The organism is Methylosinus sp. LW4 (assembly GCF_000379125.1).
Lineage (GTDB): Bacteria > Pseudomonadota > Alphaproteobacteria > Rhizobiales > Beijerinckiaceae > Methylosinus.
In genome coordinates, this window is the sequence record NZ_KB900627.1 from 406,910 (window position 1) to 464,580 (window position 57,671).

At 63.8% G+C, this 57,671-nt stretch carries 42 protein-coding genes and 1 pseudogene (2 of these 43 running past the window's edge); 27 read left to right on the plus strand and 16 right to left on the minus strand.

Going from position 1 to position 57,671, the window contains the following annotated elements:
- On the plus strand, positions 1–203 hold the end of the coding sequence (locus tag METLW4_RS0121525) for a F0F1 ATP synthase subunit gamma (protein ID WP_018268305.1). The gene continues 700 nt to the left of window position 1, outside the view; 203 of the gene's 903 nt are visible here — the last part of the coding sequence; its start codon lies beyond the left edge, outside the window; it ends in the stop codon at positions 201–203.
- A gap of 151 nt (positions 204–354) precedes the next feature.
- Here the strand turns inward: METLW4_RS0121525 and METLW4_RS0121530 are convergent, their stop codons facing one another.
- A complete protein-coding gene (locus METLW4_RS0121530) occupies positions 355–912 on the minus strand; it encodes an NADPH-dependent FMN reductase (RefSeq protein WP_018268306.1) in 558 nt (185 codons plus the stop codon).
- Positions 913–1,226: 314 nt separating this feature from the next.
- Here METLW4_RS0121530 and METLW4_RS25720 point away from each other — a divergent pair, with 314 nt between their 5' ends.
- Entirely contained in the window at positions 1,227–4,334 is a 3,108-nt protein-coding gene (locus METLW4_RS25720; RefSeq protein ID WP_018268307.1) for an efflux RND transporter permease subunit, read from the plus strand.
- A gap of 44 nt (positions 4,335–4,378) precedes the next feature.
- Here METLW4_RS25720 and METLW4_RS0121540 read toward each other — a convergent pair whose 3' ends face one another.
- Both METLW4_RS0121540 and METLW4_RS0121545 read right to left on the minus strand, forming a co-directional pair.
- A complete protein-coding gene (locus METLW4_RS0121540) occupies positions 4,379–6,754 on the minus strand; it encodes an arylsulfatase (RefSeq protein WP_018268308.1) in 2,376 nt (791 codons plus the stop codon).
- Between the two features lie 113 nt (positions 6,755–6,867).
- Positions 6,868–10,086: an efflux RND transporter permease subunit gene (locus METLW4_RS0121545; RefSeq protein ID WP_020493768.1), complete on the minus strand. Its 3,219-nt coding sequence runs from the start codon at positions 10,084–10,086 to the stop codon at positions 6,868–6,870.
- A 356-nt stretch (positions 10,087–10,442) separates the two neighbouring features.
- Here METLW4_RS0121545 and METLW4_RS0121550 point away from each other — a divergent pair, with 356 nt between their 5' ends.
- The 5 genes from METLW4_RS0121550 to METLW4_RS25725 all read left to right on the plus strand — a co-directional run bounded on the left by METLW4_RS0121550 (position 10,443) and on the right by METLW4_RS25725 (position 17,646).
- Positions 10,443–13,598 carry an efflux RND transporter permease subunit gene (locus METLW4_RS0121550; protein WP_018268311.1) on the plus strand — a complete coding sequence of 1,052 codons (3,156 nt, stop codon included), beginning with the start codon at positions 10,443–10,445 and terminating at the stop codon, positions 13,596–13,598.
- Positions 13,599–13,868: 270 nt separating this feature from the next.
- Complete coding sequence (locus METLW4_RS0121555; protein WP_018268312.1) at positions 13,869–14,834, plus strand: aliphatic sulfonate ABC transporter substrate-binding protein; 966 nt, start codon at positions 13,869–13,871, stop codon at positions 14,832–14,834.
- A 12-nt stretch (positions 14,835–14,846) separates the two neighbouring features.
- Positions 14,847–15,995 carry an FMNH2-dependent alkanesulfonate monooxygenase gene (gene ssuD / locus METLW4_RS0121560; RefSeq protein WP_018268313.1) on the plus strand — a complete coding sequence of 383 codons (1,149 nt, stop codon included), beginning with the start codon at positions 14,847–14,849 and terminating at the stop codon, positions 15,993–15,995.
- An 8-nt stretch (positions 15,996–16,003) separates the two neighbouring features.
- Entirely contained in the window at positions 16,004–16,861 is an 858-nt protein-coding gene (locus METLW4_RS0121565) for an ABC transporter permease subunit (RefSeq protein WP_018268314.1), read from the plus strand.
- A complete protein-coding gene (locus METLW4_RS25725; RefSeq protein ID WP_018268315.1) occupies positions 16,858–17,646 on the plus strand; it encodes an ATP-binding cassette domain-containing protein in 789 nt (262 codons plus the stop codon). Before METLW4_RS0121565 ends, METLW4_RS25725 begins: the two co-directional genes overlap by 4 nt.
- A 9-nt stretch (positions 17,647–17,655) precedes the next feature.
- Here the strand turns inward: METLW4_RS25725 and METLW4_RS0121575 are convergent, their stop codons facing one another.
- The gene (locus tag METLW4_RS0121575) at positions 17,656–19,218 is read right to left on the minus strand and encodes a rhodanese-like domain-containing protein (RefSeq protein WP_018268316.1); all 1,563 of its coding nucleotides are present in this window, start codon (positions 19,216–19,218) and stop codon (positions 17,656–17,658) included.
- A 204-nt stretch (positions 19,219–19,422) separates the two neighbouring features.
- Between METLW4_RS0121575 and METLW4_RS0121580 the strand changes: the two genes are divergently transcribed.
- The 3 genes from METLW4_RS0121580 to METLW4_RS0121590 all read left to right on the plus strand — a co-directional run bounded on the left by METLW4_RS0121580 (position 19,423) and on the right by METLW4_RS0121590 (position 25,423).
- Positions 19,423–21,900, plus strand: coding sequence for a TonB-dependent receptor (locus METLW4_RS0121580; RefSeq protein ID WP_018268317.1), 2,478 nt, complete (start codon positions 19,423–19,425; stop codon positions 21,898–21,900).
- A 113-nt stretch (positions 21,901–22,013) separates the two neighbouring features.
- The gene (locus tag METLW4_RS0121585) at positions 22,014–22,988 is read left to right on the plus strand and encodes an aliphatic sulfonate ABC transporter substrate-binding protein (RefSeq protein ID WP_026191717.1); all 975 of its coding nucleotides are present in this window, start codon (positions 22,014–22,016) and stop codon (positions 22,986–22,988) included.
- A 113-nt stretch (positions 22,989–23,101) separates the two neighbouring features.
- Complete coding sequence (locus METLW4_RS0121590) at positions 23,102–25,423, plus strand: arylsulfatase (RefSeq protein WP_018268319.1); 2,322 nt, start codon at positions 23,102–23,104, stop codon at positions 25,421–25,423.
- Between the two features lie 10 nt (positions 25,424–25,433).
- On the opposite strand, the gene METLW4_RS0121595 is transcribed toward METLW4_RS0121590, so the two are convergent.
- The 3 genes and pseudogenes from METLW4_RS0121595 to METLW4_RS28935 form a co-directional block, all read right to left on the minus strand.
- The gene (locus METLW4_RS0121595; protein WP_018268320.1) at positions 25,434–27,356 is read right to left on the minus strand and encodes a cytochrome c3 family protein; all 1,923 of its coding nucleotides are present in this window, start codon (positions 27,354–27,356) and stop codon (positions 25,434–25,436) included.
- A 37-nt stretch (positions 27,357–27,393) separates the two neighbouring features.
- On the minus strand, positions 27,394–27,675 hold the full coding sequence (locus METLW4_RS0121600; protein WP_018268321.1) for a zinc-binding dehydrogenase: 282 nt from the start codon (positions 27,673–27,675) through the stop codon (positions 27,394–27,396).
- 52 nt (positions 27,676–27,727) lie between these two features.
- Positions 27,728–27,775, minus strand: a pseudogene (locus METLW4_RS28935) (hypothetical protein); the annotation flags it as partial.
- A 407-nt stretch (positions 27,776–28,182) separates the two neighbouring features.
- Between METLW4_RS28935 and METLW4_RS0121605 the strand changes: the two are divergent.
- Positions 28,183–29,295 carry an RHE_PE00001 family protein gene (locus tag METLW4_RS0121605; RefSeq protein WP_018268322.1) on the plus strand — a complete coding sequence of 371 codons (1,113 nt, stop codon included), beginning with the start codon at positions 28,183–28,185 and terminating at the stop codon, positions 29,293–29,295.
- A 53-nt stretch (positions 29,296–29,348) separates the two neighbouring features.
- Here METLW4_RS0121605 and METLW4_RS0121610 read toward each other — a convergent pair whose 3' ends face one another.
- Both METLW4_RS0121610 and METLW4_RS0121625 read right to left on the minus strand, forming a co-directional pair.
- Positions 29,349–31,247, minus strand: coding sequence for a methanol/ethanol family PQQ-dependent dehydrogenase (locus METLW4_RS0121610; RefSeq protein ID WP_026191718.1), 1,899 nt, complete (start codon positions 31,245–31,247; stop codon positions 29,349–29,351).
- 320 nt (positions 31,248–31,567) lie between these two features.
- Complete coding sequence (locus tag METLW4_RS0121625) at positions 31,568–32,152, minus strand: TetR/AcrR family transcriptional regulator (protein ID WP_018268326.1); 585 nt, start codon at positions 32,150–32,152, stop codon at positions 31,568–31,570.
- Between the two features lie 188 nt (positions 32,153–32,340).
- On the opposite strand from METLW4_RS0121625, the gene METLW4_RS0121630 reads away from it, so the two are divergent.
- From METLW4_RS0121630 to METLW4_RS0121670, 7 genes are all read left to right on the plus strand, one after another.
- A complete protein-coding gene (locus METLW4_RS0121630) occupies positions 32,341–34,332 on the plus strand; it encodes an FUSC family protein (RefSeq protein ID WP_018268327.1) in 1,992 nt (663 codons plus the stop codon).
- A complete protein-coding gene (locus tag METLW4_RS27430) occupies positions 34,329–34,538 on the plus strand; it encodes a DUF1656 domain-containing protein (protein ID WP_018268328.1) in 210 nt (69 codons plus the stop codon). Before METLW4_RS0121630 ends, METLW4_RS27430 begins: the two co-directional genes overlap by 4 nt.
- A complete protein-coding gene (locus METLW4_RS0121640; RefSeq protein WP_018268329.1) occupies positions 34,535–35,428 on the plus strand; it encodes an efflux RND transporter periplasmic adaptor subunit in 894 nt (297 codons plus the stop codon). The genes METLW4_RS27430 and METLW4_RS0121640 overlap by 4 nt, the downstream gene beginning before the upstream one ends.
- Before the next feature lie 139 nt (positions 35,429–35,567).
- Positions 35,568–35,897 carry a hypothetical protein gene (locus tag METLW4_RS0121645; RefSeq protein ID WP_018268330.1) on the plus strand — a complete coding sequence of 110 codons (330 nt, stop codon included), beginning with the start codon at positions 35,568–35,570 and terminating at the stop codon, positions 35,895–35,897.
- Positions 35,898–35,987: 90 nt separating this feature from the next.
- Complete coding sequence (locus tag METLW4_RS0121650) at positions 35,988–37,538, plus strand: efflux RND transporter periplasmic adaptor subunit (RefSeq protein WP_018268331.1); 1,551 nt, start codon at positions 35,988–35,990, stop codon at positions 37,536–37,538.
- Positions 37,535–40,687, plus strand: a complete 3,153-nt coding sequence (locus tag METLW4_RS0121655) for an efflux RND transporter permease subunit (RefSeq protein WP_018268332.1) — start codon at positions 37,535–37,537, stop codon at positions 40,685–40,687. Before METLW4_RS0121650 ends, METLW4_RS0121655 begins: the two co-directional genes overlap by 4 nt.
- Before the next feature lie 355 nt (positions 40,688–41,042).
- Positions 41,043–42,149, plus strand: coding sequence for a PqqD family protein (locus METLW4_RS0121670; RefSeq protein ID WP_157235573.1), 1,107 nt, complete (start codon positions 41,043–41,045; stop codon positions 42,147–42,149).
- Between the two features lie 36 nt (positions 42,150–42,185).
- On the opposite strand, the gene METLW4_RS0121675 is transcribed toward METLW4_RS0121670, so the two are convergent.
- The 7 genes from METLW4_RS0121675 to METLW4_RS28800 all read right to left on the minus strand — a co-directional run bounded on the left by METLW4_RS0121675 (position 42,186) and on the right by METLW4_RS28800 (position 48,724).
- Positions 42,186–42,491: a hypothetical protein gene (locus tag METLW4_RS0121675; RefSeq protein ID WP_018268336.1), complete on the minus strand. Its 306-nt coding sequence runs from the start codon at positions 42,489–42,491 to the stop codon at positions 42,186–42,188.
- A 127-nt stretch (positions 42,492–42,618) separates the two neighbouring features.
- Positions 42,619–43,083 carry a hypothetical protein gene (locus METLW4_RS0121680; protein ID WP_026191721.1) on the minus strand — a complete coding sequence of 155 codons (465 nt, stop codon included), beginning with the start codon at positions 43,081–43,083 and terminating at the stop codon, positions 42,619–42,621.
- A 206-nt stretch (positions 43,084–43,289) separates the two neighbouring features.
- Complete coding sequence (locus METLW4_RS0121685; protein ID WP_157235574.1) at positions 43,290–44,387, minus strand: fatty acid desaturase; 1,098 nt, start codon at positions 44,385–44,387, stop codon at positions 43,290–43,292.
- Positions 44,388–44,644: 257 nt separating this feature from the next.
- Entirely contained in the window at positions 44,645–45,982 is a 1,338-nt protein-coding gene (tssK, locus tag METLW4_RS0121690; protein ID WP_018268339.1) for a type VI secretion system baseplate subunit TssK, read from the minus strand.
- Positions 45,983–46,158: 176 nt separating this feature from the next.
- A complete protein-coding gene (locus METLW4_RS25730) occupies positions 46,159–46,725 on the minus strand; it encodes a DUF6931 family protein (RefSeq protein WP_018268340.1) in 567 nt (188 codons plus the stop codon).
- Positions 46,726–46,737: 12 nt separating this feature from the next.
- Complete coding sequence (locus tag METLW4_RS28795) at positions 46,738–47,721, minus strand: type VI secretion system tip protein TssI/VgrG (RefSeq protein ID WP_083919355.1); 984 nt, start codon at positions 47,719–47,721, stop codon at positions 46,738–46,740.
- Positions 47,675–48,724 carry a type VI secretion system Vgr family protein gene (locus tag METLW4_RS28800; RefSeq protein ID WP_018268342.1) on the minus strand — a complete coding sequence of 350 codons (1,050 nt, stop codon included), beginning with the start codon at positions 48,722–48,724 and terminating at the stop codon, positions 47,675–47,677. The genes METLW4_RS28795 and METLW4_RS28800 overlap by 47 nt, the downstream gene beginning before the upstream one ends.
- 160 nt (positions 48,725–48,884) lie before the next feature.
- On the opposite strand from METLW4_RS28800, the gene METLW4_RS0121705 reads away from it, so the two are divergent.
- The 9 genes from METLW4_RS0121705 to tssH all read left to right on the plus strand — a co-directional run.
- On the plus strand, positions 48,885–50,306 hold the full coding sequence (locus METLW4_RS0121705; RefSeq protein WP_018268343.1) for a type VI secretion system protein TssA: 1,422 nt from the start codon (positions 48,885–48,887) through the stop codon (positions 50,304–50,306).
- A 206-nt stretch (positions 50,307–50,512) separates the two neighbouring features.
- The gene (gene tssB / locus METLW4_RS0121710; protein WP_018268344.1) at positions 50,513–51,016 is read left to right on the plus strand and encodes a type VI secretion system contractile sheath small subunit; all 504 of its coding nucleotides are present in this window, start codon (positions 50,513–50,515) and stop codon (positions 51,014–51,016) included.
- Positions 51,017–51,071: 55 nt separating this feature from the next.
- The gene (gene tssC / locus METLW4_RS0121715; RefSeq protein WP_018268345.1) at positions 51,072–52,565 is read left to right on the plus strand and encodes a type VI secretion system contractile sheath large subunit; all 1,494 of its coding nucleotides are present in this window, start codon (positions 51,072–51,074) and stop codon (positions 52,563–52,565) included.
- Between the two features lie 114 nt (positions 52,566–52,679).
- Complete coding sequence (locus METLW4_RS0121720; protein ID WP_018268346.1) at positions 52,680–53,186, plus strand: Hcp family type VI secretion system effector; 507 nt, start codon at positions 52,680–52,682, stop codon at positions 53,184–53,186.
- A gap of 83 nt (positions 53,187–53,269) precedes the next feature.
- Positions 53,270–53,752: a type VI secretion system tube protein Hcp gene (locus METLW4_RS0121725; RefSeq protein ID WP_018268347.1), complete on the plus strand. Its 483-nt coding sequence runs from the start codon at positions 53,270–53,272 to the stop codon at positions 53,750–53,752.
- Between the two features lie 86 nt (positions 53,753–53,838).
- Positions 53,839–54,303 (plus strand): type VI secretion system baseplate subunit TssE, encoded by a 465-nt coding sequence (tssE, locus tag METLW4_RS0121730; RefSeq protein ID WP_157235576.1) that lies wholly within the window; start codon positions 53,839–53,841, stop codon positions 54,301–54,303.
- A 4-nt stretch (positions 54,304–54,307) separates the two neighbouring features.
- On the plus strand, positions 54,308–56,251 hold the full coding sequence (gene tssF, locus METLW4_RS0121735; protein WP_018268349.1) for a type VI secretion system baseplate subunit TssF: 1,944 nt from the start codon (positions 54,308–54,310) through the stop codon (positions 56,249–56,251).
- Positions 56,248–57,363, plus strand: coding sequence for a type VI secretion system baseplate subunit TssG (tssG, locus tag METLW4_RS25745; RefSeq protein ID WP_245258519.1), 1,116 nt, complete (start codon positions 56,248–56,250; stop codon positions 57,361–57,363). The genes tssF and tssG overlap by 4 nt, the downstream gene beginning before the upstream one ends.
- Positions 57,360–57,671 carry the 5' portion of a type VI secretion system ATPase TssH gene (gene tssH, locus METLW4_RS0121745; protein ID WP_018268351.1) on the plus strand. It continues 2,313 nt past the right edge of the window, so the window shows 312 of its 2,625 coding nt (coding positions 1–312); it begins with the start codon at positions 57,360–57,362; the stop codon falls past the right edge of the window. Before tssG ends, tssH begins: the two co-directional genes overlap by 4 nt.

Consider the following 57,671-nt stretch of genomic DNA (forward strand, 5'->3'; position numbering starts at 1 on the left):
TGTCCTTCGCCGCGGAAAACGAAGCGCGAATGCGTGCGATGATCGAGGCCCGGAGCAATGTGCAAAAGACGCTCGAAGAGCTCGAGGCCCGCCATCGTCAAAAGCGCCAGGAGGAGATCACGGAAGAAATCGTCGAGCTCATGAGACCCGCTTCGGGAAGAGCCCGCGCTGGCGACGACGCGCGGGGCCGAAGCCGAGAGTAGACGATCTTTTTCAACGCGGGCGCTTCGGCCGCGCGTGATCGTAGCTCGCTCGCATTCGGCGCCGGGCGAAGCGATTTCGCCGCGGCGCGCTTCGACTCGAGCGAACTCCGTGATCGATCTCGAACACGCGTGACGGAGCCCATCGTCAATTTCATGCCTCGGAATTTTTGATCGTGATCGCTTCAATGAACGCTCGCAACGCCTCGCCGAGTCGGTCCGACAGATCGGGATCGGACACGATTTCGTTCGCGCCCAGATTTCTTCCGACGCCGGCGATCGGCGCGGTGACGGACGCCTCCTCGATCAAGCACGCCGACATGGTCGCGAGGATCTCGCGAAGTTGCGCATCCGAGTGGACGGCGCGGGGCGCCGCATTGATCAATGCGACTGGCTTTCCTGGAAACTCCAGACTGCCCACGAGCCAATCGAGGGCGTTTTTCAGGGAGCCTGCGACGCCGTGAGCATATTCCGGCGAGCAGATGAGGAGCCCGTCCGAAAGACCGACCTCTCGCCGCAATTCGCGGACTTCTCGAGGGAGGGAATCGGACGCTTCGCTACGATCCAGGTCTGGATTGAAGTGCGGCAGGCCCGCCAACCCTTCAAAAAGAACGACTTTCACGCCTGCCGGCGCGAGTCTCGCCATCGCCTCCAAAGCGGAGGTATTCGACGAATTGGCGCGCAAGCTGCCAGAGATGGCGAGGAGCCGCATGTTCTTTCCTGCAAGTGAGAAGCGTCTTCGATCGAGAAAGCCGGACGGCGAGCGCCGCCCGATCGCCGAGGAACGCACAGTCGTTAATCGAGCCCGGCTCATCTGTCGAATGAGAGCATTTCGCCTCGCAATACGGTCCGTCAGAGCGTCGGCCCTGCCAATGGGCTCGGTTCGATCCTTGCCAAGCCGCCCGACTGCGGATATGCATACCAGCCTACTAGAGTTTGGTTTCGGCGCAGGCCCCGGTTGAGACGTATGAGCGACGAAGCGCCATGCGCCTTCACAGCGCGCCGCCGCGTTTTTCGTTTTCGACAATGGATTTTCTTCAAAAAGCGATTACCCGCCCCGTGGCGACGACGCTCCTGACCCTCGGCTGCATGCTGCTGGGTCTCAGCGCATTCTTCTATTTGTCGATCGCGCCCTTTCCGCAGGTCGACTATCCGACGATCTATGTTTCCGCGACGATGCCCGGCGCAGGGCCGGAAACGATGGCCTCCTCCGTGGCGACGCCGCTCGAGCGGCATTTGGGCCGGATCGCGGACGTTCGGGAAATTTCGTCGTCCAGCATCTCCGGCATGTCGTCGGTCTTCCTCGAATTCGGGCTCGCCCGCAGCGTGGACGGCGCGGCGCGCGACGTTCAGGCCGCGATAAATTCGGCGCGGGTAGATTTGCCCGCGGCGTTACGCGCCAATCCGACCTATACCAAGGCCAACCCTGGCGAGAATCCGATCTTCATTCTCGCCTTGACTTCGACCAAGCTGTCCCAGAGCGCGATCTACGACGCCGCGACGGTCGTTCTCCAGCAGAAGCTCGCGCAGGTGGAAGGCGTGGGGCGCGTCCTGATCGTCGGCGCCTCGCTTCCCGGCGTTCGCATCGAGCTCAACCCCAGCCTCGTCGCCAAATATGGAGTAGCGCTCGAAGACGTTCGTGCGGCGATCGCCGCGGCGAATGTCAGCCCTCCGAAAGGGGCGTTGGAGCACAATGAGAGCCGGCTGCAGATTTACGCAAATGATCAGATCTTCAAAGCCGCCGATTACCGAGACATCATCGTCGCGACCCGCGACGGCGGACCCATTCGTCTCGTAGACATCGCCGATGTCGTCGACTCGGTCGAGGATCTGCGCACCATGGGCCTTTGCAATGGCTCGCCCGCGGTGCAGGTCATTCTCTACCGGCAGCCGGGCGCGAATATGGTCGAGACCGTCGATCGCGTGCGTTCGCTGCTGCCCGCGCTCTCGCAGGCGCTGCCCGGCGATCTGCAGATCGACGTCGTTCAAGACAGGACGCTCACGATTCGCAATTCTCTGCATGAGCTCGAGCTCGCCCTGCTGATCGCCATCGTCCTCGTCATTGTGGTCGTCTTCATGTTTCTGCGCGACGTGAAAGTGACGCTGATCTCGACCATCACGATCCCGGCGACATTGTCGACGACCTTCGCGCTCATGCACGCTTTCGGCTATTCGATCAATAATTTGTCCTTGATGGCGCTCACCATTGCGACAGGCGTGATCGTCGATGACGCGATCGTCGTCGTCGAATGCGCGATGCGGCGCATCAACGCCGGGGAGCATCCATTCCACGCTGCGACGGAGAGCGTGCGAGAGACGGCCTTCACCATCGTCGCGATGAGTCTCTCGCTCGTCGCGGTCTTTCTCCCCGTGTCGTTTCTCGACGGCGTCATCGGACGCATGTTGCGTGAATTCGCGGTCGTTTTGACGGTGGCGATCGTCATATCGATGGTCTTGTCCCTCACAACGACGCCTATGCTATGCGCCCATCTTCTTCGCGGGCGCGCAGCTCGGCCCGGCGGGCGGGCGTGGGACAGGTTGACCAAGGCTTATTCGTTCTCGCTTTCGGCGATGATCGTGCGGCCGGTCTCGACATTGGCGGCGTTGTGCGGCGTCGTCATCCTCAACTTCTACCTGTTCGCCCTGATCCCAAAGAGCCTGTTTCCATTCCAGGATACAGGACGCGTGCGCGGCACGATCATCGCCGATCAGGGCGCCTCCTACGCGGTGATGGCGCGCAAGCTCGAGCAGACGATCGGGATCCTTCAGAAAGACCCCGACGTCTTCGCTGCGACCGGGACGATCGGCGGAAATCTCAATGGGCCGACATCCAACAATCGCGCCGACCTTCTGGTCTGGCTGAAGCCACGGCCGACGCGAAGCGCTTCAGCCGATGAGGTGATTGCGCGCTTGCGCGCTCCCTTACGGCAAATCAGCGGAGCGACCATCGCGCTTCGATCCGTTCAGGATCTCGCTTTCACCGTCGCGTCGGGAACGGCCAATTACACCTATATTTTAAAATCTGACGATCTCGACACGCTGCGACTTTGGGCGCCCCGGCTGACGGAGGCTCTTGCGGCCGGCGGTCGGCTGCTCGATGTCGTCTCCGATCAGCAAGACAAAAGTCCACAGACGCGGCTCGAAATCGATCGCGCCGCCGCCGCGCGCCTCAATCTCACTGCAGCCGATATCGATAAGGAGCTCTATGACGCCTTCGGCCAGCGTCATGCGTCGACGCTCTATGCTGCGCTCAATCAATATCATGTGGTCGTAGAGCTCGCTCCCCGATTTGCCGTGGGCCAGCGATCGCTCGAGAACTTCTTTTTTCTTCCTCCTGACGCAGGGTCGCGCGCCTCGAGCCGAAGCACGCCGCCAGCGGCCCGGGCGCCGGCGCGCGCAGTCCCGCTCGCGCAGCTCGGGCGCCTCACGCCGGTCGTCGCGCCGATCGCCATCAATCACTGGAGCGGATCGGCTTCGGTCGGGATCTCATTCAGCCTTCCTCCAAACGAATCGGTCGCCAGCGCGGCCTCCTTCATTCGGGAGACCTTGGCGCGCATCGGGGCTCCGCCATCGATTCATGGCGAGCTGTTCACGCCGACAGGCGCATTCGAAGGGATATTTGGAAGCTACGGATTTCTGCTCTTCGGTGCGATTGCGACCGTGTACATCATCCTCGGCGTGCTCTACGAGAGCTACCTCCATCCGGTAACGATCTTGTCGACGCTTCCATCGGCCGGCGTCGGGGCGGCTCTCGCGCTCATGTCGACGAAGACCGACCTGTCGCTCTTCGCCATGATCGGCCTGCTCATGCTGACCGGCGTGGCGATGAAAAACGCGATCATAATGATCGACGTCGCGCTGGCGGCGCAGCGCTCCACGGGGCTCGACGCGGCGCTGGCCATAGAACGCGCCAGCGTCGAGCGGCTTCGGCCGATCATGATGACGACGGCGATCGCTTTTTTCAGTGCGCTGCCCCTGGCGCTCGGCAATGGGGAGGGCGCCGAAATTCGGCAGCCGCTCGGCATATCGATCGCCGGGGGCGTAATTTCGAGCCTGCTGCTCACTTTATACATTACCCCGGTCGTCTATGTGCTCATCGACCGGCTGGCGCATTCCCGCGCAGGCCGATCATGACGACGCGCTCGTTCCACGCGGCTTCCAAGCAACAGAAGGTCGCCCTATTTTTTCAGGTCGATCTCCACTTTTTCCACTCGTCCCGTAAAGGCGAAGGGCGAGGCGTAATCGGGCGACACCGGCGAGCCGAGATCCTTGCCTATGTCCAAGGTCTCGGTGCCGATGCTTCGAAATCCGCCGAACAAGCTCAAATGGCCGCTCGCGACCTCCTCGCCATTGACGGCCAATCTCGCTCTGCCAGGCCGCGCCTTTGCGACGAGCGCCGAGGAGAGAAGGCCTTTGGCGGCTTCGGTCAGCGAAAAATCGACGTCGAACTCATAGAGGATCGTGACCTTGCCGCGCGGCAGAGGCTTCGATGCGACGAGCTTCTCCAGCGTCTGACCGAACAGATTGTTCTGATAGATGAGCTTGCCGTCCTTGACATAGAGGGAATAGCCGCCGTGTCGGCCGCCCTCGGCGACGATCACGCCTTCCGCTCCGCCGTCCTCATTGTCGATCGCCGCGGTGATCTTATGGCTGCGCGCGCTAATGTCGGGGAGAATACGCGTGGGCAGGCGCTCGACGCCCTCATAGAGCACGAAATGCGTCTTGCCGGCGGCAGGCGAGGGGAATGTGTCGGGATCGGGGATCGGCACGAGCGGAAAGACGGCGTTGCGGCGCGCCTCGCGGTCGAATTCCGCTTTCAGCTCGGCGAGCTTTTTGGGGTTTTTCTCGGCGAGATCGTGAGCCTGCGAAAAATCCTCGTCGACGTGATAGAGTTCCCATTTGTCGTTTTCGAAGCCGCCGCGGAACAGCCGCGCCAGATTGGTGAAGGCCTCCCAGGGGGCATAGCGCCGCGCTCCGGCGACCCAGCCATCCTTATAGATCGCGCGATTGCCGAAAATCTCGAAATATTGCTCGCGATGCGCGCTCTTGGCCGAAGGATCCGCGAAGCTCGGCAGCAGGCTCGCGCCTTCCAACGGCAATTGCGAGACGCCATCGACCTTTTCTGGAAAAGTGACGCCGGCGGCCGCGTAAATGGTCGGCGCAATGTCGTTGACATGGCCGAACTGGCTGCGGATCGCCTGCGTCTCGGCGACATGGCCCGGCCATGACACGACGAGAGGATTGCGCGTGCCGCCGAAATGCGAGGCGATCTGCTTCATCCATTGAAAGGGCGTGGTAGTCGCCCAGGACCAGCCGGCGGCGTAGTGATTGTCATAGAGCGGGCTGCCGAGATCCGCGAAATGCTGCAATTGAAAAGCGACCTCGGTATTGGAGCCCTGCAGAGTGCCGAGATTGCTGTCCGAGCCGTTCAAGCCGCCCTCCGCGCTCCCGCCATTGTCGCCGACGATGTAGAAGACCAGCGTATCCTCGGCGCGGCCTTCGTCGCCCAAAGCCTTCAGCAGACGTCCGACCTCGTGATCTGTATGGGAGAGAAAGGCCGAATAGACTTCCATCTGCCGCGCGAAAAGCCGTTTTTGATCCGCGGTCAGCGACTCCCAAGCGGGCAGTCCCTCGGGACGCGGCGTCAATTCGGCGCCGGCCGGAATGACGCCGAGCGCCTTCTGGCGGGCGAAGCTCTCCTCGCGCAGCCTGTCCCAGCCCTGGTCGAACCGGCCTTTGTATTTGTCGATCCACTCTTTCGGCACATGGTGCGGCGCATGGGTCGCGCCGGTCGCGAAATAGAGAAAGAACGGCTTGTCCGGCGCGACCGCCTCGTGATTGTGCAGCCATTTGATCGCATCGTCGACGAGATCGGTGGTCAGATGATAGCCTTGCTCGGGCTTTTTCGTCGGCTCGACGGCGACCGTGCCGCGATAGAGCTGCGGCTCCCATTGACTGGTCTCGCCGGCCTGAAAGCCATAGAAATATTCGAAGCCCAATCCGGTCGGCCAATGGTCGAACGGCCCGACCGGCGAAATTTCCCACAGCGGCGTATTGTGCCATTTTCCAAAAGCCGCGGTGCTGTATCCGTTGAGGCGCAGCACTCGGGCGATCGAGGCGGTCTCGCTCTTCCAGACAGAATTATAAGCAGGATAGCCCGTGGCGATATCCGCGAGATTTCCGAACCCGACCTGATGCTGATTGCGGCCGGTGAGCAGCGAGGCGCGCGTCGGCGAGCAGAGCGCCGTGGTGTGGAACTGGTTGTAGCGCAGGCCGTGCGCCGCGAGCCTGTCCAGCTCCGGCGTCTGCGCCGCGCCGCCGAAAGTCGAGGAGGCGGAAAATCCGACGTCGTCGAGCAGGATCACAATGACATTCGGCGCGCCTTTGCGCGGCTGAACCGGCTGTGGAAAGGCGGGAACCGATTTCTCGCGCGTCTCGGCGACAACGCCCGAGAAAGGCGCATCCGGCTTCGGCAAAACCTCCGCGCGACTGTTCGCCGGCATCGAGGCGAGGCCGAAAAGGAGGGAGCTGAGAAATGGGATCGATCTCCGCATGGCGCGCCTCCAAACAATCATCACCAGCAAATTGGTCGTATTTATGGTAATATGTCAATGATGACGGCCGGCGCGCAGGCGCAGCCGATTCCTGACGACATGCGCGAGCTTCATCACGAGCGCTCGTCGAGCCGTATCTCTCGGGAAACGCGTCCGGCGCCTCGTCGCATCAACGAGAGCCGGCTCTGCAGCCGATCGATGTAGAGATAGATGACTGGCGTCGTATAGAGGGTCAGGAATTGACTGACGATCAGCCCGCCTATGACCGCGATGCCGAGCGGCCTGCGAATCTCCGATCCTTCCCCGGTTCCGAAAGCCAAGGGCAGCGCGCTCAGCAGAGCCACGACCGTGGTCATCAGAATCGGCCGGAACCGGCAGGCGCAGGCCTGTCGTATGGCCTCTGCGGCGCCGGCTCCGGTGCGACGTTTCACATCGACCGCGAAGTCCACGAGCATGATCGCATTCTTCTTCACAATTCCGATCAGCAGCAGCACGCCGATCATGGCCACTATGCTCAAATCTGTCTTGCAGGCCATGAGAGCGAGGAGAGCGCCGACGCCGGCCGACGGCGCCGTCGACAAAATCGTGATCGGATATAAAAAGCTCTCATAGAGAATCCCGAGCACGATATAGACCGTGATGAGCGCCGCCGCGACCAGCAGAGGCTGATTGGAGAGCGCGTCCTGATAGCTCGCCGCCGTGCCTGCGAAAACGCCATGAATTGCCGCGGGCGTTCCGATCGCCTCCATCGTCTCCGTGATCGCGCGCGTCGCATCGCTGAGCGATTTGCCTTCCGAGAGGTTGAAGGAGATGGTGATCGCGGCAAAATTGCCCTGATGATTGACTTGCAACGGCGTCTTGCCGCCGGCGAGCCGGCTGAACGCCGGCAAAGGCACCATCGTATCGGCGCTCGCATTCACCGCAGTGCCGACCGCATCATTGCTGCGAACGGTATAGACCTGCGCCGCCGCGCCGAGCGAGCTTCCTCTGAGCGTCGCGCTCGCACCCAGATAGAGCTCGTCGAGCGCATTGACCGAATCGCGATATTGCGGCGCCACCTCCATGACGACATGATATTGGTTGAGCGGCTCGTATATGGTGGACACCTGTCGTTGACCGAAGGCGTCGTAGAGCGTGTTGTCGATCTGCGCGGACGTGAGCTTGAAGCGCGACGCCGTGGAGCGAACGACATGTACGCTGGTCTGCAATCCCTTGTCCTGCTGATCCGAGCTGACGTCCTGCAGCACGGGATTTCGGCGTAGCGCCTCGGTCACTTTCGGCGCCCAGCTCTGGAGCTCGTCCAAATCGTCCGATTGCAAGGTGAACTGATAGAGAGCATTGCTCGGACGTCCGCCGATGCGCACGTCTTGCGTCGATTGGAGATACAGGGTCGCGCCGCTGAGCTTGGCGAGCTTCGGACGCAGCCTCGCGATGATCTCGTCCGCCGAGACGCCGCGTTCCCGCAGCGGCTTCAATGTGACCTGCATGTCGGCGACATTCACCGAGCCGCTGGGTCCATAAGAGCTTCCACCGATCGTTCCGGCGACCGTCTCGATCGCCGGATCGCTCCTCAGAGCAGCGATGAACTGCTCGAGCTTCGTCCTCATGAGCGAAAAGGAGACGCTCTGGTCGGCGACCAAGGCTCCGCTCATGCGGCCGGTGTCCTGCGTCGGAAAAAAGCCTTTTGGAATGATCGTCAGGAGATGAAAGTTGAGCCCGACCGTCGCCAGCAACGCGAGCATCGTCAGGCGCGGTCGGCGAAGCGCGAATTCGAGAGAATGCTCATAGCTCCTTTGCAGCGCCGCCAAAATCCATTCGCTGGCGCGGAGCATTCGAGAGGACGATCGTGGAGAATGCGCGCGCATGAGCTGCGCGCATAGCATGGGCGTCGCCGTGATCGAAAGAGCGAGCGAGATGAGGATCGCAACCGACAGGGTAACGGCGAACTCGTGCAACATACGGCCGACGAAGCCGCCCATGAACAGGATGGGGATGAACACTGCGATCAGAGACAGGCTCATGGACAGCACGGTCGACATGACTTCGCGGCTTCCGTCGATGACGGCGCGCAACCGTGTCGCTCCCGACTCTATGTGACGAACGACATTCTCGACGACGACGATCGCATCATCGACAATGAAGCCCGTGGCGATCGTCAACGCCATGAGCGAGAGATTGTCGAGCGTGTAATCGAGCAAATACATCGCCCCGAACGAGCCGATCAGCGAGACGATCACCGATATTCCCGGGACGAGGGTGGCGCGCCAATCGCGCAGGAAGAGAAACACCACAAATATCACCAGCGCGACCGCGATGACGAGGCTCTGCTCGACCTCGTGCAGCGATGTGCGTATCGTCAATGTTCGATCGCGCATGACGCGCATCTCGGCTCCGGCGGGCAGCGCGGCGTTGAGCGCGGGCAGCAGGGCTCTGATCGCATCGACGATCTCGATATTGTTCGCCCCCGGCGCGCGGGAGACATTCACCTGAATTCCAGGCTCGTCGTTGACGAGCCCGAAGCTGCGGCTGTCCTCGACGGAGTCGACGACCTCCGCCAAATCGCTCAACCGTATCGTCGCGCCGCTGCGATACGCGACCACGAGACCCGTGTAATCATCGGCGCGACGCTGCTGATCGTTGCAGTAGATTTGCAGACGCCGCTCATCGACCGTCACCGCCCCTTTTGGAGCGTTGTAATTGGTCGCGGCGAGCGCAGCGCGGACGTCTTCCAGCGAAATTCCATATTTGAAGAGCGCATGCGGATTGAGCTCGACGCGAACCGCCGGCAGCGCGCCGCCGCTCACCGAGACCTGGCTGACGCCCGGAACTTGCGCGAGCTTTTGCTGCAATATGTTGGACGCGGCGTCGAACAGCTGACCCTGCGTGAGCCGGCTCGATGTGAGCGACAGCGTCAGGACCGGGACATCTGCGGGACCTGACGCCCTCGTCGTCGGATTATTGCGCAGCGATGTCGGCAGATCCGCGCGAGCGGCGGCGATCGCCGCCTGAACGTCGCGTTGCGCGCCATTGATGTCGCGATCGAGATCGAGCTGCAGTGAAATTCTCGCCGAGCCGAGCGAACTCGTCGACGTCATCTCATTGACGCTCGCGATCTTGCCGAGGTGCTTCTCGAGCGGCGTCGCGACCGAGGCCGCCATGGTCTGCGGACTGGCGCCGGGCATGGAAGCGACGACCGTGATCATCGGATAGTCGATTTGTGGAACAGGAGCCACAGGCAGAAGGAAAAACGCCACGGCTCCGATCAGGGTGAGCCCAGCCATGAGCAAAGTTGTCGCGACAGGACGCGCGACCGCGGTTTCGAGCAGACTCATGAAACCCAGGCTCCGCTTCTTCTCCTACGCGCGCGCAGCTATGCGTCCGCGGCCCGCGCGACCGCTCGTCCCAGCGGGCAGCCGGAGAGGGCGCGATGCGACGTCTTTTCCTATCAGCTAGATATTATATTGTGACGCGCCCGTCGAGCCCGCCCGTCGAAGCCGCCGGCGCGAGCAGGGGAGGGGGCGGGAAACGTCCGCTGCTCGACGCAGACCTTCTCTCGAATGCCGAGCGGCTTTATCCATCTCGGCGAGCCGCTCGATCCGCGTGCGCCCAGCTTGTAATCATATTAACTTGATAGTATATATAGATACTCCCGCGGGCGCGACGCCCTCGCCTCGTAACCCGCGCTCACATGAACTTCTCGGCTCCCTTCATACACCGTCCGGTCGCGACAACGCTGCTCGCAGCGGCGCTTTTCCTCATGGGCGCTATCGGCTACGCATTTCTTCCGGTCGCCAGCCTGCCGGCGGTCGACATGCCGGTGATCGGCGTCGGCGCCTTTCGGCCGGGCGCCGATCCTTCCACGATGGCCGCCTCGGTCGCGGCACCCTTGGAGCGTCGACTGGCCACGATTTCCGGCCTCACCGAGCTCACTTCGTCGAGTTCGCCCAGCTCGACGCAGATCACGCTGCAATTCGACATGAATCGAAACATCGACGCCGCGGCGCGCGACGTTCAGGCGGCGCTCAACGCCGCAGCGACCGACCTGCCCACCGATCTCTCGGCTTTGCCGTCGTTCCGCAAATCCAATGCGGCCGCCTCGCCCATTCTCATCCTCGCGCTCACGTCGGACAATTTGCCGACGACGTCCCTCTACGACGTCGCCGATACGGTGATCGCGCAAAGAATATCGCAAGTTCCCGGCGTCGCAGAAGTCAAGGTCGCCGGCGCGGAGCAGCCGGCGATCCGTGTGCAGATCGACCCCGCGCGCCTCGCGACAATGGGATTGGGCGTCGATGCGGTCGCGAACGCCATCCTCTCCGCCAATGTTCGATCGCCTCTCGGGGCTTTCGATGGAGCGACGATGGCGACGACGCTCGGAGCGAGCGATGAATTGTCGAGCCCCGAGGAATTTCGCAACATCGTCCTGCGTGCGCAAAATGGCGCCATCGTGCGGCTGAGCGATGTCGCGACTGTCGAACGCGGCACGCGAAGCCGGACGACAGCGGGCTGGTTCAACGGCAAGCCCGCGGTCTTGCTCGTCATCACCAAGCAGGCCAACGCCAATGTTGTGCAAGTCGCGGACCGCGTCAAAGCATTGCTGCCGGAGCTCGAGAGATGGATTCCGGCTGGAGTTTCCATCGCCATTCAATCGGACCGCACCGTCTCCATTCGCTCGAGCGTGAGGGACGTCCAGCATACGCTCGCTTTGTCGGTCGCGCTCGTCATGCTCGTGGTCTTCGTCTTTCTGAAACGCGCGACGCCCGTTGTCGCCGCCGGCGTCACTGTTCCCCTGTCGCTGGTGGGAGCCGGCGCGGCCATGTGGCTCGCAGGATTTTCTCTCGACAATATTTCGTTGATGGCGCTGACGATTTCGGTCGGCTTCGTCGTCGACGACGCAATCGTCATGATCGAGAATATCGCGAGCTACTCGGAGAAGGGATTGGGCCGGCTGGAGGCGGCGCTCGCGGGAGCGCGGCAGATCGGCTTCACCGTGATCGCTATCAGCCTCTCGCTGGTCACGGTCTTCATCCCGCTGAAGTTTCTGGACGGTCCAACCGGGCGCGTTTTGGCAGAATTCGCATTCACGCTCAGCTTTGCGATCGCGATATCGACCGTCGTCTCATTGACGGTCACGCCTATGGTCTGCGCTTGGTTTCCCGGCGGGCGAAATGCTCGGCCCTCGGAAAGCGGCGAGAGCGACGGGCTCCTCGCGCGGACGGAAGCCTTCTATCTCGAGAGCTTGAGGTCGATCATCGCGCATCCCTGGCTCGGACCGGCGGCCGTCGCCGTCAGTATCGCCGCGACGATCTATCTTTACGGCGTCATCCCCAAGGGAAATCTGCCGCCGGACGACACAGGGCTGATCAATGCGACGACGGAGGTCTCCGCCGACACGTCATTCGTCGAAATGGCGCGGCTGCAGAAGCTCGTGGCCGAGATCGTGGCCTCCGATCCAGATGTCGTCGCTGTCGGCTCGTCGATCGGCGGCTCCTCTGGCCTCACCTCGTCGACCAATCAGGGCAGGATGTACATCAGCCTGAAGCCGGCGGGCGAGCGCATCGTCACGACTTTCGACGTGATCGCGCGGTTGAGGCGGCAAATGGCGGACGTCACCGGAATCGGCGTCTTCATGGTCCCGGCGCAGGACATGAGAGTCGGCGGCCGGCAGAGCAAAGGCCAATATCAATTCACCCTCTGGGACTCGTCCGTCGATGAATTGAACGAATGGACTCCGAAAGTTCTGCAGCGGCTCCGCGCGATTCCGCAGATCGTCGACGTTTCGACGGATAGGCAATCCGGCGCGTTGAAGAGCGACATAATCATCGATCGCGTCGCGGCGTCGCGGCTCGGCGTGTCGATTTCCGCGATCGACGCGGCGCTCAACAGCTATTTCGGCCAGAGGCAGGACAATCTGATCTACACACAGCGCAATCAGTATCGCGTGATCATGGAGGCGCTCCCCGCGCGGCAACGTGATCCGAGCGACCTTTCGCAGATTTATGTGTCGGGCGCGAATGGAACTCAGGCGCCGCTCACCGCTGTCGCGCGAATAGAGAGAGGCTCGACGCCTCTGGTCGTGAACCACCAAGGCGTCGTTCCGGCTGTCACGATCTCCTATAATATCGCGCCGGGGCATACGCTCGATGCGGCGACGGCGGCGGTGCGACGCGCCGCCGACGAAATGCAGCTCCCCAACGGGCTGAGAGCGGATTTTGCCGGCGACGCCGCCGATTTTCGCAAGGTCGCGGACGGCATGGCCAAGCTCATTCTGCTGTCGTTATTGTGCGTCTATATCATACTGGGCGTTCTCTATGAGAGCGTCATACATCCGATCACGATCATATCGACCTTGCCGTCCGCCGGCCTCGGAGCGCTGTTGGCGCTACGAGCTTTCGATATCGAATTCACCGTCATCGCCTTCATCGGCATTCTGCTGCTGATCGGCGTCGTCAAAAAGAACGGCATCATGCTGGTCGACTTCGCGCTGCAAGCCGAGCGAGAGAAGATGCTCAGCCACGAGGAGGCCGTGCTGCTCGCCGCAAAGGAGCGTCTGCGGCCGATTCTCATGACGACCTTCGCAGCCATGCTCGGCGCGCTGCCGCTCGCTATGGCCACGGGCATAGGCGCGGAAATGCGCCGCCCGCTCGGAGTGACGATCGTCGGAGGTCTGGCGCTCAGCCAATTGCTGACGCTCTACACGACTCCGATCATCTATCTTCTCATGAGCCGGCTCCAAAGAAAGCGCGAGCGCGCCTTTCCGGCGCTCGGACGCGTCGGCTCGACGAACGCGGGCGTCGCCGCTGCTCGCCTCGAGGCTCCGCAGAGCAGAGCGGCGCGAGGCTGACCCCGGGGAACCGCCGTTCGGCTCGCGCTCGCGAAGGAAACGAACAGCGGCGTTTTGGATGCGCCGCGGCATTCGGACCGGCGCGTTGCGCTCGATGCAGATAGTTGATAAAATCGATACATTAATGGCTGTGCGGCGGTCTCTCGTAGCGGCCGCCGAGGAGAACCGCATGCTCGCATCGCAGGATTGCCGCGACCAGCCGCATCGGCCGCCGATTCCAGGAACAGGTCTCCGCGCGTGTGGCGTCGAAGGGCTTTCTCGGTCGTCGCCATGAAACAGTCGAGCGTCGATCGCCGGACAATTCTCTTGCTCGCGGCCGCAGCGATCTCGGCGAGCTCTCTTCACGCCGCGACGGACGAAAAGCCGAAGCAGCTGGTGATCGGCTATCAAAAATTCGGCGTGCTTCTGGTCGCCAAAGCGCAGAGGCTGTTGGAGAAGCGCTTCGAGCCGAACGGCGTGACGATCAAATGGGTCGAATTCCCCTTCGGCCCTCCGATGCTGGAGGCGCTCGGCGCCGGCGCCATCGATTATGGCTTCACGGGCGACGCACCGCCCATTTTCGCGCAAGCGGCGCACGGACGGCTGACCTATGTGGCGGCTATTCCAGCGAACGCCTATGGCCAGGGCGTCGTCACGCCGCGTCATTCGGCCATCGCAGGCGTCGCCGATTTGAAAGGAAAAAGGATCGGCGTCGCCAAAGGCTCGAGCGCGCATAATCTGCTGGTCTCGACGCTCGAGAGCGCAAATCTGGCCTTTGACGACGTCACGCCCGTCTATCTCGCGCCTGCCGACGCCGCCGCGGCCTTCACCCGTGGCGCGATCGACGCGTGGTCGATCTGGGATCCCTATCTCGCCATCGCCGAGCTGAACGCCGGCGCGCGCCAGCTCGAGATCGACGCCGCCGCGGCCGCTCAGAGCAGCTTCTTTCTCGCCAACGCCGATTTCGCGGCGCGATATCCCGCCCTCGTCGACGAGATCAACGACGAGATCGCGAAAGCCGCCGCTTGGGCGGCCGCGCATCGCGCCGAGGTCGCGGCGCTCTACGCCGCGGCGAGCGGCGTTCCGCTCGCCGCGCAACGCAAATCGGTCGACAGAGCCGAATTCGCGCTGGTCTCGCTCGACGACGCCATCATCGCCGAGCAGCAGCGAGTGGCGGATCGCTTCTTGCGTCTCGGGCTGATCCCCGCGCACCTCGACATTCGCGATATCGTCTGGAAGCACAAGCCCGCCGGCTGAAAGAAGCGCAGCATGACCGACCGACCGCTCGATATGTTCTGGTTCATTCCCGTCAGCGGAGACGGCTCCTATCTCGGCTCGGACAAAGGCATTCGCTATGCCGAGTTCGACTATATGAAGGAGATTGCGCAAGCCGCCGACCGCCTGGGATTCGCGGGCGCGCTCCTGCCTGTCGGCAGCCATTGCGAGGATCCGTGGATCACCGCCGCCGCGCTCGCCCCGCATACCAAGCGGCTGCGCTTCCTCGCGGCCTTGCGTCCGGGGCTCGCGACGCCGACCCATTGGGCGCGCCAGACGGCGGCGCTCGATCGCATCAGCGAGGGACGCTTTCTCGTGAATGTCGTCTCTGGCGGAGATCCGGTGGAGCTCGCCGGCGACGGGATTTTTCTCTCCCATGATGCGCGCTACGCCCACGCCGCCGAATTTCTCACTGTCTTTCGCAGGCTGCTCGCCGGCGAGACGGTCGATTTCGTCGGCGAGCATATTCGTGTCGAAGGCGCGCGGCTGCTGTTTCCCACCGTGCAGAGCCCGCTGCCAATTTGGTTCGGCGGCTCGTCGGACGCCGGGCTCGAGGTCGCCGGCGAGCATGCGGACGTCTATCTGACCTGGGGCGAGCCGCCGGCCCAGCTCGCCGAGAAGATCACTGCGGCGAGGAAGCGCGCTGCGCTGCGTGGGCGCACGCTGAAGTTCGGCCTGCGCATTCATATCATCGTGCGCGAGACGGAGCGCGAGGCGTGGGACGCCGCCGACCGGCTCATCGCGCATCTCTCGGACGATGCGATCGCCGCGGCACAGCGCAAATTCGCGCTCGAATCGGACTCCGTCGGCCAAAGGCGGATGAGCGCTCTGCATGGCGGCCGCCGCGATCGCCTAGAGATCGCGCCAAATCTCTGGGCCGGCGTCGGCCTCGTGCGACGCGGCGCCGGCACCGCGCTGGTCGGCGATCCCGAGACGGTCGCCGCGCGCTTGCGAGAGTATCAGGCGCTCGGAATCGATACGGTGATCGCCTCCGGCTATCCGCATCTCGAGGAGGCCTATAAGGTCGCCGAGCTGCTGTTCCCTGCGCTCGGCATTGAAAGCGGCCGCAAATGGTCGCATGGAACTGCAGTCGGAGAATATGGCGTCGGCTCCGGCGCATCGCCGCGCGCCGCCGCAGAGTAGAGCGTGCGATGACACATTCGCAGGACGCCTCGATTCTCTCCAGCCGCGCTCCGCGAGGCGGAGCCTCGCAGCGGCTCGCCTGGCGGGCGATTCTCGAATCGAGAGCCGCGGCGTGGATCGTTCCTCTGTCGATCGTCGCCCTCTGGCAGGCTGTCTGCGTCATGGATCTCACGTCTTCGACGCTGCTGCCTTCGCCCATGGCCGTCCTCGACGCCGCGTGGCGACTGACGCTCACGGGCGAGCTGCCGCGCAATCTCGGCGTGAGCTTCCTGCGTGCGATCGGGGGCCTCGCGATCGGCGGAGCGATCGGCTTCTTTTTCGGCTTGGCGAATGGCGTGTCCAAGATCAGCGAGGTCCTCGCCGACTCCACATTGCAGATGGCGCGCAATATTCCGCATCTGGCGCTGATCCCGCTCGTCATCCTCTGGCTCGGCATCGACGAGGAGGCCAAGCTCTTCCTCGTCTCGATCGGCGTCTTCTTCCCGATTTACGTCAACACGCTGCATGGCGTTCGCTCGATCGATCCGCAACTCCTGGAAATGGCGCGCAGCTATGGCATGCCGAGCCACGAGCTGTTCCGACGTGTCGTGCTGCCCGGCGCCTTGCCGTCGATATTCATCGGGATTCGCTATGCGCTCGGCGTCATGTGGCTGACGCTGATCGTCGCCGAGACGATCGCAGCGCAATCAGGGCTCGGCTACATGGCCATGCAGGCGCGCGAATTCATGCAGGTCGATATCGTCGTGCTGTCGATCACGATCTACGCTCTGCTCGGCAAATTCGCGGATTCCGTCGCCCGCATTCTCGAGCGCTCCTGTCTCGCCTGGCACCCCGCATTTCAGAGCGGTCGAGGAGATCGGCCATGACGCTCGGTCAGAGCGCGCATGAGGCGAGGCCCTCCGCCGGGGCGCCGCTGCGCGTGCGCAATCTCGACAAATCCTTCGGCTCCAAGCGCATTTTGAGCAATCTCGAGCTCGACGCGCCCGCCGGTCAGTTCCTGGCGATCGTCGGACGCAGCGGCTGCGGAAAGAGCACGCTGCTGCGTCTGATCGCCGGCCTCGACGAGAAGACCCGCGGGACCATAGCATTCGGAGAGCCGCTGGTCGCGCAAGCGCGCGACATTGTCCGCGTGATGTTTCAGGAGCCGCGTCTCCTGCCTTGGGCGCGCGTGCTTGCCAATGTCGAGGTCGGTCTCGGCGAGCGCCGAGGCGGCGCGGAAGGCCGGGCGCAAGCCCTCGAGGCGCTGCGTTCGGTCGGGCTCGAGGATCGCGCCGAGGATTGGCCGTCGACGCTCTCCGGCGGCCAGAAGCAGCGCGTCGCCTTCGCGCGCGCGCTCGTCAGCCGGCCGCGCCTGCTGGCCTTCGACGAGCCGCTCGGCGCGCTCGACGCTCTCACCCGCATCGAGATGCAGCGCCTGCTGGAATCCGCGTGGTTGCGCGACGGCTTCACGGCTCTGCTGGTGACGCATGACGTCGCCGAGGCCGTCACGCTCGCCGATCGCATCGTGATCATAGAGAATGGCGCGGTCTCGCGGGACATAGCCGTCGATCTGCCGCGTCCTCGCCGTCGCGGCGCGGTCGAGGTCGCGAAGCTCGAGGAGCAGATATTGGATCATCTGCTCGGAGACGCGGCCAGACGCGCCGCCGAGTGACGAGCCCAGCTATCGCACGACATGAAAATTGGCGACGCCGTCATTGGCGAGCTGCGCGACGAGCTGCAGCTCCCAATCGATATAGGCCTGCATCGCGTCGCGTGAATTGTCGACGCCTTCATAGGGGCGCTTGTAGCTGTCGTCCGGCTCGCTGAGCCATTGCGGATTCTCCGCCGTGACCGCGCCGAAAGCCTGCGTTCCGCCGGCCAGCGCGACCGCGCCGCGCGCCACGCTCTGCGCCCGCGCGAGATTGTCCAGCGCGGTCTCTCCATCGGGCGAGACCAGCACGACCTGCTCGTCACGCGGCAGCGTCGAAAGATCACGCTCGAGATGCGCCGCGGCGGCCCAAAAAGCGCCACGAATATGGCCCGCGCGATAGACGGGGCTGCGCGAGAGATCGACGATGACGACATGGTCGCGGCGAGCCGCGAGCTCCTCCGGCGAGATCGTCGAGCCCGGCGCGACGATGATCGGCGGACGAGCCCGCGGCGAGGGGCCGACATCCGTCGCCGCGACCGCATCCGGCGCGAGCACGGCCGTTTCCCAGCCGAGCTGCGTCAGCCATGAAGCCGTGGAGAGAGCGCGCGCTTCGAGATCGTCATACAGGATGATCTTCGCGCCGCGCACGGCGACCCATTCATCCGTGGCCTGAACGAGCTGACCGCCGGGCGCGGAACGAAAGCCGGACGCATGGCCCACCGCATATTCCTCCGGCGAGCGCACATCGAGCAGATAGAGCGTGCGCCTGTCGCGCTCGGCGAGCGCGGCCTGAAAGCCGGCGGCGTCCAGCGTGGCGACGCCGAGGCGCGCTGCGCGAGCGCGCGTTCCGGCGAGCGCGCGGGCATGCGCCTCTCGGCTGATCGACGGGAAGCGCCGCTCCTGTCCGCGGTCGAGCGCCAGCCCGTCGAGAGTCCAGCCGATCGTGCCATTGCGGAGCGCGGCGACGCGATTGGGAACGGCGGCGTCGATGAGGCTCTGCGTCCCGATGATCGAGCGCGTGCGTCCAGCGCAATTGACGATGACCAGCGTGTCCGGCGACGGCGCAATGTCGAAGATGCGCAATGCGAGCTCGGCGCCCGGCGCGCTCACCGCCGTCGGAATGCTCATCGTGCGATATTCCTCGTAGCGGCGCGCGTCGAGCACCACGGCGTCGGCGCCATCGCGAATGAGGCGATCGACCTCGCGCGCCGACAATGACGGCGTGTGGCGAATAGATTCGACCAGCTCGCCGAAAGCCTTCGACACGACATTGACGTCGCGGAACAGCTCGCCGACCTCGCGATAGGCGGAAAGCCCTCCTTCGAGAAGGGCGACATCGCGATAGCCGACGTCGACGAGACGGCGCGCAGCACGCTCCGCGACTCCCTCGCCATCGTCATAGACGACGATCTTCGCCGACAGGCGCGGGGCGAGCTCATAGGCTTTCGCCTCGATCTCGGCGAAGGGCAGCGAGACGGCGAAGAACGGATGCGCGCGCGAGAAAGGCCCTTCCTCACGCGCGTCGAACAGCGCGACCTCGTCACCCGCCCGCCAGCGCGCGCGAAGCGCTCGCGCCGAAATCTGCTCCACCATGGGCCAGAACTCCCTATCGATTCAGTAGGCGTTACGCCCGCCACGCCGGCGATGGGCCGACAGTGGGGACGCCGCCGTTCGACTTCCATGTCTTCTATCGGCGTTTCCGCCGCGCATGCAAGGCGCCGCCGCGCGAGCTTGACCGTTTGGGCGCCATCAGTATATTCACTTAAATCATATCGATTTAATGTAATGAGGAATTGCATGCGCGTCGCCCCGGGAAGCTTGGACAAGCGGCGCCGCTTCGGCGCTCGAGCGCCACGAGCCGCGCTGCTCGCGGGGGTCGCGTGTCTTTCTCTCGATATCGCCCTCGCGCAGGACGCTCAGGTCGATGATGTGCGCGTGACCGGCGCGCGTGACGGAACGCAACGCCAGGAGCAGGCGACCAAGCAGCCTCGGCCGATCGTCGTCGTGACTTCCAAGACCGCCGAGCGGGAACATCTCGATCGATTGACCGATCTCGCGCAAAAGGTCCCGAACTACAGAGTCGACGGCAGCCATCCGAGACGTCCGGCGACGATCCGGGGCGTCGGGCTCGGCGCCGGAACCGGCGATGGATCGGAGTCGGACACGGGCTTCGTCGTCGATAATGTATTCTGGAAGAATTTCGGCTTCCAATGGGGCGATTTCGTCGATCTCGAATCCTTCGAGATCGGCCTCGGCCCGCAGGGAACCGCCTTCGGCAAGAACACCACGGTCGGCAATATCGTCCTCCGCACGCAATTGCCCTCTTTCGAGCGCAAGGCGAGCTTCGAGACGTCTTTCGCCAATTACAATCGCATCATCGAGAAGCTGAACGTCACCGGGCCGATCATCGACGACAAGCTCGCCTATCGCGTCGCATTCTATCTCGACAAGAGCGACGGCTGGATTCGCGATCAAGCCACTGGCGCCGGCTATCGCAACGACAATCGCTGGGGCGTGCGCGGGCAATTATATTATGTCGGCGACAGCGTGACCGACCGTTTGATCTTCAATTATGGACGCTCCGCCGAATACAGCAATATCGGCGCCTGCAGCAGCACGGTTTGCGCTTTCGGCGACTCGTTCCAGCTTTTCGCCAATGGCACGCTGCCCGCGCGCACCTATTCACAGACTCTGGCGCAAAGGCTCGGGCGGCCGGTTCTCACCTTCGATCCGTTCAAGCCCTATTTCACTCGCACGCCGACTTTCTACGCCCAGCAGCACAATGTCTCGAACGAGGCGAATATTCAGCTCAGCGAGAACACGCTGAGCCTGATTTCCGCCTATGGCCATTTCCGCTTGCAGCCGCGCGTGCCGCTCGGCAATCAGGAGCTCTCCATCACCGGCGGACGCGTCGACAGCTATGTCGATCAATTCTCGCAGGAGATCAGGCTCGCGTCGCCAAAGGAGCAGGCGCTCGAATGGACGACGGGCGTCTATTCCATGTATGAATATGTCTGGAACCATAATCTGACCGAATTCGGCTCCGACGCCGCGGCTTGGTTCGGCGCGCCGGCTCTGCTCAACGGGCTCCAGAACAATCGCGACGGCAAGGCGCGGACCTTCCATGTCGCGGCCTATGGTCAGGCGACCTATCATGTCGACGAGCAATTGGCGCTGACCTTCGGTCTGCGCGACAGCTACGAGATCAAGGAAGGCTCCAATTTCAGCTGGGAGCAGATCTATCCCAATCAATATTCCCTCGCGCAGCAAACGGCGGCGATCCGATCTGGCGGCGGCCAGGGCTTCTTCGATACGGGCGGCGTGAGCAAATCGCTCAACTCGCTGACCGGCGTCTTCAATCCGCAATACAGGATCGACGAGCACATATTGATCTTCGGCCTCGTCGGGCGTGGCGAGAAGGCGGGCGCCGTCAATACGGCGGCGCAGCCGATCCTCGACGGCCAGAGCAATTTCAAGGGCTGGCAGCCGGTGATCACCAAGCCGGAGGTCTCATGGGACTATGAGATCGGCGCGAAGACGACATGGCTCGACGGCGCGCTCTTGGCCAATATCAATTTTTATTGGAACGACATTTATAATTTCCAGACCAATCTGACCGACACCTCCTACAAGGACAGTCTCGGCCAGCCGATCCGCACCACCTATCTCGGAACGGCCAATCATGTGCAGTTGCGAGGGGTCGAGATCGACGGCCGCTGGACGACTCCGCTCGAGGGTCTCTCGTTCAACTATTCCGGCGCGCGCACCGACGCCCGCTGGCTCGACTTCGCCAATGCGGCGACGCCCGCAGATTGGCTGTGGTCGACGCCGACCAACCCGCCGGCGGGCTTCCTCTCCGCTCCGCTGACATTGTCGCGCTCCAATTCGCGATGGGAGCTCGTCCCGCTCTGGTCTTTCAACGTCGGCGTGAATTACGAACGGCCCTTGGGACCGCTCTTCCGCGATCTCGGCGAATGGGCGAACCAATCGGTCACGGGCTTCTTCTACGCGAACGCCGCATGGCAGGATAAAGTCCAGCTGACCGATCCCCACGCCGTGTTTCAATATTGGACATCGCCCTATACGCGAACGAATCTCGGTTTCGGCCTGAAAACGGACGACGAACGATACGCTTTGTCCGTCTGGGTGAAGAATTTGTTCGACAATCGGCCATTCACCGCGTGGGCGCCGGGCAATGCGACGACGCCCGCGACCATCGGCTGGCCCAATGATCCCCGCGCATTCGGCGGAACCATGCTGGTCAAGCTGTATTGACCGAGGCCTTGTGACAACGTCCAGAAGCCTAGTCGGTCACTAGAACTGATAGGCTTGTTGCGATAGGGTCGAAACGCGGCGGCGACCCGCCGAAGCGATCGGAGCGGACGTTCATGGCGAGAGGATTTTGGAATTCTGCGGCGGCGGCGTTCGCGATGATCGCGACATTGCTTCTCGCCTCCCTCGGGGGACGCCCGGCCCTCGCGGCGGAAGAGGTTCTGCGTATCGGCTACCAAAAATCCTCCTCGCTTCTCATCCTTCTCAAAGGGCAGGGCGCTCTCGAGAAAGCCTTGGCGCCCTTGGGCGTGAAGGTGGCTTGGCATGAATTCAGCTCCGGCCTGCCGCTTCTGGAAGGCGTCAATGTCGGCAGCATAGATTTGTCGGCGGACGTCGCCGAGCCCGTCCCACTCTTCGCCCAGGCGGCGAATGCCAAATTGACCTATCTCGCGCAGGAAAAGCCATCGCCGACAGGCCAGGCGATCGTCGTGCGCAAGGACTCGCCGATCAAGACGCTCGCCGATCTCAAAGGCAAGAAAATCGGCTTCGCCAAAGCGGCCGGCGTCCACTATCTCACTCTGCAAGCCTTGGAGAAGGCCGGCGTGAAGCTGAAGGAGACCGAGATCGTCTATCTTCAGCCCGCCGACGGACGCGTGGCGTTCGAGCGAGGCGCGATAGACGCATGGGCGATTTGGGATCCTTTTCTGGCGGCGCTGCAGAAAAGCGTCGAGGTGAGAGTGCTCGCCGACGGCGGCGCGGCCGATGTGAGCTATCGGCGTTTCTATCTGACGTCGACGAAATATGCGCTGAATCGCCCCGACGTATTGAATATCGTCGTCGATGAGCTCCGTAAGGCCGGGGAGTGGGTCAAGGCGCGCCCGAAGGAAGCCGCCGAGCGTCTGGCCCCGCTGGTCGGGCTGGACGCGGCGACATTGGAGCTCGCCAATAGCCGGCGCAGCTACGCGGTCGCTCTGGTGGACGAAGACGCGCTCGCCGAGCAGCAGAAAATCTCGGACGCATTCACCGAAGCGCAGCTTCTTCCTCGAAGGCTGGACGTGCGCGGCAACGACGTCTGGAAAGGCGCCCGTTGAACGCGATCCGGGGGCTTGCCGCGGTCGGTCTCCCGCCGATTTTCCTATTTCCGTCCGTTCGAGACGCATCGCGCTCGGACAATCGTCAGGCTCGTCGAATCCGCGGGATCCCAATGCGCATCGCTTCATTTGCCGCCGCTGGCGCAGCTCTCACTCTGTCGCTCGGCGTCCGGGCCGAGGAGGTCCTGCCCAAGGCCGAGCCGATCCCCGCCGTGATCGTCGATCCGTCGCGCGACGCTGCGCCGCCCGCCTGGCCGCAGCCGGTCGTGGCCAAGACCGGCGCGCCCAATGTCGTCCTGGTGCTGCTGGACGACGCCGGCTTCGGCGCCACATCCACTTTCGGCGGACCGGCGAAGACGCCGGAGCTGGATCGGCTGGCGGCGCGCGGCCTCAAATACAACGCCTTCCATGTGAGCGCTCTATGCTCGCCGACGCGCGCCGCGCTGCTGTCGGGCCGCACCGATCATCAGATCGGCTTCGGCTCCGTGGCCGATGGCGCGACCGGCTACCCCGGCTACAATGCGCATTGGCCGCGGAGCGCCGCCAGCCTCGCCCGCGTCCTGCGCGACAATGGCTACAGCACGGCGGCCTTCGGCAAATGGCACAACACGCCCTATGACGAAATCTCGCCGGTCGGCCCTTTCGATCGATGGCCGACGGGCTTGGGCTTCGAATATTTCTATGGGTTTCTGGCCGGCTATGACAGCCAATATGCGCCGCGGCTCTATCGCAACACGACGCCGGCCGATCCGCCCCGCGCCGGCGAGCCGGGCTATCATCTCACCACCGATCTCGTCGACGACGCCGTCAAATGGGTCCATGCCCATGAGGCGGTGGCGCCCGCCAAGCCTTTCCTGCTCTATTTCGCGCCCGGCGCCACCCATTGGCCGCACCAGGTTCCGAAAGAATGGATCGCCAAATATGCCGGCGCCTTCGACCAGGGATGGGACAGACTGCGCGAGGAGACCTTCGCGCGGCAGAAGGCTCTCGGCGTCATACCCGCCAATGCGGAGCTCACGCCACGTCCCGCCGAGCTGCCGGCCTGGGATGCGCTCTCGGGAGACCAAAAAAAGCTGTTCGCCCGGCAGATGGAGGTCTACGCCGCCTTCATGGAGCAGACCGACTTCGAGATCGGCCGTCTGCTGAAGAGCCTGGAGAAGGACGGTGTCGCCGACAACACGCTGGTGCTCTACATCGCCGGCGACAATGGCGGATCGGGCGAAGGCGGCGTCGACGGCCGCGACGTCATAGCGGTCGACGGGACGGCCGCTTCGCCCGCGGATCGGCTGAAGCGCGCCGACGAGCTGGGCGAAGAGATTTTCGACAATCATTACGCCGCCGCCTGGGCCTGGGCGAGCTCGACTCCCTTCCAATGGACGAAGCAGGTCGCCTCGCATCTCGGCGGCACGCGCGATCCGCTCATCATCTCCTGGCCGGCGAAGATCAAGGCGCGCGGCGAATTGCGCACGCAGTTCCAGCACATCACCGACATCGCGCCGACCATTTACGAGCTGGCGGGCGTGACGCCGCCCGACAGAGTGGACGGCGTGGCGCAAACGCCGCTCGAGGGAAAGAGCTTCGCGGCGAGCTTCTACGACGCGAAGGCGCCGAGCAGCCATGGGCGGCAAGTGTTCGAGACCTCTGGCAATCGCGCCATCTATCAGGATGGCTGGTGGGCCGGAGCGCGCCATGTCGCGCCCTGGTCGGCGACGCGCGGCGCCGATCTCGCGATCGGCCAGCATCCTTGGGAGCTCTACGATCTGCGCGCGGATTTTTCGCAGGCGCATGATCTCGCCGCGGAAAAGCCCGAGAAAGTGAAGGAGCTGGCGGCGCTGTTCGACAGCGAGGCCGCGCGCACGCAAATCTACCCCTTGCTGCCGGCGCGCGGCAATCTGCCGTCACCCGCCGATGGCCGCGCCGTCTTCGATTATCGTCCCGGCGCCGACCATATTCCGCAACGCATCGGGCCGAAATTCAACCGGCGCGCCCATTCGATTCTGGCCGAGGTGACTCTGCCGGCCGAGCCGGAAGGCGTGATTTTCGCCGACGGCGGCGATTACGGCGGCTTCTCGATCTATGTGAAGAACGGCAAGCTCGTCTATCTCGCCAAGGCCTGGGGCAATGTCGCGGGAAAAGTCGTCTCGACCGGGAAGCTGCCGGTGGGCGCGGCGCGGATCGGCGTGGAATTCATCCCCGACGCCGCCAAACCGCCGCCTGTGCGCACCTCATTCGAGCCGCGCGTGGTCTTCGCCGGAAAGATCATCCTCAGCGTCAATGGCGCGAAGGTCGCGGAAGGGCGGATCGAAAATCTCCAGCTCTCCTATAATGAGACGCTCGACGTGGGCCTCGATTCCGGCGCGCCCGTCAGCCCCGATTACGCCGCGCCCTTCGCCTTCAACGGCCAGATCGACAAAGTTCACGTGGAGCTGAAATAGCGGCTCGGGATCAGCGCGCCAGCAAACGGCTCAATTCCGCGAAGCGCGCGTCCATGGGCCACAGCCCCGCCGCCGTCTCGACCTGCGCTCTCGCCTCCGCGAGGCGCTTTTGCCGCACGAGCCACAAGGCCAGCGCATAATGGGCGTCGGCGTCGGCCGGCGCTGCGGCCAGCGCCTTGCGCAGCGGCGTCTCGGCCTCCGTATCGCGGCCTGTGGCGCGCAGCAGATCGGCGAGATTCAGCCAAGCCGGGACATAGCTCGCGTCGATCCGGGTCGCGCGCTGGAATTCTCTCTCAGCCTCTGCAATCTCGCCGCGCTCGGCGGCCAAGGCGCCGAGATTGAGATGGCTTTCCGAACGATCCTCGGCGAGCCTCTCGGCCGCGCGCCATTCCTCCAGCGCCGGATGATCGACGAGCGGCGTCAGCCGCGCGGCCTCGATACGCACCGCCCGCACGGGATCGTCGCGCAAAGGTCCGGCGAGCTTCTCACGAAGCGCTTCGTCATAAGGGGCGAGCGCGCGCAGCGCTCCGAGGCGCAGCAGAGGGGAGGGCGCATGAAGCTCCGGCGTCAGCGTCTCCAGCGCGACGGAGCCGGGCGCGCCAGCGAGAGCGGCGAGGCGCGCCGCGCGGCCGATCTCGGAGAGCGCCTCCTCCGGCGCCTGTCGCGCCGCGCCCCAATCCTTCAGCCTCTCGGCCGCCCAATCGGCGCTCTTATCGGCATGGCAGGCGTTGCAGGCGTTGGGCGCGCCGAGCCGCGCGCTCGCCGCCGGACGCGGGATGCGGAAGGAGTGATCGCGCCGGATGTGAATCTGCATATAGGTCCGCTGCGGCATATGGCAGGCGACGCATCGAGCGGCCGGCGAGCCCTCGGCGTGACGATGATGCCGCGGCTGATCGAAAATCGCTTGCGAATGACATTGGGCGCACAGAGCATTGCCCTCGGCGCGCAGCGCGGCGCCATGCGGCTCGTGGCAATCGACGCAAGTCACGCCGGCGGCATGCATGCGGCTCTGCTGGAAGGAGCCCCATTCGAAGACCTCGTCCTCGATCTGGCCATCGGCGAAATAGAGCCCCGGCTCCAGCAGCTCCGGCATGAAAGCGTCGAGAAAGGCCACGCCGGGGCGCGCCGGGGCGATCGGCCGCCGCCGCGAATGACAGGGCGCGCAAATCTCCTCCGAGGGATTTTTTCGCGCCTCGCCCTTCCAATGACGAATCCCGCGCGCGTCGAAATCGCCCCAGGAGCCCACGGCCGTCTCGCCGGAAACGATCAGCCCCGCGCCAGCGCCGGCTTTGGCTCGCTCGACATGGCGCGAGCCGGGTCCATGGCACGCCTCACAGGCGACATTCTGCTCCCGCCAGCGCGTCTCGTAGCTGTCCGTCTCCGGGCGGTAGTTCTTGACGACCCCGGTCGAATGGCAATCCGCGCACATGAAGTTCCAATTCTGCGCCCGCGCGGTCCAATGCAGCGGATCGCCGGGCGCGATGCGCTCGCCCGGATAGAGGTCGAACCATCTCTGCCCGCCCTCCGATCGCGGCCGCGAATCCCATGCGATCGAAAAAGCCTGCAGCCGCCCGCCGGGCAGGCTCAGGAGATATTGCTGCAGCGGCGCGACGCCGAATGTCGCGGCGACGGCGAATTCTCGCTCCTCGCCGTCCCGGCCTTCGGCGCGAATGAAATAATCTTTCCCACGCTGAAAAAATCGCGGATCGGCGCCGGAGAAGTCGCCGAGAACCGTTCCGGCCGTCGGCGACGCCATGCTCTTCGCGTGATGCGATTTGCTCCAGGCTTCGGCCTGCGTCGCATGGCAGCCGGCGCAGACGATCGCGCCGACATATTCGGGCTCCACATTCGGCTGCGCGCGCAACGATGCGAGCAGGAGGACAGCCGAGCCCGCAGCGACGGCGGCCAGCACGAAACGACGAATTCCCTTCATGCGACAATCATAAACGTACCGCTGGCGTCGAGCCGACTCATATCCTCGAGATCGCAGCCGCTCCCGGCATCGACGCCGAGGCGGCGTCCCAGCGCTCGAGCGAGCCATAAATGACGAGCCGGCCGAGAGGCGCGAGCGCCTTCAGGCCCTCCTTCGTCACGGCGCCGCCGACCGACTCATAGATGATGTCGACGCCCGAGCCGCCCGTCAGATCGCGCGCGGCCTGCGACCAGCCGGGACGCGTGTAAGCGATGGCCGCATCGGCGCCGAGCGAACAGGCGAACTCCCGCTCGTCTTGCATGCTCGCCGCCGCGATCACCAGCTCCGACGCTGGGACCGACCGCTTCGATGATCCCCGCTGCTTCGGCGCCCAATATGCTCGGGAGCCGCGGTGTCCCCGCGTCGCGATTTCGCCGCATCGCCGTCTCGGCGTTCACGCCCGAAGCCCTCTCTCGGATCAATATCTCCTCCGGGCCGACGGTGGGAACGGGCGCATCGACCAGCTCCAAAGCATCCTGGGCCGTCGAAGGCGTTCAGCTCATCGTCATTCTCCGATCCGACGGGCTCTCCGACACCCGTGCTTCTTCAGACGGGGGATTCGTGCCATTTAGAGGCTTTGGTAGACTACAGAGAAGTTCTCATATGCTGACCGGGAGGTAAGCATGGCGTCGGTGATGAAGAACCCTCCGCCCTTGCCCGCGGAGCATCGGTTGTCGGCGCCGCCGTCCAGCGCATGACGGATTCGATTCGATCATCGACTCCCGCGAGGGACGCTCTCATGCCAAAATGTCTCCCGATAAAGTGTCTCGATTCGCATGGAATTAAGATGGGACCGGATCTTCCTGCCGCTGTTTCGTTCGAGCGTCTGCAAGCGCCCTTCGAGAGCGCGTCCGACGCCGTCGCGCGTTTCGACGAGCGGCTCCGCTCCAGCCTCGTCGCCGAGGCGTTCGTTCTTCGCGCGCATTTCCACGACGCTTGCGCCGCCTTGTGGCGCATCGGCGAATTCGTGCAGCTCGAAGATCTTGTGCTTCATGACGCCGGAGCGGATGTGCGCACGCCGACGCATGAGCTCGTGCGCGCCCATGCCGTGCTGCTGACGCGCCGTCGCATAGCCGATCGCGAGCCCGCTTGGGCGTTGACGACCGATGGCCTCGCCAGCCTGCGTGGCGCAGGGAGCCCCCAAAGCGCGGCGAGCGCGCCGACCAATGGCTCGCGCGCCATGGACGAAGTGGACGGAGAGCCGGATGACGAAGACGGCGAGTCGTTCGGCGCAGGAGAATTCGACGAGATCGATGAATTGCTGACGCGAACGTCACGCGTGATAGAGCGAGCCCAGCCGGCTCCGCTGAAGCGGGACGACTCTGGCTTGGTCTATGACGAAGATTGGGATCAGGAGGCCCGTATCGCGGAATGGCGCGAGCGTCTGGACGGAGCCCGCAATCTTCCGCCCTTGATGGCCGCCTGCGTCGCGCTCGACGCTTGGGACGAGATCGAGCCTTTGCAGCACAGCGCTTGGCTCGGCCCTTTGCTCGCCGCCGCCTCGCTTCGCTCCCGGGGAAAGACCCGGCACTATCTCCCGGCGCTGCATTCGGGCTTTCGACAGGCCAAATATCGCCGAGTCGGCCGAGACGATTTCGAATCTCGATTGATCGCATTGGCCTGCGCGATCGAATCGATGGCGAAAGCGGACTCCAAGGAGCTCGACAGGTTGACGCTCGCCCGCGAGCTTCTGCTCAGAAAGTGCAAGGACCGAAGAACGAATTCGAGATTGCCGCAGCTCGTCGATTTCTGTCTGGCGTCGCCTGTCGTCACCGTCCCCCTCGCCGCCAAGGAGCTACGAATCTCTCAGCAAGCCGCGACCACGATGATCGGCGAGCTCTCGTCGAACCTTCGCGAGCTGACCGGGCGCGGGCGATACCGGGCTTGGGCGGTCATCTGAGGAATGCCGAAGCGGGCGGCGCGCCATCGAGGATGCGCGCCGCCCGCAATCGCTCATTCCGGCAAAGCGAACACTGTGAGCACGCCGCCGAGCGCCGTATAGTTCGACAGGCTGCGATAATTGCCCACGGCGCCGAGACCGTCGCTGCTCTTCGTCAGTCCCGCCGCGAGGCCGATGCCGGCCCAGCCGCCGACGCCCGATAGCACGGCGACATATTGCTTTCCGCCGACCTCATAGGTGATCACATTGCCGATGATGCCGGAGGGCGTCTTGCGCCGGAACAGCTCCTTGCCCGTCTTCGTGTCGACGGCCTTCAGATAGCCCTCGAGCGTGCCGTAGAAGGTCACGCCGCCATCCGTCGTGACCGCGCCCGACCAGACCGAGAACTGCTCCTTGTTCGCCCACACGATCTTGCCGGTCTTGGCGTCCCAGGCGATGAAATTGCCAGTATGCGTCTCGCCCTTGTCGCGATCGGCGGGGAACATTTCGACCGTCGCGCCGACATAGGGCTGGCCGGCCGAATAGCTCACTCGGAACGGCTCGAAATCCATGCAGACGTGATTGGTCGGCACGAGAAAGAGCCCCGTGCTCGGATCATAGCTCGCGGGCTGCTCGTCCTTGGAGCCGAGCGTCGTCGGACAGGCGCCGCGCGTCGTCTCGTCCTCGCCATGCGCCTCGGTCGAGAAGCGTTCGTCGAGAATCGGACGACCATAGGTCATCGATGATTTGTCGAGATCGATCTTCGTCGCCCAATTGACGGCTGGATCGAATTTCGCGGCGACGAGCAATTCGCCATTGACGCGATCGAGCGTGTAGCCGAATCCATTGCGATCGAAGTGAACGGCGGTCTTGCGCTTCTTTCCGTCGATCTCCTGATCGACGAGCAGCAGCTCGTTGACCGCGTCATAATCCCATTGGTCGTGCGGCGTCGTCTGATAGACCCATCTCGCCTTGCCCGTGTCGAGATCGCGCGCCCAGAGCGTCATCGACCAGCGATTGTCGCCCGGACGCTGTATCGGATTCCACGTCGAGGGATTGCCGGAACCATAATAGACGAGATTGAGCTCGGGGTCGTAGCTGTACCAGCCCCATGTCGTGCCTCCGCCGAGCTTCCACTGATCCCCCTTCCAAGTGTTGATCCCGGAGTCCTTGCCCACCGGCTTGCCGAGATGCGTCGTCTTTTCAGGATCGATCAATGTGTCCTCGTCCGGCCCGGTCGAATAGCCGCGCCAGAGCAGCGCGCCGGTCTTCACGTCATAAGCGGAGATATGGCCGCGCACGCCATATTCGCCGCCGGCGTTGCCGACGAGCACCTTGTCCTTGAACACATGCGGCGCGGCCGTGGAGGTCTCGCCCTTCGCGGGATCGCCGAATTTGACGGACCAGATCGGCTTGTCCTTGCCCTCGCCAGACGACGCGCCCGTCGCGGCGTCGAGCGCGACGAGAGTCGTATCGGCCTGAGCGAGGAAAATCTTGCCATCGCCATAGGCGAGGCCGCGATTGACCGTGTCGCAACACATCACCGGAACGACCGAGGCGTCCTGCTGCGGCGCGTATTTCCAGAGCACCTTGTGATCGGGATCTCGCAGATCGAGCGCATAGACATTATTGGGAAACGGCGTGTGCAGATACATCACATCGGTGACATAGGCGGCCTTCGTCGTCTTGCCGTCCTTGTCGGCGACGGCGGGAATGGTCACATCGTGAATGACGAGCGGAGCGCCCTCGTGCCCGCGCAAGACTCCCGTCGAGAATTGCCAGTCGACCGCGAGCTTGTGCACATTCGCCGTGGTGATCTGCTTCAAAGCCGAATGCCGAAGATTGGCGTAATCGCCTGTCGGCGACACCCATTGCCGCGGATCCTTCTGCAGGTCGAGCAATGCGTCCGCGAAGGCGCCGCTGGTCGCGAGCGCGAGCGCGCCGACCGACATCGACAATCGAAGCTTCTTCATCTTCATTTTATTTCCTCCGCAGCCAGTTGTTTTCTCGCTTGCGCGTCATGCGCGACGGACGGCGTCGAGCCCGGGAAGCCGTTCGCCGCCCGCCGCGCGCTCATGCAGCGGCCGCATGCGACGCCGCTCGAGGATCGATATTCATCGAATGAATGTCGCGCGCCAGATCATGAAAGAGCGACGCGCTCACGATTGTCGCAATATTGCGACAGCTTCGGCCGTCGTCGGACGATCGAGCCGCAGGACGGCCTCTGCTCGACGCGTGAAAATTTCAAAATGAGAAGAAGGGCCGACAGACGGGCGCGCGATGTCGCGCCGCTTCACGCGTCGAAAACGAGATCGAGATGCGCTTCGAACAGATCGCCGATGTCCAGAGGATGGGCGCGGTCGAGCAGACCATTGTGAATGATCGCGAACCAGATGGGCGCGATCAGCAGATGCGGATAGTCCTCGAGCTCGGGCCGGCGCAGCTCTCCTCTCGCGCGCGCGGTCGCGGCCAGAGCGCGGATCTGATTCAGCAACGGCTCGAACATCACGCGTCGATAGATCTCCGTCATCTCGGGAAATCGCGCGCCCTCGACGAGCACGAGCCGGGCGATAGCGGCGCGGCCATTGCGCTCGATCTCTCGTATCGACACGAGCATGGTGCGCCGCATGAATGCCGAGACCGGCTCGTCGGGATGACGATTGGCGGGGTCGGCGTCGATCAGCGCGCCTGCGATCTTCTCCCGCACCACGGCCTCGAACAGCGCTTCCTTGGCCGGGAAGTAGCGATAGGGCGTGCCTTTGGCGACGCCCGCGCGCCGCGCGACGCCGTCCATCGTCGTGTCGGCGTAGCCTTTCTCGAGGAACTCGCCGAGCGCGGCGTCGACGATCACGCGGCGCGTCTGCGCGGTTTTCTCCAAGCTCGGCCCTCGACCGGCTCGCCGGGGCTCCACACTCTTCACGGCGTCGGTGGGGCGTTTCGCCATCTTCTCGCGTCTCTCGTTCGGATCACGGCTTGACATAAAATGACTGAGTGGTCATTTTTAACGAAAGCCCGGCCGAACGCAAGCGCTTCGCTGCGGCGGCGGCCCCGCCCGGAACCCTTTCGATGACCTTTTTCGGCTCGAGCCACTGGCTGTTCTCGGTCAAGACCTTCGGCGCCGCCACGCTGGCGCTCGCCGTCAGCTTCTGGCTCGATCTGCCGCGCCCCTATTGGGCGCTGGCGTCGGTCTATATCGCCTCGCAGCCGCTCTCCGGCGCGACGCTGTCCAAGGCCGTCTATCGGGCCGCGGGCACGTTCATCGGGGCCGCGGGGGCGGTGCTGATGGTTCCCAATCTCGTCGGCGCCCCGCTCGCGCTGGCGCTCGCAATGTCCATCTGGTCGGGCTTTTGCCTCTATCTCGCGCTGCTCGATCGCACGCCGCGCGGCTATGTGTTCATGCTCGCCGGCTATACGGCGGCGATCGTCGGCTTTCCCGCCGTCGACGCGCCGGAGACGATCTTCGATCTCGCTTTGTCGCGCACCGAGGAGATCCTCGTCGGCATCGCCTGCGCCGCGCTGGTGTCGAGCCTGGTCTTCCCGCGCTCCGTCGCGCCGGTCGTCGCCGAAAGGCTGGACGCCTTGCTGCAGCACGCGCGCGCCGCCGCCGCCGATGCGCTCGACCTGAAAAAAAATGCGCCGAACGACGCCCATTGGCTCCGCCTCGTGGCCGATGTGGCGGAGATCGAGACGCTCGCCGCCCATCTCGCCTTCGACGCGGCGGCCGAGCGCCGATCGCTCGACCGCATTCACCGAATCGTGCCGCGCGTGCTCCTGCTGTTTCCCACACTCTCGGGGATCGCCGATCGGCTCGACGCGCTCGCCGACCTCGGCGGCGCCTCGGAGCGCCTTCGCGCGCTGGTCGCGGATACCTGCGCCGCGGTCGTCGGAGCCGAAGACGCGCAGACCGCCGAGCTTCGACGCGCGCTCGAGGCGGCGGCCTCGCCGAGCATGGACGCCGACTGGCCCGCGCTCGTCGAGGCGAGCCTCTGCCAGCGGCTCGTCGAGCTGCTCGACATACTGTTCGACTGCGACGAGCTGACGAAAGCGCTCGCCGACCCAACGGAGCGGCCGGCGGCCTTGCGTCTGACGGTGGAATCGCGCGTCGCGCGCGTCCGTCACCTCGACCATGGCGCGGCCCTGCATGCCGGCTTCGCGCTCGCCTGCGCAATTTTCGCCTGTTGCCTGTTCTGGATCGCCACATCCTGGCCGGAAGGCTCCGTCGCCGCAATGATGGGAGCGATCGTCGGGAGCCTCTACGCATCCCAGGACGACCCCACTCCATCGATCGCCGGCTTCGCCAAATGGACCATCGTCGCCACGTCGATCGCCGGCGTCTATCTCTTCGCCGTCTTGCCGCACACGCATAATTTCGAGACGCTGACGCTGGCGCTCGCTCCCGTCTACCTGACCTTCGGCTTGCTCATCGCGTCGCCGCAGACCTTCCGCATCGGCCTGCCGCTCGCCATCGTCACGCCGACCGCAATGGCCGTGCAGGAGCTCTATTCCGCCGACGCCGAGAATTTCGTGAATACAAGCCTCGCAATGTGCGCCGGCATGGCGCTGACGGCGATCACGACGGCCTTGATCCGCCGCGCGGGGGCGCAATGGCGCGCGCGCCGCTATGCGCGCGCCAATCGCGCCGCGCTCATTCGCGCGGCCGACCTGCACGCCGGAAACGAAGTGCGCCTGATGGGCCTGATGCTCGACCGTCTGTTCCTGCTCGCGCCCATCGCCCATGCCGTCGACGGCAAATTGCCGGATGCGCTGCGGGATTTGAGAACCGGGCTGAACATTCTCGATGCGCGCCGCTCGCGCAACGCGCTCGCCGGCTCTCGCCGCAGACGGATCGACGCATTGCTGAGGCATTTGTCGCGCTCTTTCCTCGCTGGCGCGCCGACGCCCTCTCCGACCGCTCTGCATGCGGTCGATCGCGCGATGGCGATGGCGCGAGAGGCGGGCGACGCGCGCCTTCTGCTCACTCTGGTCGGCCTGCGCCGCTGCCTCTTCGCCGCGGAGCCGCCGCCCGAACCATCCTTGTCGGAGGCGAAAGTCGCATGAATGGAGAAATCAGCATCTTCGGCGTGTTCGTATCATCGCTGCTCGCCTTCTCGCTCGTCGCTTTCCTCTTGGAGACCGTGATCAAGCGAGGGCTCGAGACCATCGGCTTCTACCGCTTCGTCTGGCACCCGGCCTTGTTCAACTTCGCCATGTTCGTCTGCCTGCTCGGCGCTTGCGTGCTTCTCTTGTCCACGGAACGGCTGTGAAAACCAAATTGCTCACCCTTCTTCGCATCGCGACGACGTCGGCGCTCGCCCTCGCGGCTGGCTTCGTCCTCTGGCGCCTTTGGGATCATTACGAAACAGAGCCCTGGACAAGGGACGGGCGCGTGCGCGCGGATGTCGTCGCCGTCGCCGCCGATGTGTCGGGACTCGTCAGCGAGGTGCTCGTTCACGACGACCAATTCGTGCGCAAAGGCGAGGCGCTGTTCCGCATCGATCGGGAGCGATTCGTGCTCGCCCTGCGCCAGGCCGAGGCGAGTCTCGAGGGGCGCGCCGCCGCGCTCGACGCCGCGACGAAGGATCTCGCGCGCTATCGCGCTCTCGAGGCGACGAAGACGATCGCCGTCTCCAAGCAGCAGCTCGATGCGGCGATCTCCGCTCACGCCCAAGCCCAGGCGGCGTTGCGGCAGGCGGCGGCCGACCGCGATCTCGCCCGATTGAACCTGGATCGATCGGAAGTGCGCGCTTCCGTCAGCGGACCTTTGACGAATTTCGACCTGAGGCCGGGAGTCTATGTGACGGCCGGCAAGGGCGTCGCGGCGCTGATCGACTCCGAGAGCCTCTATGTCGACGGCTATTTCGAGGAGACCAAGCTGCCGATGATTCACCTCGGCGACCGCGCGGAGATTCATCTGATGGGCGAGACCAGGACGATCTACGGACGCGTCGAAGGAATAGCGGGCGGCATAGAGGATCGCGAGCGCAGCGCCGGAACGACGATGCTGCCGAATGTCAATCCGACATTCAGCTGGGTGCGGCTCGCGCAGCGCATACCGGTGCGCATCGCGCTCGATCCGGCCGCCGGCGACGTGGTCATGATCGCCGGGCGCACGGCCACTGTCGTCATCGGCGCGAAAAGCCGGCGGGCGTTATGACGTCTTTCCGCCCAAGCTCGCGACGGCGAAGCCGGCCGCCGCTCGGTCGATCCTGCGTCGCGAAGAGGGAAAGATCGCGCCGCTAGCGCCCGAACAAGACCGGGTTTACCGCTTTGGTCGGCGATGATAGATATAGCGTATGATCCCTTTCCTCCGCGCGCTCATCCCCGTGCTCGCATTGGCGTCGCTGCTCCTCGGAGCCGCGCCGTTGGCGCGCGCCGGTCACGGATGCGAGGGCATGAGCGCCGCTTCCATGGAGGATTGCCACAAGGCGGCCGGGGATCGCGGCTCGGTCGCCGCGGATGACTGCGCGGCCGTGTCCTGCGCGCAGATTTCGATCGGCGCGGCGCCGAACGAATCCTTCTTCCTCATCCCCGCCGCCATGGCGAAGGGGCGGCCTATCGCGGCGAGCGACGCCGATCCCGCCTCACTGACCGGCTCTCCAGAGCTTCGACCTCCGATCGCCTGAAGCCGCAATCGCCGGCTCCGCCGCTCGCGCGACGGAACGGCCACGCCGCTTCACCGCCATCCGCCGCAACGCCGGCCGGAGATCGAGAACATGCCTCCTTATGCGCCTATTTTCGGCGCGCTCGCGCTCGCCGCGAGCGTGACCGCATCCGTGCTTCACGCCTCCCATTCCGACGCTTCCCATAGCGACGCCGCGGGGTCCGAACATTCGACTCGGACCGTCGCGCTCGACGATCCCATTTTGTTCTATCGCGATCCGATGGGCGGGACGGAGATCTCGCGCCAGCCGCGCAAGGACGAAATGGGAATGGACTTCCTGCCGGTGCGCCGTTCGCAGCTCACGCCTTTCGTCGCCAAGCTCCCCGATCCGCTGGCCGCCGCGAGCGAGGAGCCGCTCTTCTTTCGCGATCCCATGGGCGGCGACGCGATTTCCGCCGCGCCGCGCAAGGACGGAATGGGGATGGACTTCCTGCCGGTCCGTCCCGCCGATCTGCGCGCCATACTGACGAAGCTCGCCGCCGCGCCGCGCGGGAAACGCATCCTCTACTACCGCAATCCTATGGGCCTGTCGGATGTGTCGGCGACGCCGAAGAAGGATTCGATGGGCATGGATTACACGCCCGTCTATGAGGGCGATGATGTCGAGGCCGATGGCGGCCTCCGCATCGCGCCGGGAAAAATCCAGCGCGCGGGCGTGCGCTCGGAGCCTGTGCGCCGCCAGCCGATCGTCGCCGAGATTCGCGCGCCCGGCGCCGTGCAGGTCGACGAGCGCCGCGTCGCCGTCGTTGCGACGCGCTCCGAGGCCTTCATCGAGAAAGTCTTCGAGGCGACGACCGGCGCGCGCGTCGCCAAGGGCCAGCCATTGGCGCGGCTCTATTCGCCGGCCATAGCGGCGGCGGCGGCCGACTATCTCGCCTTCTCCGGCGCACGCGGCAATGGCGACCCCGGCCTGCTCGAGGGCGTGCGCCGTAAGCTCGAGACGCTGAACGCGCCGGCGGAATTCATCGCCGAGATCGCGCGGAGCCGGCGCGTGCCGGCGAGCGTCTCCTGGCCCGCGCCGCGCGACGGGCTCATTCTCGAGCGCAACGCTGTCGAAGGAATGAAGGCCGAGGCCGGCCAAGTGCTGTTCCGCATCGCCGATCTCTCTGTCGTCTGGGCGCTGGTGGATGTCTCCGAGCATGATTATGCGCGGCTGCGCCTCGGCCAGCCTGTCGAGATCAGAGCGCGCGGCCTTCCCGATCGCATCTTCGCCGGCCATGTGACGGCGATTTATCCGCAGATCAATCGCGAGACGCGCACGGCGCGCGTGCGCATAGAGCTGCCCAATCCCGATCTGACCTTGCGGCCCGATATGTATGTGGAGGCGCAGATCGGCTCCGGCGATCAGGACGCCGTCGTCGCCGCGCCGGAAAGCGCGGTGATCGAGACCGGCAAGCGCGCGCTCGTTCTGCTCGACAAGGGCGATGGCCGTTTCGAGCCGCGCGAGGTGACGCTCGGCCGTCGCGGCGAGGGCTTTGTCGAGGTGAGGAGCGGGCTCGACGAGAGCGACCGCGTGGTGACCGCGGCCAATTTTCTCATCGACTCCGAAAGCAATTTGCGCGCGGCGCTGCAGACTCTCGCCGGCGCGGAGACGGCGCGATGATCGGCCGGCTGATCGCCTGGTCGGCGCGCAATCTCGTTCTCGTTTTCATCGGCGCCGTTTTCGCCGCGGCGGCGGGACTCTATGCGCTGCGCACATTGCCGCTCGACGCGCTGCCCGATCTCTCCGACGTGCAGGCGATCGTCTACACGGAATATCCGGGACAGGCGCCGCAAGTGGTGGAGGATCAGGTCACTTATCCGCTGACCAGCGCCATGCTGACCGTGCCGCGCTCGAAAGTGGTGCGCGGCTTCTCCTTCTTCGGCGTCTCTTTCGTCTATGTGATCTTCGAGGATGGCGTCGATCTCTATTGGGCGCGCTCGCGCGTGCTGGAATATTTGAGCGCCGCCGGCAAGAAGCTGCCGCAAGGCGTGACGCCGACGCTCGGGCCGGACGCCACCGGCGTCGGCTGGGTCTATCAATATGCGCTCATCGCCAAGGAAATGACGCTGGCCGAGCTGCGCTCGCTGCAGGATTGGACATTGCGCTACGGCCTCTCGAAAGCGGAGGGCGTGGCGGAGATTGCGAGCGTCGGCGGTTTCGTGAAGCAATATAATGTCGTCGTCGATCCCAACCGGCTGCGCGCGCTGGGCGTCTCGCTGAAGCAGCTGCGCGAGGCGATCCGCGCCAGCAACACGGATGTCGGCGGACGCACGGTCGAGCTCTCGGAATTCGAGTTCATCGTGCGCGGCCGCGGCTATTTGAAGAGCGCGGCCGATATAGAGCATATCGGCCTGCGCGCGGAGAATGGCACGCCTCTGCTGCTGCGCGATGTCGCCCGCGTCGAGCTGGGGCCTGACGAGCGCCGCGGCGTCGCCGAGCTCGACGGCGAAGGCGAGGTCGCCAGCGGCATCGCGCTGCAGCGTTACGGCGCCAATGCGCTGAGCGTGGTCGAGAATGTGAAGGCGGCGCTGGCCCGGCTCATGCCCGGCCTGCCCAAGGGCGTCGAGATCGCGACCGTCTATGATCGCTCGCCGCTCATTCATGCGGCGATCGAGACCTTGCGCAAGGCGCTCGTCGAGGAGAGCCTCATCGTCGCGATCGTCTGCGCCGCCTTTCTGATGCATATGCGCAGCGCGATTGTCGCGATCCTCATGCTGCCGATCGGCGTGCTCATCGCCTTTGCGGCGATGAAGGCGATCGGCGTCGGCTCCAACATCATGAGTCTCGGCGGCGTCGCCATCGCAATTGGCGCAATGGTCGATGCGGCGATCGTCATGATCGAGAATGCGCATAAGCATTTGGAGCGCGCGTCGCCGCAAAAGCCGCGGCTCGACATATTGATCGAGGCGGCGAGCGAGGTGGGGCCGGCGCTCTTCGTCAGCCTGCTCGTCATCACCGTCTCCTTCCTGCCGATCTTCACGCTGGAGGCGCAGGAGGGCCGACTGTTCGCGCCGCTCGCCTATACCAAGACCTTCGCCATGGCCGCCGCGGCGCTGCTCTCGGTGACGCTGGTTCCGGCGCTGATGGTCGTCTTCGTGCGCGGGAAGATCACGCCGGAAGCGAAGAATCCGATCAATCGCGCCTTGATCTTTCTCTATCGTCCGATCATCGCGCGCGTCCTGAGAGCGAAGACGGCGACGATCCTTCTCGCCATTGTCGCCATGCTCGTGACGATCGTCCCCGCAGGCCGGCTCGGCGGCGAGTTCATGCCGACGCTGGACGAGGGCGCCTTGCTCTACATGCCGACGACGCTGCCCGGCCTCTCCGTCACCAAGGCCGCAGAATTGCTGCAGACGCAGGATCGCATCATCAAGAGCTTTCCCGAGGTCGCATCCGTCTATGGCAAGGCGGGCCGCGCGGCGACGGCGACCGATCCGGCGCCGCTCGAAATGTTCGAGACCATCATCGCGCTGAAGCCGAAAGAGCAATGGCGTGCGGGACTGACGACGCGCAAGCTCATCGCCGAGCTCGACGCCGCGCTGCAATTTCCCGGCGTCTCCAACGCCTGGACCATGCCGATCAAGGCGCGCGTCGACATGCTGGCGACGGGCATACGCACGCCGATCGGCGTGAAAATCTTCGGCCGCGATCTCGCGCAGATGGAAGGTCTCGCGCGTCAGGTGGAGGCCGCGCTGAAGCGCGTGCCCGGCACGGCGAGCGCCTATGCCGAGCGCGTCAATGGCGGCTATTTTCTCGATATCGTCCCCGATCATCCGGCGCTCGCGCGCTATAATCTGATGATCGGCGATGTGCAGGAGGTGATCTCCACCGCGCTCGGCGGCGAGACGGTGACGACGACAGTGGAAGGGCGCGAGCGCTATGGCGTCAATATTCGCTATCCGCGCGAGTTCCGCTCCGATCCGCAGACGATCGGCCGGGAAGTGCTCGTGCCGCTGCCGCGCGGCGGCGCCACGCCGCTGGGGGAGGTGGCCACGATCGAGCTGACGCGCGGGCCGACGTCGATCCGCACCGAGAACGGCCAGCTCGCCGTCTATGTCTTCGTCGATGTGCGCGATCGCGATCTCGCCTCCTATGTCGCCGAGGCGCAGAAGACTGTCGCGCAATCGATTGCGCTGCCCGCCGGCTCCTATCTCACCTGGAGCGGGCAGTTCGAATATATGCAGCGCGCCGAGGCGCGGATGCGGATCGTCGTGCCGCTGACGCTCGCGATCATATTTCTGCTGCTCTATCTCAACTTCCGCCGCTTGACCGACACATTGATCGTGATGGCGTCGCTGCCTTTCGCGCTCGTCGGCGGCGTATGGGCGATGTGGCTCATGAGCTTCGATATGTCCGTCGCCGCGGCGGTCGGCTTCATCGCGCTCGCCGGCGTCGCCGCCGAGACCGGCGTCGTCATGCTGATCTATCTCGATCAGGCGTTGCGCGAGATCGCCGCCGCGTGCGCCGCGCAGGGCCGCGTTCTGACGCGCGCCGATCTTCACGAGGCGATCATGCTCGGCGCCGTCGAGCGCGTGCGTCCGAAGATGATGACGGTGACGGCCATCATCGCCGGCCTGCTGCCGATCCTCTGGAGCTCCGGCGCCGGCTCGGAGGTCATGCAGCGCATAGCGGCGCCGATGATCGGCGGCATGGTCTCCTCGACCGCGCTGACGCTGATCGTCATTCCCGCGATCTATGCGCTCGTCATAGGCGCTCGTCTGCCGCGCGCGCCGATCGCTCATGCCGACGGCGTAACGGAAGCCGCCTGAAAGCGCACGAGCGATCATAGCCACGTTCACGATGAGCGGCGACGGCGACGGCGCGCCCCATGCCGCTCGTCGCCGTCGCCGCTTCATCGCAACGCGGAAGATCGATCCCGCCATCGCCAATGGCGCCTTCGCAGTCGTCCGCGATAGCCGACCTGGATAAGTGAACGCCCGAATGGCGGCGCTCCAAAAGCGAAGATAAACGGATTCTCGTCATTCGACTCGCGTCGCGAACGATTCGCGGGCAGGGCTCGAATGACGGCGATCGATGAGATCCTCGGCGCGTCGAGCGATCACTGTCTTGTCACGCCGCCGACGCTCGTCAGCGAATGAGCCGGCGCATCTCGAATGGCGAACGATGACAGTGGAAACGGAAAAGAGCCACTCCCTTTCATCGAGCGGCGGTTGGATTCGCCATCCGCCCGCCATGGATCACCTCGTCATCATCAATGCGACCACGAAGCTGGTGCTGGACCTGCTGCGCGCAGGCGTGGCGCAAGAGGAGATCGCGGGCGCTTTCGCAGAGCATTTCGACTTGCCGCTGGATAAGGCCGCGAGCGATGTCGAATCCATCTGCGCCGAGCTCGACGACGCGAATGTCGAAACGTCGGACGCCTCTTCCATCGAGGGCGATGAGATCGACTGCGGCGCATGGCGTTTCGGCGAGCATGACGTCCATATCGTCTCGAGCGCGCCGGAGCTGACCCGAGACTATTTCGCGCGCTTCGCGCATGCAGTCGCGACGCCGAGCGCGGAGGCTGCGCAGCTGCGGCTATCGATCGCCGACGACGGCTATCGGCTGACGCTGAACGGCGAGAGCCGATGGATCGGCGACACATTGCCGGAGCTGATCGCGCGGATGAACGAGCTCTTCCTCGGATGGGAGCATCCAGGCGTCGAGCTTCTCGCCTATTTCCACGCGGCGGCGGTGAGCCGTGACGCGCGCGCCATTCTTGTCCCCGGCTCGAGCGACGCCGGCAAATCGACGCTCGTCGCCTATCTGTCCGGCCATGGATTTTCCTATCTCGGCGACGATCTCATCGGCCTATCGGCGCATGACTGGTCTCTGCGGCCTTTGCCGACGCTGCTCTCGCTGAAATCGGGTTCCTGGAAAATATTGGAAGGGCTCTTTCCCGAGCTTCCCGACCGTCCAATCCTGCGCCGCCAGGGAAGCGACGTGCGCTATGTGGCGCCGAGCGCGAGTGAGCGCTCCTCCTGCGCGCCGGCGATGATGCTCTTTCCGGCTTACGCGCCCGACACGGCCGCGACGCTCGCCGAGCTTACGCCGCTGCAGACGATCACGCGATTGCTCGGATCGGCGAGGGATATCGAAGCTCCCGTCACCGAAGCGAAGATCGCCGAGATTTGCCGCTTCATCGAATCCACTCCCGCCTATGAGCTGCGATACGGCGATTTGGTGGAGGCGGCCAAATTGGTGGAGGGTGCGCTCGACGCAAACGGCTAGGCGATCGCAGAGCCGATCGATAACCGCGCCGCCGCCTCACTCCACCGCCAGCCGCTCGGCCAGCTCGGACACATCGTCCCAGGACAAGAGCCGGCGTCCTTCCACCGTTTCCACGAGAACGCCGTCTTGCCCGACGGTCGCCGAAAATTCGACGTCGCCGCCGACCGGGCTCAGATAGATGATGTCGGCCCGCCGCCAGTCATAGGCGAGAGCGGTGAAATTGCGCGACAAGGTTCGGCCTTCCTCGAGGGTCAGGTCGAAATATACCCGCTCGCTCAGCATCATCCGCAGCATGTCGCCGAACAGCCGGTTCTGCACGCGCTTGACGAGGGGATAGCTCATGCGTCTCTGCTCGGGTGTATTCGGCGGGAGAGGATCCGCCACCGTCGTCTCTGCGAAGAGACGCGGCGATGGCGGTCACCCATAAAGCAATGCCTGCGCCATTTTGGCTCTCGGCCCTGCCTCTCGCCTAGACGGCGCGAACCTCCTCCGGCTTCGCGATGAACTCCAGGCGATCGGCGCGATCGAAATCCGCCGCCGCCGCCTCGAGCAGGAAGCGGTTCGGATACCAGAAATTCGCGTAGGGCAGGAACAGATTGCCGAAGGACAGGCTGGCCAGAGGCTCCGTCCCCGCGAAGAGGACCACCTCCACGCCAGCGCCATTGGTCGGCGCGGCCGTATTGTCGCCGAACGCCTCGAACTGGACCACGAATTTGGCGGAAGTGACGCCCCCCTCGGTGGTCTTGATCCCGATGACGCGGAGATCCTGGAAGCGGCGGCCGATCGCGCCATCCGTCAGAAGTTGCGGAAACTCGTGCGCGCGCCCCTTCTTGACCTGACTGGCGTCGTCCAGCGGGACGCCCAGATCGGCCAATCCTGTGGGCTTGGCGGGCGCCAGCGTCACGATGGTGCGGGTTTCTTGCAATACGGGCAAGGTCGGCTCCTTGTGGTTTTCGACGTCGGACCCGACAGATCGGGGTCCACGCCGCGCGCCACGCATTTTGCGCGCCAAATGCCGAGACGCCCCTTTCGGATCAGCGGCTTTCCGCCCGCCGCCGACGAAAAAGGCGCTATCCGAGCCGTCAGGATCGGATAGCGCCCTCGATTTCTCTTCCCCGAAGCGGAAAAAAGCCTAACGCCTCACGCCCAAGCGGCCTCGCCCAGCGTGGACAGCACAGCGCGCATCGCCTCGCGATTGCTGAGCGTGACATAGGCGTAGCCACACTCCTCCATCGCCGCTCTCGTCGCCTCGCGCATTTTCGTCAAGCGACGGCGAGACAGGCTGGGGAACATATGGTGCTCGATCTGGCTGTTGAGGCCGCCGGTCAGCCAATCGAGCAAGGGCGAGCTCGGCGTGTTGCGCGTCGCGCGCGCCTGCCGGTCATAGAAACCCTTCGATTCCTTCGCGTCATAGACTTCCATGCCCGTATGGTTGAGCACGAAGACGAAGGCGAGGATGAAGCCGCCGAGAAGCTGGGCGCCGAGGAACCAGAGCCAGCCGGTCCAGGCCGGCCCCGGCGTCAGCAGTCCCGCGAGCGCGAAGCCCGACACCCAATGGGCGACGCAGAGCGACGCTTCCCACCATTGCTTGTTCTTGGCCGCGACCTCTATGCTCTGCCAGCTCCAGTTGAAGCGCGCGACCGAGAGGATCGGGAAGAACAGCGGAACCTGAAAGCGCGGCAGAAAGAAAGACAGCGCGCGCCCCAGCCCGGCGCGGCGCGCCTTGTCATTGTATGGCGCGAGCGACTTGTCCCAGACCAGCCAAGGAGGCGAGTCGATGTCGCCGTCGATCGGCGTGCGGCTGCCATCCTCCTCGACGCGGCAGGCGTTCGGGAAGGCATGGTGAAGCTCGTGCTTCTCGACCCACCATGTCGAGCCGAAGCCCTGAGCCAGCGCGATCAGCCGCAGCTTCAGGCGCGCCTTCATCTCGCCACGAGGCCCCCACTGGCTATGCGCGACGTCATGCCCGAGATAGGCCGTCCTCGGATAATGCATCGCGAGAACGAGCATTCCGACCACCGCGGTGAGGCCGCCCTGCGCGAGCAGAGCGAAAGCGAGGGCAGGAGCCGCCACCAGCTCCAGGCAGCGAAGCGCTTGTTCCCAAAAGGGCACGCTGTAATAGCCCTGCTCATGCGCCCAGGCCCGCAAAGCAGCGATACGCTGGGCCAGGCCTTTCGCGTCCGGGGCGCCGTCTGGAGCGTCGAGGGTAGCCGGACTTGCTTGTTGTTGTTGGTTCAATGGAATACCCGGGTAGCACGCTCGGCTACAGTCTGAGGCCGCAGCCTCTGCCTATCGGGCGAAGACAGGGCTTTTGTCAAATTTCTTTCATCGGAGAAGGGGAGGATCGGCGTCGAAAATCGGCCCATCCAGCGCCTCTTGATGCTGGAAAAACCGTTGCTTCGAGAATTTTATATCGTAAGCCGCAATAGTCTGGCTCGAGATGGCTGGACGAGCCCTGCCCAGGGCTGTAGCGGAAACCGCCGCCGAGCGGCCGCTCACCGCGCCTCCTCCGCGATCGCCCATAGCTCGAGCTCGAGCTCCGGCCAGTCGCCGGAAAAATGCAGCCCGATCGAGGCGGCGACGGAGAACTCCCGCCAGAGCGGCGAATGACGATCCAGATAGAAATAGACATGATGCGAGATCGTGCGAATTTGGCCGGGCGGGGTCGGCATATGCACGAGCGAAATTCCCGGCAGATTGGCGTAGACGATATCGTTCATCCGATTATTCGGCCCGACCTTCAGCAGCTGCGGCAAGAGCTGCGCGATCTCCGACGGCGGCCGATTGCTCGCCACTTCCAGCACCAGCGTCGCATTGCCGAGCAGCGCGCGGTCACGGATCGGCGAGATATAGACATTGGGCGCGCGCTGAACCAGCTCCAGCCGCCGTGCGCGCCGGCTGGTCCGGGCGCTCAGAAAATCCTGCAGATCCCGCAGAATCGGCTCGAAGACATTTTCGAGATCATCGTGATCATAGGGCGGATAGACTCGGCTGCGGCGCTCCTGCGAGCAGAATGTCGCAAGCTCGCCGGCGAGCGAGACGAGCGATGTGTAGAGCCGCTCGGGATGCGTATAGCCCGACTGCCGCAAATGGCGCAGCAAGGGCGCGGCGCGATTGAGCGTCTGCAGCAAAAGATAATCGGCGCTCTGCATGCCGCCGCCGGAAGACGGATCCGCGGCATAGCGCGCCAGCTCCTCGAGCTTGCCGTCCACGCAGCCGATCACGCGATCGATCCATCCGATCACGACGCTATGCGCCGCGCAGACGAGCAGCGGCGGCGCGAAATTGGGATCGAATATGACGACCTTGTCGCGTATCTCCAAAATACGCGCCACGGCGAGGCAATCATATCCCGGCTTCGGACGGCGGGCGAGCTCCAGCTCGAGACGCAGATGCGCGACGTCGATCTCCTCCTCGTCGCGCATCTCGGCGACCGAGTCGATGATCGTCTCGACGCCCTCGATGAAACGGCTCGCCACATCTTTCGCGCGATAATCGACCTCGCGCGAATTAGGCGAGGCGTTGGGCAAGGTCAGCCAAACGGTGAGGCCCGCCGCCTTCGCCGGCGCTTCGATAGAGGCGGGCGCCGGACCTTCGCCCGGAATATCGAAGGGCGTTCCGTCCGGCATCACGCCCGCCGCCTTTCGCAGCGCGATCTTGCTCTGCTGCGCGAGATCGGAGTCGATCTCGAGCTGCGCAAATCCCCAAGGATAGGGGCTGGAATGCCGCGTGCGGCTCTCGATGACACGCTCGAGATAGCGATCATTCTGCTGGAGATGATGCGGCCGCAAGAAAAGACCTTCCCGCCACACGACTTTGCTGCGCCACGACATGTTTCTCATCCCCTCGCATGCGCGGGCCGCCTCGTCTCGCCGCTGCGCGCACGTCGCGAAGACCCGCCGTTTCTCCTGACGAATCTTCTACCCGAGCAGAAGCGCGGTCTCGGTGAGAAAACCCACAGCGCTCCGCATGCCGCAGTCGACTTCCGCGCGCGCTGTCGCCTGCGCTCCTATCGAGCGATCTGCGCGAGGCGCAGAGCCTCTTCCAGCCAATGATGCAGAGCCTCCTCCCGCGCCGACGGCGCGAGACGGCCCGCCGCCATCATCAAGGCGCCGCGAACGCAGCCCGCCGTCAGTCCCGGATCGACGACGAACGCGACCGCCTCCAAACGACCGCTCGAAGGCAGCCAGAGGCTCGGACCGCAATAAGCGGCCGCATAAGCGACGCTCGTCGCAGGCGTCGGCCGTACGGCGCGGCGCGCGACATCGAACGCCTGCGCGCGCAACCGCTCCTCCGGCTGGCGAACCCAGGCCTCCGCCGCATCGAGCGCATGGGAATCGAGCGCGGCGGCCGCCGACTGGGCGGCGCGCAAATTCTGGCACGCCCACCACACCGCTCTACGACGCTCGAGCCAATAGGCGCAAAACGCCACCGCTTCCCGAATTTGCCGAGCGCGTCGCAGCCTCGCGAGAAATTCGAGCGGCGCCTCGCTTGTCGGCGCCACGCCGATCTCACGCGCCGCGGCCGGGTAAGCCGCAAACAGATCATATGCGGCGCCGAATCTTTCCCGGGTCATCTCGCGCCTCCCTCAAGCGACCGGCGCCACGACGCCGACCGCCGTCAAAGGCCCGGGAACCTGCATTGGACCCACGGCGTTGATAACGCCGGGCCCAACGGTGAAAGTCGCACCGCCAGCTTCCAGAACGATCGACACGCCCGCGACCAGCGTGATCGTCGCCCCAGCCATGATCGTGACCTCGCCACCCGCTTCGATCGTGATCGCGCCCCCCGCCTGCGTCGTCTGCTCGCCGCCGACGTTCACACTCTGATTGGCGCCCACTGTCGTCTTGTCGCTCAACGCGATCGTCGCCTCGCGACTCATGCCGACAGTGAGCTTGTCCTCGCTCGCGATCGTGACCTTGCGATCGCCGCTCATGACATCGAGCTCATCGTCCCCCATCTTGATCGTCGTCTTGCGCGACGATTGCCCGACCGGCGTCTCGAAACGCGCGCCGATCTCCCGCGTCTCCCCATGCTCGATCACAGATTCGAGATCGCGCTCCGCGTGCAGCCGGATCTTCTCCGCCAGCTTCGCATCCTCGAACATCAGCTCATTATACCCGCTCCCACCGGCCGAGCTGTTCGACTTCACGCCCGACTGCGTCTTATTCCCGGGGAGATCGTAAGGAAGCCCATTGTCCCCGTTGTACACGGCCCCGACGATCAACGGCCGATCTGGATCGCCCTCGAGAAATTCGACGACGACCTCCATTCCGACCCGCGGAATAAATTGCCCGCCCCATTTCGCGCCCGCCCACATTTGCGCGACGCGCACCCAGCAGGAGCGCAGATCGTCGCGATCCCAATAAAAGCGCACCATGACGCGGCCATAGCCATCGTCATCGACGTCGATCTCCTCGCTTTCCTTGCCTTTGCGCGCAACGACCTTGGCCGTCTGCGGACCGTGAATCATCGGCTTCGGCGTCGCCAGCGGCGCACGAAAAGGCCGATCGCTCGGATGCAGCTCATAAGAGCCCTGATAGGGCCGCGCATCCGCGCGCGCCGGAACGATAGGCTTCCGCTACAAAGCGATGCGCGCAGCGCGCGATCAAATATTCCTTGTTCTCTTCATCTGTCGGATGCCACGTCACGCTCACGAGGGCGCCGGGAAAAAAATCCGCCGCATCGCCATCCGCGAAGCGCCGATAATCGGCCGCCTGCGCAGCCTCCAGCCTTATTCGAGCATAATGCTTGCCGATGTCGCGCTGCTCGTATTTTCCGGGATAGTCGTAATATTCGAGCGTCGACTTGTCGTAGCGCTCGGTGGCGTTCGCCTCGCCGGACATATCGGCGTTCGGCGCCACAAAATTATAATCGCGCAGCGTCACCTTGCCGGTCTGCAGCTTGCGATTGGACGACCATCCATAGAGACGTCGCGCCTTCGCATGAATGGAGCCGAACTCTTTGCTCGCATATTCGATCGTCGACGCGCTCGACAGCTTGCGATGGGAAGACGCCGAATCGGCGAGCACGAGCTTTGCTCCATCCTCGTCATGCTCGAAGAAATAATAGACGCCATGCTGCTCCATGAGCCGCGACACGAAAGCGAAGTCGCTCTCCCTATATTGCACACAATAATCGAGGCGCGGAAAATCGCCCGACAGAGCCTTGCGAAAGTCGATCTCGCGCTTGCGTAGCACATCCTCGATGATCTCGATCGCGGTCTTTCGATGCCAAATCGCGCAATTGCTCGTACGTGTCAGCAGCCACAGCGACGGCCGCAGCACGAAACGATAGGCGAACAGATCGCCGCGCCGCCCGATCGCCTCGGCCTCGGTCGCGATCCCGCTGAAATGCCGCGCTCCACCCTGGCTCGCACGCAGGCCGACGCTGCACGAGCGCCCGAGCGCCTGGTCGAAATCGATCGTCGGCTCCCGAGAGAGCGCGAGCACGCGAAACTCGAAAAGCTCGCTCAGCCCCTCTGTCCCTTCGAAGCTCTCGACGACCAAAGCCCCGTCGCCGAACGGCGACTTGAAAGCGGCGAGACGCTTCTGCTGATCGAGACGACTGTCCATTGCGATCCACTCCTTGCCGCCAGCGTTCACGCCGGCGCGCTTCCTCGACGCAAGCTACCCACCCCCGAGGATTCTGGGCTGTGGCATAGGCCACATCGCGCGCGCCATCGGCGCATGAAAAAGAAGCGAGAGACAACGCGAGCATAGAGTGAGCGGAAACATGACCAAAATCGACTTCGCCGCGGCGATCGCGCCACTGTCGCCGGAAGCCCCATGCGGCCCCGATCTCGACCTAGAAGGAGACGACGACTATTTGAACTTCGTCGCCGTCGCCGAGGGATTGCTTCCGACAGAATATTTCCGTGACGGCGAAGCTTTCGACGCCTCACAACCGGCAATGCTCGCGCATTTCGATCAGATCGACGCTCTCATGCATCGAACGCGCGACATACGCCTATTCTGCCTCGCCGCGCGCTTCGCCATTCTGCGCCGCGACTATGAGCAGTTCGTCGGCGCCGTCCACGCCATCGCCGAATTGCTCGGCGCCTATTGGGAAGAGACTCACCCTTGCGCCGAGAACGGCTCGTTCGCGCTTCGCGCCGCCGCCCTCGGACCGTTGAACGAGTCGACCGTCCTCTTTCCGCTCCAATACATGCCGCTCTGCGAGGACCGCCGCTTCGGCGTGATCCATTATCGCGCCCAAATGTGCGCGATCGGCGAAGCCAAGCCCAGGGAAGGCGAGCCCATTCTCTCATCGCTATCCATCTCGCAGGCCTTCCGAGATTGCGAAAATGAACGTCTCATCGCCAAACGGCGCCTCATCGACCGCCTCGCCGACGCGCTGGAGACGATCAACGGCTGCTTCGGCCGAATGTGCGGCTTCGACAAGACCCCGCGACTCGACAAAATCCACGCGACCGTCGCTGGAATGCGCGCCTTGCTCGCGGAGGCGGCCGGCGACGCGCCGAAAGACGACGCCCATAGCGCCGACGCGCCGCACGACCCTCGACATCGCGCCGACTGCCGCATCGGCGCTCCTACGCATGCGCGCCGCGCTCTCGACGCCGCTATGGATTATTTTCGACGACACGAGCCTTCCAGTCCGGTGCTGCCGCTGGTCGCCAAGGCCCGCGACATACAGGGCAAATCTCTCGCCGAAGTGCTCGAATCTCTCGTGCCCCGGCATGCTTCCGACGCCGAATATGAAATCGGCGACCAGAAATTCTTCGCGCTGCCGCTCGATCTTTTGACCCGAGTCACCCCACCCGCCGAAGGATATTGCGAAGATTCCGACTCCGAGATCGACGCCGCGCCGCACATACCGACAAACGAAGAAGACGAGGAACATAGCGATCCGCATTGCGACGACGAGAGTGAACCCGGGACCGACAAGCACTATGAAGCAGATCCTCCCTTCACGCCCTCGCCTCACATCCCGCCCGAACCGATATTCCACGCGGCGACGCGCGCCGAAGCGATGCAGCTGCTCGACGAGACGTCGCGCTATTTCCAGATCGCAGAGCCTTCGAGCCCTATCCCCTGGCTGATCGCCAGCGCGAAAAAGCTCGCGGAAAAGGACTTCCTCAGCCTTCTCGGCGAGCTGCTGAGAGAACGCGCGCTCAATGACCGCAACGCCGAATAGAGGCCGCGCAGAACTCGCGGAGCGCCAAAGCTCGCCTTGTGACTTTAGTCACCGCCAAAAGCGCTCCCTTCCCGCATTTTGCGCTCAGGACAAATCGCCGGCCGACGTGAAGCCGCGACGACGACAAACGCTCCGTCCTGAAAGCCCCGGAATCACCGGGTCGATGCGCGCAGCCGCGAACATCGCACCAACGCGAGGACCGAAAAATGACCAGACAAAGCAATAGCGGACAGAAGTTCATCAGCCGCAATCGCCCGCCGCGGGTGCAGATCACCTACGCCAATCCCACGAATTCCGAAGAGAAAATCGAGCTGCCTTTCGTGATGGGGGTGATGGCCGATCTCTCCGGCAATGCGCCGAGCACGCCGAAGGACGACATGACGCAGCGAAAATTCCTCGAATTCGACATGGACAATTTCGACCAGCGCATGGCCGCCGTGGCGCCCGGCCTCTCATTGCGGGTCGACAACAAGCTCGGCGACGAGCCGGGCGAAAAGCTCGCCGTCAACCTTCGCTTCGAGACGATGGCCGACTTCAATCCGGCGTCCATCGCCGCGCAGACGCCCGCACTCGAGAAGCTGCTCGAGGCGCGCACCCAGCTCGCCAATCTGCTGCGCTACATGGACGGAAAGGCCGCCGCCGAGGAGCAGCTGCGCAAGCTGCTCAAAGACCAGAAGCTGATGGCCGATCTGCGCGATAGCCGCGCGTGATCCAATTCGCCGACTAGATTTCCACAACCAGATTTCCGCACGAAACGAGGATCACATGTCCCAGGAACAGGAAATTCTTCACCACTCCGAGCCCTCCCAAATCGTCATCGCCGACGATTTTTCCGAGGTGCTCAAGCAGAGCTTCAAGCCGCGCACGGAACGCGCCGAGACCGAAGTCCAGAATGCCGTCTCGACGCTGATCAAAGAAGCGCTCGCCGACACGGCCGTCATCAAGGACGATGTCGTCGAGACGATCGAAGGAATCATCGCCGCGATCGACGAAAAGCTCACCTCGCAGATCAACGCGGTCTTGCACGACCCGGAATTTCAGAAGCTCGAATCCGCCTGGCGCGGCCTGCATCACCTCGTCTATCATTCGGAGACCGACGCCACGTTGAAGATTCGCGTGATCAATGCGTCGAAGGAGGAGCTCTATCGCCATCTTCGCCAATATCCAGCCGCCGCCTGGGACCAGAGCCCGCTCTTCAAGAAAGTCTACGAGGAGGAATATGGGCAGCTCGGCGGCCGTCCTTATGGCTGTCTTATCGGCGACTATTATTTCTCGCACCGCGCGACCGACGTGCAGCTGCTCCGCGATCTTTCGAAGATCGCCGCTTCCGCGCATGCGCCCTTCATTGCGGCCGCCGACCCGACGCTGATGGGCATGGACAGCTGGACCGAGCTGTCCAACCCGCGCGATCTCTCCAAGGTCTTCGACACGCCCGAATATGCCGCATGGAAAGGCTTGCGCGATTCGGACGACGCAAAATACATCGGCCTCTGCCTGCCCCGCGTGCTCGCGCGCCAGCCCTATGGCGCGAAATCCGAGCCTGTGCCGCAATTCGCATTCGAGGAGGAGACCGACGGACATTCGGGCGAAAACTATGCGTGGATGAACGCCGCCTATGCGATGGCGTCGAATATCAATCGCGCCTTCAAGGAATATGGCTGGTGCACGCGCATTCGCGGCGTCGAATCCGGTGGCGAAGTCGAAAATCTCCCTACCCACACATTTCCGACCGACGATGGCGGGGTCGATTTGAAATGCCCTACGGAAATCGCGATCAGCGACCGCCGTGAAGCCGAGCTCGCGAAGTCCGGCCTCATTCCGTTGATCCACCGCAAGAACACCGATCGCGCGGCCTTCATCGGCGCACAGTCTCTGTTCAAGCCGAAGGCCTATCAGAATGATCCAGAGGCGACCGCATCGAGCAATCTCGCCTCTCGCCTTCCCTACATGTTCGCGGTGAGCCGCTTTGCGCATTATCTGAAATGCATGGTGCGCGACAAGATCGGCTCATATCGCGAGAAGGAGCAGCTCGAGCGCTGGCTGCACAATTGGATCCAAGACTATGTCGACGGCGATCCGACCAATTCGACCGAGGACGTGAAGGCGCGCCGTCCTCTCGCCGGCGCATCGATCTCGATCGTGCCGAATGAGGAAAACCCCGGCTATTACTCCGCCACATTCGAGCTGCGCCCGCATTATCAGCTCGAAGGCATGGATATCGGCCTTCGCCTCGTTTCACGCTTGCCGACTGGCAAGTAAGACGCGCGCACGCATTGTGGCTTCCGCCACATCATCCAAAGCGCATTTTCTTCAATGTAGAGCCATCGTCGAGATCGACGAGACCCAGCTAAGCAAAACCGAAAGGAACTCCATATGTCTTCAAATGCTTTTCTCCACATTTCCGGCATCAAGGGCGAGTCGAAGGCCGAATACGCCGAGCTGAGCCCGAAGGGCGAATGGATCGATATCCTCGATGTGAACTTCAACATGCACAATCATTCGAGTTCCAGCTATGGCGGCGGCTCTGGCGTCGGCAAGGCCGACTTCGGCGCCATCTCCTTCGTCAAGCGCTACGACAAATCCTCTCCCGGCCTCATGCACTTCTGCGCGGTCGGCAAGCATATTCCGAAGGTGCAGGTGAAGCTTTTCAAATCCTCCGGCGACAAGGAGCCGCTGGACTATATCACGATCGTGATGGAGCAGTGCTTCATCACCAGCGTTGTTCCTTCCGGCCTCACTACCGGCGAAGGAATGGAGGCGCTCGGCCTCACCTTCGCGAAGTTCGACCTCTCCTACAATGAGCAGGACGGCGACGGAAAGAAGGTCAAGGGCGGCCAGTTCGCTTGGGACCTCAAGGCGCTGCAAGGCAAGGCAAGCTGACCGACGACCATGCGACGAGCCGCTGCGCGATCAGCCTCGCGCAGCGGCGACGACGAAATCGAAAATCGCCGCGGAGCATTTCCATGAGCTCGACCAATTACACATTGCAGATCGACAGCGTTCGTGGCGAAGCCAGGCGCGGCGGAAAGGACGATCTCATAGAAATCCTCGGCTTCGAATATGCGACGGCCGCCAATCATTTCCAAGGCGAGCCCGGCCATAAGCGAAGGAGCTATTCGAATGTGCGCTTCCGCAAGGTCGTCGATCGAGCGAGCGTCACCATACAGCAGATGCTCGCGCAGAACACCAAGGTGCGTAAGGCGACGCTCAGCCTGACGAAGGGAGGCGGCGAGCCCCTCGTCTATTACACGCTCGTTCTCAAGGATGCGTATTTCGTCTCCTACAAGATTTGCGGCGAGGACGCCGCCGACGAATTCGCGGCGCTGCCGAAGGAGGAATTCGAGATCAGCTATCGCCGTCTCGAGGTCGAATATGAGGCCCAAGACGACAGGGGTCTGAAAGACGGCGCCGTTTCCTTCGCCGACGATATTGCGAGCAATGACTGAGGGAGACGGACATGGCGGAATCGCTGCGAAACAGGGTCGAGTCTTCATTGATGCATTGCTTTCGGGCCGCGCATGCGGCGAAAGATATGCGGACCAATCCCGCCGTCGGCGCGTGGCGGCCTACGCCGACGACCTCACGCGGCGGGCGCCGGGTCGCAATCACCGAATCGGCCCTCAAGGACGAAGTCGCCCAGCACGTCGAAGCCCTGCTCAATTGCGTCGCAGTCGATTCGACGATCGATCTCGAGCGGTTTCCGCGGGCTCGACGCTCGGTCTTGAATTACGGCTTTCCCAGCATCGCGCGGCGGACGATAGACGAGCTGGAGCGCTCGGGTCTCGAATCGGAGATCGAAAGGACCTTGCGCAGCTACGAGCCGCGGCTGATCGCCGCGACGCTGCAAGTGACGCGAGATCGACGCGTCGATCCCGCCGAACTCACGATTCGCTACGTCGTTCATGCAGAGCTCGCGAGCAATCCGCTGCCGCTTCCCATGGAATTCATCGCCGATGTCGAAGTCACGACCGGCAAGATCCAAATTCAGCAGAGGTGACGCTATGAACCGCGAATTCCTCGATCTCTACGATCGTGAACTCCATATCCTGTACGAACATGGTCGAGATTTTGCGGAAGAATACCCGGGCGTCGCGTCGCGCCTCGGCGGCCTCACCCGCGAATCCATGGATCCATCGATCGCGGGCCTGTTCGAGGGCTCGGCGTTTCTCGCCGCGCGCGTTCAGCTGAAGTTGAAGCACGAGTTTCCCGAATTTATCGGCAATCTCTTGGAGCAGCTGGTTCCGAATTTTTTGGCGCCCACGCCGTCCATCTTCCTTGCGCAGATTTGTCCGCCTTTCGGCGACCCCGCTCTGAAAGAGGGGCGTGTGATCGCGCGTGGGACCAATGTGGACGCCGCTCATATCGAGCGCGACCGAGAAGTCTCTTGCCGATACAAGCTCACAGCGCCTGTCGAACTCTGGCCATTCGATATCAGCGACGCGGAGTATTGCCAATCAGCGGCGCCGCTGGTCGCGCTCGGCGTGAAGCCCGGACCGGAAACTGTCGCCGGAATGAAGCTGACCTTGAACATGCGTTCGGCCGCCGCCACCCGCGACGGCGACAGAGCCTCCCAAGACATGTTTTCGTCGTGTCTGGTGGAACATTTGCCAATTCATTTCTGCGGCGCGGAGGCCGAATCGGTCGGCCTTTATGAGCAGATGTTCGCGCATTGCACCGGCGTATGGCTTCGCTGCCTCGATGACACCGGCGAGCCGATCGTAATGTCGCTAGGGCGCGAGGCCGTCGGCGACATCGGCTTCGACGACGATGAGGAGCTGATCCCATCGGATGATCGAATTTTCCGCGGATTCGAGCTGCTGCGCGAATATTTCGCCTTTCCGCAAAAGTTCCTGGGATTTGATCTTCGCGGTCTGCGACGCGGGATGACGCGAATGGCGGCGAGCTCGATCAGCGTGATCTTCGGCTTCGATGAGGTCAATCCGCAGCTGGCCGCCGCAGTGCGTGCGCAGATGTTTTCGCTATTCAGCGCGCCTGCAGTCAATCTGTTCGAGATGACGACGGATCGAATCCGCATTCGCACAAATCAGCATGAGCATCAGATCCTGCCGGACCGAAGCAAGCCGCTCGACTTCGAGCCCTATCGAATCCTCGATGTCTTCGCCTATATGTCGGGCGGAGGAGAGAAGCGGCGGGTGCGTCCGCTCTACGCCGCGACGGCCGACGACGCGTCGACGTCCGATCCGAGCTACACGATACGAAGACGCCCGCGGCGGCGGTCGGAAGACGAGAAACGACGCGGCGTGGCGTCCAATTACACGGGCTCCGACGTATTTATCTCCATCAACGAGCCCGCCTCGCTCACCACGGGAGGCGAAATCGCTGAGCTCGGCATTCGCGCCTTATGCTCGAACCGGCATCTTCCCGAGCATCTGCCGGTCGGGACCGGCAAGACAGATTTTCGCCTATCGGACGACATGTCGCTCGACGTCGCATGCGTCGCCGGGCCGACCGCGCCGCGTGATGCGATCGTTTCGCAGGTCAAGAGCCGCACCGAATCGGCTTACGCCGGCGTCGTCGCATGGCGTCTCTTGAACATGCTCAGCCTCAACTATCTGGGCGTCACCGCACATGGCGGCGGCAAGAATGCGTCGGCGCTTCGAGAAATGCTCGCGACATTCGCCGACGCCGCGGACAGCTCGATCGAGAAGCGGCTGCGTGGAATCCGATCCGTGGAGAGCCGGCAGATCGTGCGCCGCTTGCGTCGCGCCAGAGGCGTCGGGACAGCGCTCGGGATCGAGATCACGGTCACAGTCGACGACAAGGCGTTCGAAGGATCGGGCGCATTTCTGCTCGGCGCCGTGCTGGATCGATTTTTCCCGGCCTATGCAGGAATGAACAGCTTCACGCAGCTGGTGATGCAGACCAGCGAGCGCGGCGAGATCAAGCGTTGGCCGGCGCGAATCGGCTCGCGGAGGCTGGCGTGACCTATCTGGAGTATTTGGAAGCCGAGCCCTGGCGAGTCGATTTCTTCGAGATGATGCGTCGTATCGAACGCTCGCTCGGAGAAGCGTCGGGTGAAGCGGAGGCCAGGCCGCGGATCGGCGACAGCGCGTCTCGCAGGGAAGAGACGATCGAAATCGACGGCAAGGCGGTCGCGCTGTCGTTCGGGCAGGATCCATGGATGAGCTTTCCCGGCTCGAATGTCGCGCGCGTCGAATGGCGGGAACGCGCGCCGAACGCGGACGGAGAGCGGGAGGCGACGGAGCGCAGCGAGCGGCTGCACATCGTGCTCAAATTCCTCGGCATGCTCGGCCCACAGGGCGCATTGCCTCTTTCCGTCACAGAGGAGGCGCATGGCTGGTCATTGCAGCGGGACCCGTCTTTCCCGCACTTCTTGGATATTTTCAACAATCGCTTCCTGCAGCTCTTCTATCGCGCCTGGGCCGATTCTCGGGCCATTGTTCAGCACGATCGACCAGATTGCGATCGCTTCCGCGATTATGTGAATTCGACCATCGGCGTCGGAACGCGGCCCTTTCGCGAGCTCGCCGCGACGCCGAAAGGCATCTCCGCCTATGCCGGTCTTCTGGGCTCGCGGACGAAATCCGGCGAACGGCTCGCGGGCGCCATTCGCGGATTGTTCGCGGTGGACGTCGAGATCGAGCAGCTCGTCGGCGGCTGGCTCACGATCGAGGAAAGCGAACGCAGCAGGCTCGGACGCAAGAGCTGTAGCTTGGGCGGCGATGTAATGCTCGGCGCGTCATCCTTCGAGCTCGATCACAAATTCCGAATTCGAATTTTCGTTGAAGATATGAATCGCTATCGCGACTTTCTGCCGGGAGGTGAGGATTGCCACAGACTGAGTGACCTCCTTTTCTTTTATATCGGCGAGGAAATGGAATGGGACGTCGAAATTTCTCTTCCGGCGACACAGACGACTCCGATTGCGCTCGGGCGTGCGGGGGAACTCGGCTGGACCAGCTGGATTGCGCCGAACCGCACGACTGCCGAGCGACGCTGCGACGCCCATTTCAATCCGGCTAAGCGCGCGCCGCGAAGCGGCGGACTCGTTGATTTGAAGGAGGGGTGGAAATGACAGAGATCAGCCTGGAGACCGTGACCGGCAAGCTCAATCGCGTCGGCTATGACGCATTCATGCGCTCCTTACGACAGGCGAAGCAGGCCGGGCATCGCAATGTGGAGCTCGCGCATTGGCTGTTGCATCTTCTGCAGAGCGAAGGAAGCGATTTCGATCTCACGGTCGACCGCTTCGCGCTGGACCGGACCAGGCTGTCGAGCGATCTGGAACGCGTCATCGGCTCGTTTCGCATCGACGAGACACAAATGCCGGGCGTCGCCAACAATGTTATCGACGCGCTGGATCGCGGCTGGCACTTCGCCACT

Bases quoted from the DNA above. Each gene is read 5' to 3' on its own strand.
- tssC (WP_018268345.1), top strand. From the start codon at position 51,072: ATGTCCCAGGAACAGGAAATTCTTCACCACTCCGAGCCCTCCCAAATC.
- METLW4_RS0121675 (WP_018268336.1), bottom strand. From the start codon at position 42,491: ATGAGCTATCCCCTCGTCAAGCGCGTGCAGAACCGGCTGTTCGGCGAC.
- METLW4_RS0121645 (WP_018268330.1), top strand. From the start codon at position 35,568: ATGATCCCTTTCCTCCGCGCGCTCATCCCCGTGCTCGCATTGGCGTCG.
- METLW4_RS0121705 (WP_018268343.1), top strand. From the start codon at position 48,885: ATGACCAAAATCGACTTCGCCGCGGCGATCGCGCCACTGTCGCCGGAA.
- METLW4_RS0121565 (WP_018268314.1), top strand. From the start codon at position 16,004: ATGACACATTCGCAGGACGCCTCGATTCTCTCCAGCCGCGCTCCGCGA.
- tssF (WP_018268349.1), top strand. From the start codon at position 54,308: ATGAACCGCGAATTCCTCGATCTCTACGATCGTGAACTCCATATCCTG.
- METLW4_RS28800 (WP_018268342.1), bottom strand. From the start codon at position 48,724: ATGGACAGTCGTCTCGATCAGCAGAAGCGTCTCGCCGCTTTCAAGTCG.
- tssE (WP_157235576.1), top strand. From the start codon at position 53,839: ATGCGGACCAATCCCGCCGTCGGCGCGTGGCGGCCTACGCCGACGACC.
- METLW4_RS0121580 (WP_018268317.1), top strand. From the start codon at position 19,423: ATGCGCGTCGCCCCGGGAAGCTTGGACAAGCGGCGCCGCTTCGGCGCT.
- METLW4_RS0121605 (WP_018268322.1), top strand. From the start codon at position 28,183: ATGGGACCGGATCTTCCTGCCGCTGTTTCGTTCGAGCGTCTGCAAGCG.
- METLW4_RS0121595 (WP_018268320.1), bottom strand. From the start codon at position 27,356: ATGAAGGGAATTCGTCGTTTCGTGCTGGCCGCCGTCGCTGCGGGCTCG.
- METLW4_RS0121725 (WP_018268347.1), top strand. From the start codon at position 53,270: ATGAGCTCGACCAATTACACATTGCAGATCGACAGCGTTCGTGGCGAA.
- ssuD (WP_018268313.1), top strand. From the start codon at position 14,847: ATGACCGACCGACCGCTCGATATGTTCTGGTTCATTCCCGTCAGCGGA.
- METLW4_RS0121720 (WP_018268346.1), top strand. From the start codon at position 52,680: ATGTCTTCAAATGCTTTTCTCCACATTTCCGGCATCAAGGGCGAGTCG.
- tssB (WP_018268344.1), top strand. From the start codon at position 50,513: ATGACCAGACAAAGCAATAGCGGACAGAAGTTCATCAGCCGCAATCGC.
- METLW4_RS25725 (WP_018268315.1), top strand. From the start codon at position 16,858: ATGACGCTCGGTCAGAGCGCGCATGAGGCGAGGCCCTCCGCCGGGGCG.
- METLW4_RS25730 (WP_018268340.1), bottom strand. From the start codon at position 46,725: ATGACCCGGGAAAGATTCGGCGCCGCATATGATCTGTTTGCGGCTTAC.
- METLW4_RS0121655 (WP_018268332.1), top strand. From the start codon at position 37,535: ATGATCGGCCGGCTGATCGCCTGGTCGGCGCGCAATCTCGTTCTCGTT.
- METLW4_RS0121575 (WP_018268316.1), bottom strand. From the start codon at position 19,218: ATGGTGGAGCAGATTTCGGCGCGAGCGCTTCGCGCGCGCTGGCGGGCG.
- METLW4_RS0121545 (WP_020493768.1), bottom strand. From the start codon at position 10,086: ATGAGTCTGCTCGAAACCGCGGTCGCGCGTCCTGTCGCGACAACTTTG.
- METLW4_RS0121630 (WP_018268327.1), top strand. From the start codon at position 32,341: ATGACCTTTTTCGGCTCGAGCCACTGGCTGTTCTCGGTCAAGACCTTC.
- METLW4_RS0121550 (WP_018268311.1), top strand. From the start codon at position 10,443: ATGAACTTCTCGGCTCCCTTCATACACCGTCCGGTCGCGACAACGCTG.
- METLW4_RS0121610 (WP_026191718.1), bottom strand. From the start codon at position 31,247: ATGAAGAAGCTTCGATTGTCGATGTCGGTCGGCGCGCTCGCGCTCGCG.
- METLW4_RS0121530 (WP_018268306.1), bottom strand. From the start codon at position 912: ATGCGGCTCCTCGCCATCTCTGGCAGCTTGCGCGCCAATTCGTCGAAT.
- METLW4_RS0121590 (WP_018268319.1), top strand. From the start codon at position 23,102: ATGCGCATCGCTTCATTTGCCGCCGCTGGCGCAGCTCTCACTCTGTCG.
- tssK (WP_018268339.1), bottom strand. From the start codon at position 45,982: ATGTCGTGGCGCAGCAAAGTCGTGTGGCGGGAAGGTCTTTTCTTGCGG.
- METLW4_RS25720 (WP_018268307.1), top strand. From the start codon at position 1,227: ATGGATTTTCTTCAAAAAGCGATTACCCGCCCCGTGGCGACGACGCTC.
- METLW4_RS0121555 (WP_018268312.1), top strand. From the start codon at position 13,869: ATGAAACAGTCGAGCGTCGATCGCCGGACAATTCTCTTGCTCGCGGCC.
- METLW4_RS0121585 (WP_026191717.1), top strand. From the start codon at position 22,014: ATGGCGAGAGGATTTTGGAATTCTGCGGCGGCGGCGTTCGCGATGATC.
- METLW4_RS0121650 (WP_018268331.1), top strand. From the start codon at position 35,988: ATGCCTCCTTATGCGCCTATTTTCGGCGCGCTCGCGCTCGCCGCGAGC.
- METLW4_RS0121540 (WP_018268308.1), bottom strand. From the start codon at position 6,754: ATGCGGAGATCGATCCCATTTCTCAGCTCCCTCCTTTTCGGCCTCGCC.
- METLW4_RS27430 (WP_018268328.1), top strand. From the start codon at position 34,329: ATGAATGGAGAAATCAGCATCTTCGGCGTGTTCGTATCATCGCTGCTC.
- METLW4_RS0121670 (WP_157235573.1), top strand. From the start codon at position 41,043: ATGACAGTGGAAACGGAAAAGAGCCACTCCCTTTCATCGAGCGGCGGT.